The organism is Chryseobacterium phocaeense, assembly GCF_900169075.1.
In the GTDB taxonomy this organism is placed as follows: Bacteria; Bacteroidota; Bacteroidia; order Flavobacteriales; family Weeksellaceae; genus Chryseobacterium; species Chryseobacterium phocaeense.
This window is the reverse complement of record NZ_LT827015.1, coordinates 3,113,154-3,170,824: the sequence shown is the minus strand read 5'-3', so window position 1 is coordinate 3,170,824 and position 57,671 is coordinate 3,113,154. Positions and strand designations below refer to the sequence as shown.

The following is a 57,671-nucleotide window of genomic DNA, read 5'->3' as shown; positions in this document are numbered from 1 at the left end:
TTTAATCCGCTGAAAGAATTCTATGCTGAAATTAAGGGGGCAAAAGGTCTGAAGCAGTACAATGAAGAATTCAGGAACTGGCTGGAAGACACTGAGGAATACCTGAACAGCCTGAAGGAAGCCCATCTGCTGGAAACGAAACTTTTAGATGAAAAAAACGATAAGGAAATCAGTCTGAAAATTGCAAAAGTGCCTTCCCAGGTATTGACATTCCAACTGTTTGAACAGGGCAAGACCATCGGGGAAATTGCTCTGGAAAGAGGTCTGGTAAAAGAAACGGTGATCGGGCATCTGGCAAAATTTGCAGAGCAGGGATTACTGGATATTTCAAGAGTAATTACTTCGGATAAGATCAAAACATTTGAAACAGAATTTTACAAAAGTCCTCATGAAACCTTAACGGAATGGAAGAATGCGCTGCCTAATGATTTTGAATTTAATGAAATCAGAATTTTGATTAATCACTATAATTTTAAGAAAGAGAAATCAAATAAATAGTGAACTTAATCATGGTTTTTAGACTATTTATTTTAATATTTTAGTAGTTCAAAATCGTATAATGTGATATAATCGATTTTATGTGCCCAAATTTCATTTGAACTAGCATTTGGAAATGCTCCATTTATTGAAGTGTTTTCAAACTCATCCTTAAAATAGTATTTAATGTTCGCTTTATAGTCCAATGGAGTTTTTAAATTATTTCTTAGGTGAAGTAAAGTCTTCCAATCTTTATCTTCTTTTCCATCGTTATAATAGGCTCCCATAAAAAAGATTTCAACGGTATTATCTTTAGGATTTTCGGAGAAGAGCTTTTTAGATTTTTCTAATGAATAATATTCTTCATATGGTTCAATATTCAATACACGATATTGATATTTACCCTCTTTGAGTTCTTTAAGTTCAAGAGTTACCTTTGAACCAATTGAAAATGTGAAAACGCCATAGTCAGTTGGAAATTTGGTTGGAATGTTTATTTTTTGAGAAATTAGTTTACTTCCAAAAATTAAAATGGTGAAAATTAATAATAGTTTTTTCATAGATCAATTATGTTAAAATAGTCTAAAAAGCAACTTTTCAAATATATACAATTTCTCATACACAAAAGATGACGATGGAAATACAATTTTCAATAGTTTTTCCCTGAACTATCCAATCCATTCTTTCAATTACAAAAAGTAACTAATGCAATTTTATTGGTTTAAATTTGTATGGTTTTAAACCTAAAATTTAAAATATGAAATTACCTGCTGTGATTCCATATTTCCTTTAAAAATAAATATCTGATATGAAAAATTTTGAAATATCGGTGCTGGATCTTGCGCCCGTAAAGCAGGAAAAAAGCATTCACGATACGTTTCAGGACAGTTTATCTTTAGCAAACCATACTGAACATTTAAACTATAAAAGATTCTGGCTGGCTGAGCACCACAACATGGCGAGCATTGCCAGCTCAGCAACATCCGTTCTTATCGGTTTTATTGCCAACGGAACCAAAACCATACGCGTAGGATCGGGTGGCATCATGCTTCCAAATCACAGCTCGCTTGTTATCGCAGAGCAGTTCGGAACCCTGGAATCCCTTTTCCCGGGAAGGATTGATCTTGGTCTGGGGAGAGCACCGGGAACTGACGGCCTTACCGCTCAGGCTTTGGGCCGGAATCCTTCCATCATCAATAAGCAGTTTCCAAGACAAATCCTGGAATTACAGACCTATTTTTCAAAAGATAATGCAGATGCCTTGGTTCGCGCTATTCCGGGAGAAGGACTCGATATTCCACTTTACATTCTCGGATCCAGTACGGATAGTGCATGGCTGGCTGCAGAGCTGGGACTTCCTTATGCTTTTGCCGGACACTTTGCTCCTGAGCAGATGGAAATGGCTTTTAAGATTTACAGGGAACATTTTCAGCCTTCAGAACAGCTGCATCAGCCTTACATCATAGCCTGTATCAATGGGGTAGCAGCTGAAACTTCCGAAGAAGCGCATCAGATTTCCACCACTTTATTCCAGGCATTCCTCAATATCATAAGAAACGACAGAAAGCCTTTCGCTCCGCCAGTTGAGGATATGGATGATATCTGGTCGCCGATGGAAAAATCTATGGTGTTGCAGAAACTAAAATATACATTGATCGGAAATCAGACAGAAATTGAAGAAAAGATGAAAGATTTTCAGGAAAAATTCAATGTGGATGAATTAATGATCAACTCGCATATCTACGATCATCAGAAAAGACTGAGATCTTATGAAATTTTCAGAGAGGCCGCAACGTCTTTATCCAAAGCCTGATAAACCATTCATATTAATTGGCAGATGCCTATTTTTATAAGTATCTTTGCACAAATAAAAAGTAAACATGTCTGATATTAAATTGAATACTATTCCAGAGGCTATTGAAGACCTTAGAAATGGTAAAATAATCATAGTAGTAGATGATGAAGACAGAGAAAACGAAGGTGATTTTCTTTGTGCTGCGGAGCTGACAACACCGGAAATTATCAATTTTATGGCATTCCACGGAAGAGGGCTGATCTGTATGCCGCTTCCTGAAAAAAGATGCGACGAGTTGGGTCTTGAAGTAATGGTAAGCAGAAGCAGCGATCCTAAGGAAACCGCTTTTACCGTATCTGTAGACCTTCTTGGAAACGGAACTTCTACAGGGATTTCTGCAGGAGACAGAGCCAAAACAATTTTAGCTTTAATGGATGAAAAGTCCAAACCTACAGATTTCATGAGACCGGGGCACATTTTCCCGCTTCGTGCAAGAAAGGGAGGGGTTTTAAAAAGAGCTGGCCATACAGAAGCTGCGATTGACCTTACGTGTCTTGCCGGATTAAAAGAAGGAGGCGTAATCTGTGAGATTATGAATGACGATGGTACCATGGCACGTCTGCCGGATCTTCAGGTTTTTGCCCAAAAGCACGATATGAAAATTGTTTCCATCGAAGATCTGATTCATTATCAGTTGAAAAAAGGAAACCTTATTGAAAGACTAGAAGAAAGAAAAGTAAAAACAGCCTACGGCGAGTTTGATTTCTTTGCATTCAGAGAAACTTCCAATGACCAGATTCATTTTGCTTTGACAAAAGGTTCATGGACCGTTGATGAGCCTGTTTTGGTGAGAGTTCAGTCTTCAGATTCTTATTTTGATGTATTGACCAGACTGAATAATGGTGAAAAACCATTACTTGAAAAAGTAACCAATATGATCAACGAAGCCGGAAAAGGAGCCGTAATTTTCATCAATAATGTTTCAAACTCTGAAAATACACTGAGAAAATTACAACAGTTTATCAACTATCAGGACGGGCAGGAGCAGCATCCTACATTGGCGTACAACTATCGTGACTACGGTATCGGAACTCAGATCCTGAAAAACCTTGGAATCAATAAATTCAAAGTCATTACACAAAACCCTGGTATCAAGCCACAGGTGGGAGGATATGATGTAGAGGTGACGGAATTGGTTCAACTGTAAAAAGTGAATGGACAATTGTCAATAATGAATTGTTAATTGTCAATTTTATCAAAATATATTTAAAATAAAAAGGTTTAGAAATTTCTAAACCTTTTTTATTTTTGATGTTATAATGAGATAAGAATCAAGAGCCAAGATTTAGATGCCAGATATTAGATATCAGATTTCAGACAAGAGTGTAATTGTCTAAAACTATTAATTTTAATAACTAATAACTAATAACTAATAACTAATAACTAATAACTAATAACTAATAACTAATAACTAATAACTAATAACTAATAACTAATAACTAATAACTCATAACTCATAACTCAAATACTAGTCCGATTTCATCAAACTTCCTGAAGCCGTTCAAAAAGTCTTTGACATTCATTCTTTTCTTTCCTTCCAGCTGCAGTTCCAGAGGATAATAGAATCCGTCCTGCGTGTAGATTTTAAAGTCATTTTTTGAAATATCTGAACTCCCGACAGGTTTACTATGATGGGAAAGCTCAAATTTTCCACTGAATATTTTTAATCCTTTTTCTTCTTCTCCAATTTTTAAAGTAGTGAAAGCAGCCGGATAAGGCGACATTCCCAGAATAAACTGATGAACGGTTTTTGACGGCGCATTCCAGTTGATCTTAGTATCTTCTTTAAAAATTTTATAGGCATTTTTAGGATGTTCCACGTGAGGCTGAGGTTTCTCAATGATTGAGTTTTCGGCCAGCCCGTCCAATGTTTTTACCACCAGTTTTGAACCCATTTCCATTAGCCTGTCGTGAAGGCTTCCTGCATTTTCATTTTCCAGAACGGGAATTTCTTCCTGCAGGAGAATATTTCCTTCATCAATTTTTTCATTAATAAAGAATGTTGTGGCGCCTGTTTTTTCTTCACCGTTAATCACCGCATAGTTGATGGGTGCAGCCCCTCTGTAATCAGGAAGAAGGGAGGCATGAAGATTGAAAGTTCCCATGGCAGGCATTTCAAAAAGAACTTTCGGCATCATTCTGAAGGCAACCACTACAAAGACGTCGGCATTCAACTGTCTCAAGGATTCCAAAAACTCAGGATTTCGTAATTTCTCCGGTTGAAAAACAGGAATATGATGTTCTGAAGCATAGACTTTTACGGGAGACTGACTGATCTTTTGGCCACGGCCACTGGCTTTATCCGCAACCGTTACAACACCTACCACTTTATGATTAGACTGATGGATAGCCTCCAAAGAAGTTTTTGCAAATTCCGGAGTTCCTAAAAAAACAACTTTCAATGATTTCATACTGCAAAGATAAGGGTTTTGTTTGGGGGAGAGAGTTTTTTTGAGTGGGAGAGTTTTAGGGTTTGAGAGTTTGAAAATAAGGGGGATGAGTTATGAGTTATGAGTTATGAGTTGCTGGTTGGCAGTTGCAAGATTTTCTGTGAAAATATTTACTCTCTAAACTATTTGTCTGAAATCTGATATCTGGCATCTGACGTCTAAAATCTTTATCCGTTCATCATTTACTTGCGAAGCAAAATTCACCATTCACTTTTCACCCTTCATAATTACTCATTACCAATTACTCATCACTCATGATTCAGTGCATACGTTCTGAAATTCAGCATTTTTATTTTGCCCGAGTCCAGAAGGTAGATCAGGTTTTCCAGAATATTATTTTTTGAATGGTAATTGAGCTGTACGGAAAGTTCTTCGATGGTGGAAGGTTTTTTCGCCAGTAAATTGATGATCTGCTGGGAGATGTTTTTCCCGAAAATAGATTGTTTGTTCTTTTCACAGACGGAGCATTGGCCACAGTTTTTTGAATTCTTTTCCCCAAAATAAGCGAGGATAAGTTTCATTTTACAGTAATCATTATTTTCTATAAAAAACTTGATCTCTTCCCATTTCTGGATCTTGTTTTTCTGAATATGTTCAAAGAGTTTCCAGTAAGCCGAATTAATGGTTCGCTCATCCCGCGGTTTCAGAAACTTGATACTGGACAGGGCACCATCCACATATTCCAGATATTGTTTTTGCTGAAGTTCTTTCAGTCGCTCTTTAATTAGAGGAACACTGATTCCGATCTTGTTACTGACCTGCTGTTCGCTGAACATCACTTTATGCGTAGTAATCCCGGATATGGAACGCAGCAAAAGCTCAATAAAATAAGCATCTTTCTGTGGAAGCTGATCTATTTCTTCCGCATCGAAAAGAAGTTCGATTGAGGAGAGGCTTTTATTGTCGTTATGGTAAATGATTTCCTGATTGTGCAGGAAATTAAGGACATTGCTGATTTTGGCTTTGGAGAGCCTTGTGAAATTTTGTATCCCCTGAATATTTAACTGGAAAACTTTCTCCGGAAGTTCATATTCTGCCACCTGGAAAATGGAGTAGAGGTAGGTGATGATTTTTAAAAACTCAGCTTTGTTGGGAGTCTGATTTTTTAAAATTTCATCAAAATGAAGAAGTTCCTGTTTGTTCCACAAAAGAAATGCATAGCTGTCTTTTCCATCTCTTCCCGCTCTTCCGATTTCCTGATAATAATTCTCTAAAGACGGGGCAGGGGAATAGTGAATCACAAAACGGACATTGTCTTTATCAATTCCCATTCCGAAGGCATTGGTGGATATAAGGACTTGATTGTCACTGTTGTTCCAAAGCGACTGTCTGGCGTTTTTTTCTTTTGTGGTTAAACCCGCGTGAAAATAATCTACATTTTTAACCTGGTTTTTTTTGAGGAATTCTGCCAGCATTTCTGCATCCTTTCTGGTTCTTACGTAGACAATTCCCGAATCGTTATTATGTTTTAAGATGTCAAATACGCGCTGAAATTTATCGGAGACTTCATCCATAAAGATCCGTATATTTTCTCTTTTAAAACTTTTCTGAAAAATGGTAGGCTTTTTTAATTCCAGTTTGGTTTTAATTTCTTCCAGCACTTTCGGGGTTGCAGTAGCGGTCAGGGCCAGACATGGAATTTTTGGATGATTTTTCCTGAATTCTTTAATATTCTGGTAGCTCGGTCTGAAATCCTGGCCCCATTCGGAAATACAGTGGGCTTCATCTACTGCAATAAATGACAGTTGAATTTCTTCAATATTCTGCAGAAACTGTGTGTTGGTAAGTCTTTCCGGCGATACGTATAAAAGCTTGGTAAGTCCGTCTTTACAACGATCGTAGACGGCTTCTGCATCATATTCATCCAGCTCAGAAGAAAGGTATTCCGCTTCAATGCCACGTTGTTTTAACTGGCTTACCTGATCCTTCATCAGGGCCAGAAGGGGGGAGATCACCAGACAGGTTCCTTCCTTCATTAAAGCAGGAAGCTGGTAGCAGAGCGATTTTCCGGCACCCGTGGGAAGCAGGACCAGGCAGTCGTTTTCATTAATGACAGCATTAATAATCTCCTCCTGAGAATCTCTAAAACTGTCGTAACCCCAAAAATATTTGAGGGTATCATATTTTAATTTTTGGAAATCCTGCGCAGAAATCATGAGGTAAAAGTAGTAAAAGTATTACAACAAAAAAAGCCGTGCACTGCACGGCTTTCGAATATATTAGCTGTATATTATTTTGCTTCGAAGTATACTCTTCTGTTGGCTCTGTTTTTCCATTCAGGACATTTAGTAGCCGGCTCACACTCAGGATATTTAAGGTCTTTTTCACCTTTTCCTACCGCGTTGATTTTTCCAGACTGAACTCCGTTTTTGATCAGATAATTTTTAACGTTATTTGCTCTTCTTTCAGAAAGTTTCTGGTTGTATGCATCTGTACCTCTTGTATCCGTAGCACCAATTACGCTATAAGAACCTGTTGAAGAGTTGATATAGTTCACGGCATTGTTAAGGATAGGAGTGTTTGATGGTAAAATTCTATCAGAATTCAGATCAAACTCAATGCCTTCAAGTTTTGTTTCAGTTTCTACCACAGGTCCTGCAGTAGTGGTAGGGCATCCGTTGTTTTCAACAGGTCCCGGAACTGTTACACACTTATCGTAAAGGTCAATTACTCCGTCAAGGTCAGTATCAAGAGCTACACCGGCACCATCCACTCTTGCACCTGCAGGAGTATCAAGCTGTCTGTCCCAATCGTCACAAACTCCGTCGTTATCAGCATCTCCTTTTTTACATACCTCAATATCCTGGTTTTTGTTAGCCAGAACATCAAGTTTGTAATAGATTTCCTGAAGCGGGTCATGCCACATTAAGTGAGACTCGTGTTTTCCTAATTTTAGTGAAATACCTAAAGTAGCATTGAAGAAGTTATCAGATACCTGCTCTTCACGTCTGTTGATTACACTGTATTTGTCCCCGCCTCCGTCGAATTCATCATCACCGGTTACTACATACATTAATCTACCTTCAAGGTCAATTCTGTTGTTGATTTTATACTTTAAACCAGCACCAGCCTGCATAAACATAGATCCAAGTTTGAATGGCTTAACCTCAGTCATCAGCTTTTGTCCTTTAATGTCTTTCTGGTACGCTCTGTATGCTATGGTACCAATACCTGCATACCCGTGAAGTGCCCATCTGTAAGGAGAATGGTTGTCTACTCTTCTTAAAAGATTCGAGAAGTTGATATCTCCCAATAAAGAGATTGCATCATACTGTGTTCTTGCACCTACAGCTTTTGCATCCGGAGCAGCATCTTTTGTATTGAACCACCCCTGTCTTGTTTCACCTCTGTCGTACTGTAATTTCAAACCGAATGCGTGGGTAATCGCTTTATCAATACTTACATACGCAGAGTATCCGAAAAGGTTTTTACCGTTACCGTTCTTAATAGAGGTCAAATCAGAGGATTGCATCAATGGAACTCCGGCACCTGCTGAGATAGACCAGTCGTTAAATCTTTTTGATTGATTGGTAAACGGGGAAACATTGGCAGAACCGGAAGAAAATGTGTTCGGGTATTCTCCATTTGAAACTGCCGTTGAGTCTTGTGCATAGCTTACAGCTGGTATTGCCATCGCTAATGCTACAATTGCTAAACTTAATTTCATAGTGTTATTTTTTTAAGTTAATTTAAATGATTTTATTTCTGAAGTGATTTATTCCTAATGTTTTTATTTAAACAGCCTAAATGTACATAATTGCTTAAGTAGATTTGATCTGAAAAATAATATAAAGGTAGGTAAAATATTCGGTAGTAGAAAAAAATAACCGAAAAGAATTGAACTTTTCGGTTAATATTGATGTAAGAAATTTTATTATTTCTTCTTCTTCTTTTTAATCGGCTTCTTCGCAGGAGCATCTTCAAAATCTTTCTTTTTGATAGAATCCCAGTCTGAACTTTCTATAAAACGCACCGTAACTTTTCTGTCGGCCAGTCTTTCAGCATCAGAGGCTGTTGCAGGAACTACAGCTTCTGCGGAACCTACCCCTTTGGATTTTAAGACATTCTGGTTAACCCCTCTGCTTTCCAAAGCGGCTACTACAGCAGCGGCTCTTTCTTGTGACAGCTTTAGGTTATAGGCAGCATTTCCTTTAATATCAGTATGCCCCGTTAACAGGTAATTACCTCCTTTATCATTAATGATTTTTGCAGCAAGGTCTAATTTATCATTAGATTCAGGTCTGATGGTTGCTTTGTTGAAATTGAAGTATATATCCTTAAGATTTTGTTCTATTTCAACAGCCGTTTGATTGTTGTCAACTTTTTTTACTACCGGACATCCGTTGTTTTCAACAGGTCCAGGAACTGTTACACATTTATCGTAAAGGTCAATTACTCCGTCAAGATCAGTATCAAGAGCTACACCGGCACCGTCCACTCTTGCACCTGCAGGAGTATCAAGCTGTCTGTCCCAATCGTCACAGATGGCATCCTTATCAAGATCTCCTCTTTTGCATACCTCAATATCCTGGTTTTTGTTAGCCAGAACATCAAGTTTGTAATAGATTTCCTGAAGCGGGTCGTGCCACATTAAATGAGACTCGTGTTTTCCTAATTTTAGTGAAATACCTAAAGTAGCATTGAAGAAGTTATCAGATACCTGCTCTTCACGTCTGTTGACTGCGCTGTATTTGTCACCGCCTCCGTCGAATTCATCATCACCGGTTACTACATACATTAATCTACCTTCAAGGTCAATTCTGTTGTTGATTTTGTATTTCACCCCTGTACCAGCCTGCATAAACATGGATCCCAGCTTGAATGGCTCAACTTCTGTCATCAATTGTTGTCCTTTGCTGGTTTTCTGATACGCTCTGTATGCTATGGTACCAATACCTGCATACCCGTGAATAGCCCATCTGTAAGGAGAGTGGTTGTCTACTCTTCTCAAAAGATTTGAGAAGTTGATATCTCCTAATAAAGAGATGGCATCATACTGGGTTCTTGCACCTACAGCTTTTGCATCCGGGGCAGCATCTTTGGTATTGAACCATCCCTGTCTAGTTTCACCTCTGTCATACTGTAATTTCAAACCGAATGCATGAGTGATCGCCTTATCAATACTCACATAAGCAGAGTATCCGAAAAGGTTCTTACCGTTTCCGTTCTTAATAGAGGTCAGGTCGGAAGACTGCATTAAGGGTACACCAGCACCCGCTGATACAGACCAGTCATTAAATCTTTTTGATTTGTTCGTAAATGGGGAAACATTGGCAGAACCGGAAGAAAACGTATTCGGGTATTCTCCTGTGGAAACTGCTGTTGAATCCTGTGCATAGCCAGCAAAGGGAATTGCCATTGCTAATGCAGCAGCAGCTAAATTTAATTTCATCATGTATTTATGTATTAAAAAATTTTTTTTCTTTTATCAAAGAAAGCAGTCTTTCAACTGCTTTCTTATTTGTGTGTATTATTTAGTAGGACATCCGTTGTTTTCAACAGGCCCGGGAACAGTTACGCATTTGTCATATAAATCGATAACACCATCAAGGTCCATATCCAAAGCAACACCGGCACCATCTACTCTTGCGCCTGCAGGAGTATCAAGCTGTCTGTCCCAATCATCGCATACTCCGTCATTATCAGCGTCACCTTTTTCACATACTACAAGATCCTGAGATGCATTTTCCAGAACACTGGTTCTGTAGTAAGCTTCCTGAAGTGGATCATGCCATGCTAAGTGAGATTCATGTTTTCCTAGCTTGAAGGTAAGTCCTAAATTTACGGTCCATGCATTATCTGATCTGGAATCACTGATCATGTTGTATTTGGAACCTGCAGTAGTAGGATCGTAGTCGTTGGCTTCAGCCCATCCGCCTCCATCAAATTCATCATCACCGGAGATTACATACATGGTTCTGGCCTCGATGTCGATAAGCTTGGAAACTTTGTATTTCAATCCTATACCGAACTGATAAAATAGAGAGTTGATGTCGAAATCCTGTTTAATAAATAAAGGAACTCTTTTAGGGGCTTCGCTCCATCTGTACTCATTAGCATCATGAAGTGAGGTGTCATATCCCTGGAACCCAAGACCTGCATATCCGTGGAACGCCCATCTGTAAGGAGAATGGTTGTCTACTCTTCTCAAAAGGTTGGAAAAGTTAACATCTCCCATTAAAGCAACCTGGTTATACTTGGTTGTTGCTGTAGCAACGCCCCCGGCAACTCCTGCAGCTCCATCCAGTTTTCCTTTCTGTTTCGTTTCTCCTCTCTGATAGATAAGGCTCAGTCCAAAGACATGAGAAATCTGCTTATCAATACTTACATAAGCATTGTACCCCCAGTTTACTTTTTTGTCATAAAAAGACGTAAGATCAGAATGCGCCATGAATGCAGCACCTCCTCCAACGGAGATAGACCAGTCATTAAAACGTCTGGCTTTGTTGTCAAAACGCTGAACATTAGCGGAACCTGAAGAGAAAGTATTAGGATAATCAGCAGAAGAGCTTACTGAGATACTGTCCTGTGCGTAAGTCGCGATAGGCAGTGCGGCCAATAATAATAAACCTAATTTCATATATGTTTTATGTTTTATTTAGATAAAATCTTTCAATAATATTCTAGAAAATTCCCTTTCAAACAGATGTTTTTGATGAGGTATTTCTAATCTTTCTGATTTAAAAATCAAATTGTTATACTTAATGATGTCAATATCTATTATTCTGTCGCTATAACCCCCTGATGCTTTTGAATCATCAATTCTTCCCATCTCAATTTCTATATTTTTAATAAAATCAAGCAGTTGAACTGGAGAAAGATGCGTGAATATTACTGATGCAATATTACAAAAAATATTAGAACTGACAAATTCTACAGGGTCTGTTAACAAAAAATCGCTGGTTTGTGATATTTCGTTTCCGCCATCCCTTATTTTCTGCAGGGCAAGCTCTAAATTTTTTTTTTGATCTCCGAGGTTACTTCCTAGTAACAAAACGACCCTATGCTGCGACATATTGAAAAATTGATTGATTTATGAGAAGTTTCTTTAAAAATGTATTGGCAAATATAGTGGCAATTGTCCTATTATGTGCGGTATTTTTCGTCTTTTTCATTATGATGATGGTGTTCAGTTCCATGGGGAATGATAAATCCGTTTCTGTGAAAAAGAACTCTGTTCTGACGATTAATTTAAAAACTAATATATTGGACAGCCCTACTGAAGAAGAAGGGGGACTGTTCAACATCGGCGACAAAAATAAAAGTGTTCTTCTATATGATGTACTGGAAGCTATTAAAAAAGCCAAGACTGATGATAATATAAAAGGAATCAGTATTGAAGCAGATGACCTGCATGCCGGGATGACCCAGATTGATGATATCAGGAATGCGATTGAAGATTTTAAAAAGAGCGGAAAATTTGTTTATGCTTACGGAAATGCGGTTTCGCAGTCTGCTTATTATTTGGGATCAGTGGCGGATCAGTATTATCTTAATCCGTCAGGAATGATAGAATTAAAAGGTCTGGCTACCGAAGTGGCATTTTTTAAAGATTTTGCAGATAAATATGGCATCGGCATAGAAGTGATCAGACATGGAAAGTTCAAATCTGCCGTAGAGCCGTTTTTAAGAAATGATATTTCTCCGGAAAATAAAGAGCAGCTCAGCACTCTTTTAAATGATATCTGGAAAAATACATCTACCAAAATGGCAGTGTCTAGAAAAATTGATACGGCACAGTTCAGAACGGTTGTAGACAGTTTATATGGAATGATTCCTGAATTGGGATTAAAATATAAACTGGCCGACAAACTGATCCAGAAAACAGAATACGATCAGATGATCAAGTCTAAGCTGAGCCTTAAAGAAAAAGAAAAACTGAATAAAGTTTCATTAGCCGGTTATATCAGCTCATACGAAGGAGAGGACCAGGCGGGAGAGAAAGTGGCTATATTATATGCTTCAGGTGGAATTAATAATGGAGATGGGTATAACGAGATCTATTCCGAGAAGTACATCAAATACATCAAGGATCTTCAGAATGATGATAAAGTGAAGGCTGTTGTTTTCAGAATCAATTCTCCGGGAGGAAGTGCCAATGCTTCAGATGAAATTTTATTTGAGTTGCAGCAGCTGAAAAAGAAAAAGCCTCTGGTGGTTTCTTTTGGCGACTATGCCGCTTCAGGAGGATATTATATTGCGATGGCTGCAGATAAGATCTATTCAGAGCCTAATACACTTACTGGTTCCATCGGCGTTTTCGGAGTGATTCCTTATTATAAAGATATTGCCAATAAAAACGGAATCCGTTCAGATATTGTGGCTACCAATGCAAATTCCCAGTATTATTCTGCTTTAAACGGGGTTACACCTTACGGGGTCAATCTGATTACAAGAAGTGTGGAGGGAACATATAAAAGATTTGTACATTTTGTAACCCAGAACAGAAAGCAGACTTTCGAGCAGATCGATAGTGTAGGAGGGGGAAGAGTATGGAGTGGAGTTCGTGCCAAGCAGATTGGTCTTGTAGACGAATTGGGTACATTGAATGACGCTGTAAAATTTGCCGCTCAGAAAGCAGGTTTAAAATCTTACCATGTGTCCTCTTATCCGAAGAGAATGACACCATTTGAACAGATCTTTAAAGATCTTAATGAAGAAGATGTTTCAGCAAGGATCATTAAAAATAAAATAGGAAAAGCCAACTATGAGATCCTTCAGCAGATCACCAATGAAAAGCTGCAGTCTGAAGTGAAGATGGAAATGCCTTACCAGATTAAAATCAACTAAACTAAATTATATTGTACAGAAAATCCCGGATCTGAATTTCAGATCCGGGATTTTATTTTTTTATTAAAACTGTACGTTTAACTTTTCTTTGTGGCCATTCCGTAAATCCAGAGAACAATCAAAGCGCCTCCAATAGCCAGAATCCAGCTTCTTGGATTCCAGAATGAAGTAACGTCTCCCCAGTGAAGGATGTACACTCCAATAGCACCTCCAACGAATGCTCCAATGATTCCCAGAATAATAGTGATCAGCCAGCCGCCTCCCTGGTTACCGGGCATAATCATTTTTGCGATGGCTCCAGCCAGCAGTCCGAATATAATCCATGTTAAAATTCCCATAGTTGCAAATTTTTTAAGTGTTAATATTTATTGTTGTTTTGCTAAGTTAAGGGAAAACATGATATAAATCATCTTTTCTTGAAAAATGAGTCAACAAATTCCGTACCATTGAAAAGCTGAAGGTCCTGCATTTTTTCACCTACACCAATATATTTTACAGGAATCTGAAACTGATCTGATATACCGATCACTACTCCTCCTTTGGCTGTTCCGTCAAGCTTTGTCACGGCCAGGGCATTCACTTCCGTGGCTGCGGTAAACTGTTTTGCCTGCTCAAATGCATTTTGTCCTGTGGAACCGTCAAGAACCAGAAGGATCTCGTGAGGGGCATCAGGAATCACTTTCTGCATTACTCTTTTGATCTTGGAAAGCTCGTTCATCAGGTTAATCTTATTATGAAGTCTTCCCGCTGTGTCAATGATCACTACATCTGCATTTTGGGCTACAGCGCTCTGTACCGTATCGAAAGCTACAGAAGCAGGATCGGAACCCATTTCCTGCTTTACAATCGGAACGCCTACTCTTTCGCTCCAGATGGTCAGCTGGTCTACTGCCGCTGCTCTGAAGGTATCTCCTGCTCCAAGGACTACTTTTTTTCCTTCAGATTTAAACTGGTGAGCCAGTTTACCGATCGTGGTTGTTTTTCCCACACCGTTTACACCCACTACCATGATGACGTAAGGCTTTTTGGTTGTGTCAATATTTCCTGTACCTGCGTGAGGGTTTTCAAGAAGCAGGCCTGAAATTTCTTCCCGCAGAATATTGTCAAGTTCCCCTACGCCCACATATTTATCACGGGCTACACGTTCTTCAATCCTTTCTATGATTTTGATGGTTGTAGATGCGCCTACATCAGAAGCAATCAGAATTTCTTCAAGATTATCCAGTACTTCATCATCTACTTTACTTTTACCGACTACGGCCTTCGTCATTTTTTCAAAGAAACCCTGGCTGGATTTTTCCAGGCCTTTGTCTAATGTTTCTTTTTCTTCTTTTTTGAAAATATTTTTAAACCAACTCATAGTTTATTCTTATTTATTTTTTATAACTGCCGTGGCTTCTACTTCTATAAGCACATCATCTCTGAAGAGGCGGCTTACTTCCACAAGGCTGCTCACAGGAGGGTTTTCAAGGTTGATGTATAAGTCACGTATTTTTCTGAAATCCGGTGTTTTGGATATATCCGTAATAAAGATTCCCAGTTTTATAATGTCTTTTCCTGTAGCTCCATATTCTTTCAGGATACTTTCAATGTTTTTAAAAACCTGCTCCGTCTGTTTTTCAACGTCGTTTCCTACAAGATGGCCGGCTTTATCCAGCGGTACCTGTCCGGACAGAAAAATCATTTTAGACGATCCACAGTCAACACTTGTTGATTGTGAAAGCCCTTTGATGGTAAAAACCTCAGCTGAGTTTTTGTATTCTGCCTGACTCATCTTTTTCTGACTGAATGAAAATAGAAAAAATACGGTAAAAACCAGGATCAAAATCTTTTTCATCTGCAGGATATTTAATTGATTAGTAATCTGGTGAACAAAGATAACAAAAAAACTACCCAAAATATAAGCGGTTCGTTTTATATTGCATCTAAAGAACAGATGATTTTTAATACTTGTCCTGCTTTTTCAGCAACCGAAATTTATATACCCGGTTATCAGAGTTCTACTTCTTCACCTAACCTTGCGATATTGAAGCCTCGTTCTAAAACCTGTCTGCTCTGTTCACTGTCTGGTTGCAGTAGCTTATTGGTGTGGTTGAAATGAATAAAGAAGATTTTTTTTCTTTCTTTTTGAGGTAAATTTTTAAAAGCTTCCATGCTTTCTGTAATGAAAGGGTGGGGGATGTCTGCCAGATTTCGGTTTCCTACTTCTTCTGCATCATAAAAGGTACCGTCAAGAAAAGCATAATCCACGTTTTTGATAAAATCTGTAATATTGTGTTTCCACTTATTCCATTTGTCGATGTCCGGAATAAAGAGCGCTTTTTTGTGCGGACCTTTAATGAGATAGCCAACCGTTTCTGAGTATTCATCACGGTGTGGTACCTGTACCGGAGTTACTTCCAGGTTTGTACTGAGTTGTACGGGGGCTTCATTCTGCATTTCCCGGAGCGAAATATTATTAAGTTTTACTAATTGAGACCAGGGGCCGTTGTTTTCAAAAAATGCTTTGAGTTCTGGCATAGTGTATACCGGAACATTTTTAGAATTCATTCCTTCTTTTCCTAAATACATAAGCCCTGTATAATGGCCAATGTGAGCATGGGTAATAAAGATCCCATCAGGAGCGGTCTTTTTCGGGGTACCTGCATGTTCATGCAGCAACTGAACCTGTTGGGTGAAGTCCGGAGTAGCATCGAAAATATAGGTTTTCTGTAAATCATAATCCGTTACGCCTATGGAAGCTACTTTTCTATCCTGCTGAGGATGTTTCCAGAGATCTGCACAGCATGCCTTTTGACAGCCGATCTGTGGTGAGCCCGCATCCTGCACGTTTCCCAATACAATAAGTTTTACTCCCTTTGCAGACCTGTGTTTATTCTGAACAGTTTGTGATGGGCAGATCTGGCAGGCAATACCGAGCAACAGAATGAATAACTGCTTCATTTTTTGCGATTTTAGGAAACTAATATATGCAAAAAAACTACCCAAAATATGAGTAGTTTTTTATATTGTAAATAAAGCGGGGATTATTTCTTCAAATAACCGTCTACTTCGTCTGCATTCATTACTTTTTCTTCGAAAACGTAAGCACCTGACTTAGATGACTTAACCATTTTCACAACTTTAGTCATTTTTTTTGACTGACCACTTTGTAGGGTTGCTACTACTTTCTTTGCCATGGTAAATTATATTTTATAAATTACTTGATTTCTTTGTGAACTGTTACTTTCTTAAGAACAGGATTGAATTTTTTCAATTCCAATCTCTCAGTAGTGTTCTTTTTATTTTTAGTAGAAATGTATCTTGACATTCCTGGCATTCCGCTTTCCTTGTGCTCTGTACATTCAAGAATTACTTGAACTCTGTTTCCTTTTTTTGCCATGATTTATTAATTCTTTTTAATCAATCCGTTTCTAGTAGCTCTTTCAATAGCTTCTTCGATTCCAATCTTGTTAATCACTCTCAATCCATGAGCTGATACTTTCAGTGTTACGTGCTTATCTTGCTCCGGAAGGTAAAACTTCTTCTCTAATAAGTTAATTTCAAAACGACGCTTCGTTTTGTTATTAGCGTGAGAAACGTTGTTACCAACCATTGCACGCTTTCCTGTTATTTGGCAAATTCTTGACATATCTCGATGTTCTTATTTGTATAATATTTGAGAGTGCAAAATAACGAAGAATTTTTTAGATAGACAAATCTTTTGGAAAATATTTGAAAATAACTGGCTGATTAATAATCATGATTTTTAAAATAAAAGAAATCCCGGAATAGGCTCAGGCAAGTGGCTGATATATTTCATGTACCGTTTATTTGAAAAGCAAATCTGAATAGACTACCTTTGTTTTTAATTAATCTAAATAAAAATAATATGAAGAGGATCTGTATTCTTTTATCTATGCTTCCTGTAGGTCTGATGGCTCAGGATTACACAGAAGTTCAAACCGGGATGAAAAATTTTTATTACGCATCGGCACACGCAGCCGATATGGATAAGGACGGGAAGCCGGATGTGGTGATCAACGGAGCTATCGATTCTGACGGTGACGGTAACGTGGACACTTCTTTTAATGAAGTATATAAAAATAACGGAACTTCACTGGTGCCTTATGCCGATCTGGGAGTTAATGCTACCCATCTTGGAGACATAAAATTCATGGATTTTGATAATGATGGTCTTCTGGATATTATCTCTACAGGATTAAGCTATAATGATATTGTAAACTATAAACACTACAGATTCCGCAATACCGGAACAGGTTTTACAAAACAGGCTGAACTTGCCGGAAAAATCTACGGATCCCTTGAAAGTTTTGATTTTAATAATGATGGTAAGATTGATTATGCCATTAATGGAACGCAGTATGTAGATGGGGTTGGGTTTGTTAACAATATCGATTTTTACAGAAATACCGGAACTGCTTTTGAAATCTCTGACGGATGGCAGCCGGGAACACAAAACGGCAGTTTCAAAATGATAGATCTTAATAATGACAATCTTTTGGATCTTGTTATTTTAGGAAATGCCCAGGATGATATTCCGGTTTGTAAGGTATATCTGAACCAATCGGGGACATTGACACTTTCGCAGGATCTTACGGCCCTGACAAGTGGAAAAATGGATGTTGCAGATTTTAATGCGGATGGCTACCAGGATGTTGTGATCTCCGGGCAGGACAGTAATTATACCGGGTATCTGGCAGTTCTGATGAACGACGGAACCGGAAGCCTGACCGAACAAAGAATCAATATTCCGGAAATTGCAGATTCGTCGGTAAGCACCGGTGATGTCAATAATGACGGATACTATGATTTTATCGTATCCGGAAATGATGAAGATATGAATGCGGTTGTAAAAACCTTCTTATATAATCCTTCAACTCAGAATTTTACTGAAAATATACCTACAGGTCTGCATACTTTAGGAGGGCCGGGTTTTGTGAATCTACTTGACTTTGACAATGACCACCGTCTGGATGTTTTATTGGCCGGATTTGATTGGGCAGATCCGGGCATGCCTTCACTTACCAAAATTTTCAAAAATACTTCTACGGAAGTTAATCTGAAACCTGTACCTCCTGCAGTCCTTAATCTCACAAAAACCGGAAACCGTTTTAAATTTTCATGGAGCGGCGCTTCGGATGATAAAACCCCGGTGAACGCACTTCAGTACGAAATTAAAGTAGGGTCCGCACCCGGTTTGGCTGATATCGCAAAATATACCGTAACAACGCCTTCATGGTTTCTGGATCTGGATCCTTCTGTTCAGAATGTATACTGGAGTGTAAGATCCATAGATGCTTCAAAAGTATTTTCCGATGCTTCCGTTCAGAATACATTAGGAACAAGAGATGTAAAAGTTAACACAGGAATTTCGATTTATCCGAACCCGGCCTCTGAAAAAGTATTTATCAAGGGCGAAAAGGTTTTAGAAGCTGAAATTTATGCGATGGACGGTAAAAAGCTGAATGCCGTTTTAAATAATGACCAATCAATCAATGTGACTCATCTTCCGAAAGGAGTTTATCTGCTAAAACTGAAAACTAAAAACGAAATAACCACTCAGAAACTGATGATTAAATAAATTGAATCGTTCTATTAGTTAAAGAAAAGCCAGTGTCCAGCTGGCTTTTTCGTTTTTTATTGTGATGTTTTTTTTAAAGGCTAAGGAAGCTAAGGAGGCAAATGGGCGAAAAGGCGAATTTGCAAATGGGCTGAAAAGACTTTTATGTTAAAAAAAAATATGCCACAGATTTTCACGGATGTTTGTGGGATTATTAATATAAAATCTTTGATTTTTTCTAAAGCTTATGTGTACTTCTACGCATTCTACTATTAAACTTCAAAATAACTTAAGTGTTAAAACTTTTGTGACGTTTTTGTGGTTAAATTTTTCCCGCAGATCGCACTGATTTTCACAGATGATGGTGGTTATTTGTGAAAATCATTGGTGTTATTTGTGTTTAATGAGCATCTATGCCTTTTTAATCCTATGTCTGAATTTTTCAATCAGGAAGTAAAATAATAAAAATCCTAAAGCAAAAATAGAAAACCTCGATAAAAGATCACCGGCTCTTGTATAGAAGGTCATGGTTTCATACAGGTTTACTTTTGCAAACAGGGTTGTTTTATCTCCATAGAATGTATCGCTTTCTATTTCCCCTTTGGCGTTGATGTGGGCAGATATACCACTGTTGGCGGCTCGGGCAATTTCCCTTCTGGTCTCAATAGCCCTCAGTTTTGCGTAAGACAAAAGCTGTTTGTGGCCTTCCGTAACACCCCACCATGAATCATTGGTCACGATTCCTAAGAAATTGGCCCCTTTTTTCACGTAATCCGTTGTGAATTCGCCATAAATGCTTTCATAGCAGATGACAGGTGCCATTCTGCCTTTGTTGTAAGGGTTTGAAAATGATTTTCTTTCCTTATCTGTTCCCAGGGAAGCGACAGTTCCGCCGAGATTAATCATGGCATCACCCAGAAGAGGTTTTAAAACACTCATATAAGGGAAGATCTCAACACCAGGCACCAGCTTTCCTTTGTGATAAACCTGAACCTTCTGCTCCGGGGCAAGCTGAATGGCTGTGTTGTAGCTTTCAACCCAGAGGTCGGGATTGATCTGATAGGCTTCTTTAGGAATGCTTTCCTGGGTTTTATAAAAACGGTGCGAAGAAATTCCGGTAGCAAAAACAGATCCGGGATGTTGGGCTAAAAAGCTTTTGATATTGTTTAAAAGAAGACTCTTTTCGAAAGCGGTTTCAGAGATCGATCCTCTTCCGGGAAGTGCTGTTTCCGGGGCAATATAATAATCGATTTTTCCTTTTGAGTTGCTTTCGGCTAAAGCCAGCAGGTCATTTTCAATGGTCAGGCTGTCTTTTGAATACTTTTCAGCATAAGGATCAAGATCAGGCTGCAGCATCAGTACATTAACCTGTCCGGATGGCTTTTCATCAAAGTTATTGTATTTAACCAGTGAAATAATCATAGGAAGGACAATTAAAGCTGCAACCATAGAAATATTTCTGATCAGGTCTTTTCGTTTTCTTCCTGCTTCCCATGTCCTTATGGTATAGAAAATTAAAACATTGATGACTAAGATCCAGAAGCTTCCGCCGGTGGCTCCCAATGTATCATACCACTGTATTAGTTTAGGATAATCTGAAAATACGTTTCCTAAATTCAGCCACGGCCATGTAAGCTCCCAGTTCAGGTGGAATTTTTCAAAACTCATCCAGATGGCGATCAGGAATCCCAGTCCCCAATAGGTTCCCTGTGCATTTTTATACCAATGATAGCATTGGAAAACAAGCGAATATAAAAAGGAATTCACAAGGACCGGAAAGACCACGGCCATCATGGAGTGGCTTCCATCAGGGTTTTTAGAACCGTACAGCCAGCCTGTGGTGACGATATTCCAGATAATGAAACAAAGATAGGAAAGCCCGAAGACCATCCAGCTTTTTCTTTTGTATGATGAAAATTTTGATATGCCGTGCTCCATCATCAACAAAGGAACAAGAGCAATGAATATAAAAAACGGAACACCATAGGTAGGCCACGAAACAGACAGCAGCATTGCTGAAATGAGCGTAAGTAAAACGTATTTCATTAAATTAATTTAACACACAAATTTAATGTTTTTGAATTGAATAAATTTGTACGGGATGTTAAAGAAATTTTATAAAATTACTATTGTACCGTATACGTTGTTTTTGCTTTACCTCATGTTTTTAGGAATGGGCAGGTTTCAGTATGAAGATCATCAGATCACCATAAAGCCCGTTTTTTCCACACTGGAGTTTATTCATAACAGTATTGACCCGAGGTCTATTATCATTATTGTTTTGGGAAATATCATTATGTTTATGCCATTCGGGTTTCTGGGCTGGATTTTCCATCGGCTGGAAGATCTGAAAACACTGCTTTATTCCTTTGTTTCTACCATTATTATCATTGAAGCACTTCAATATTTTACCAGAATGGGCATATTTGAGGTGGATGATATTATTTTAAATACCTTCGGGGTTTATCTCGGATGGCTCCTCCGTCGCTTGATTGAAAGGAGGTTTAGCCGTTTAATTCTTTAGCACGCTTTTCGGCGTTGAGAATTCCGCTTTTCAGAATTTCTTTAAAACTTTTGTCTTCAAATGTTTTTAAGGCAGCTTCAGTAGTTCCGCCTTTGGAAGCTACGTCTTTAATAAGCTCTTCAAGGCTTTTGTCAGAATTATTGATCAGGTGATAGGCACCCAGCATGGTCTGTTTCACGAAAAGTTGGGAAAGGTTCTCTTCAATACCCATGTCTACCCCGGCTTTGATCATGGCATCGATGATGTAATAGAAATATGCCGGTCCGCTTCCTGAAAGTGCCGTAACACCGTCCAGCAGATTTTCGTCTTCTAGGTAAACGGATCTTCCGGTGCTGTTCAGTAATCTTTCAACATTGATCAGCTGGCTGAAAGAAATGCCGTTTGCTGCGGTATACCCCGTAATTCCCATTCCCAGAAGGGTAGGAGAGTTCGGCATGGCCCTTACCACGAGAGGATGGTTTAGTAGTTTCTGGATTTTTTCGATTTTAATTCCGGCCATAATGGAAAGTACCATCTGGTTTTCTTGTAATGTAAATTGAAAATTCTGGGCTACATGTTGAAAATCCTGAGGTTTTACGGCAACAATAATAAGATCGGCATCCAGGTTTTTGGTTTCTTCAAAAGTGGAAATCTTAGATTTTGGAAAATCTTCGGCGATTTTTGAAATTTTAGCCTGGCTTCGGGTGATCAGGTGGAGGTGTTCCGGCTTGATCAGCTCATATTTTAAAAATGATTTTGAGAAAGAAAGTCCCATATTGCCGGCTCCGAGAATAGCTATTTTCATATCTGTGTTCTTTGTTTATAGGTGTTTTTATTTCAGATATTTTCTGAAAACTTTAGAATAGTTGTCATTGAAATTAATAAGATCTATATTTTTAAAAGAAATCTTTTTGGGGTTTTTATTAATTCTGCCTGCCGGGTCGTAGTTGCTTATGAGGACCGATTTACTGGTGACTTCTAAAATTTCACCAATTGAAAATAAGAATTTTTTATTTTTTGAACTTTCAACGATGCAGTGGAAATTCTGTTTTTTGATAGATTTAAAAAGAGCTTCTGCGTTGTCTAAATTCGTTTTATCAATAATATCCTGATTAAATTGAATCAGCTTTTCACTTACATAAATGGCCTTGGAAACCTTGTCATACATATTGTTCCGGATACCTCGGATTCTGTGGTAGGGAACAATTTTAGTTCCTGCCAACGAGAAATCATTCGACTCTTCAATCATTAGAAATTCATCGGAAAACTTGACAATAAAACCATAAATCGCAGAATCATCATTAAGAGTAACTTTCACAAAATCAATATTCCGGATATGCTTTTGAATTAGTTTTTTAAATTCCTTTTCTGAGTACTTTTTAGCCATAATCCCAATATTTTCAGCTAAAATAAAACTATTTAACCAAATAAGAACGGAATACAGTTTAAATCTACTCAGTCGGAAATTCCGGCCGTCTCATTTTAAATTTTGTTCCCGAAAGAGATTCAAGGAAAGAAACGAGAGCTTTGGTTTCTTCTTTCGTTAAGTTCAGAGGTTTTAATAAGGGATCAGTTACAGGGTGCATGGGGTCCAGTTTCTTTTTCTCGGGGGTAGGATCCAGCTGGTGCATTCCGCTGTTGTAAATATTCACAACTCCTTCAAGATCATTGAACAGCCCGTTGTGCATCCAAGGTTGTGTAAGCATCAGATCTCTTAATTGCGGGGTTCTGAATTTACCCACATCTTCAGTTTTTTTTGTAATCTCATACAATCCCAGATCCTGGTATTTCTTTTTATAATAGGTAAGCCCGATATTGTGGAAAGATTCGTCAGTAAGGTATTGTCCGTTATGACAGTTCATGCAGCGGGCTTTTGTACGGAAAATGTGCATGCCGTAAATTTCTTCGTCTGATAAAGCATTGTATTTTCCTTCCAGAAACCTGTCGAAGCGGCTGGGCTGGCTTTTTATGGTTTTCTGAAAATCAGCAATGGCTTTTACAATTCTGTCGTAAGTTACCTGGTCTGTTCCGTATGCTTTTTTGAAAAGCTCTGTGTAGCCTTTTACAGCCTGTATTTTTGCAGGTAAGGTTTTTACATCCATTGCCATTTCATGGTGTGCCCCAAGAGGACCTGCTGCCTGCTCTTCAAGGGTTTTGGCCCTTCCGTCCCAGAAAAACGACTGGCGTTCTGCAATATTATAAAGAGAGATAGAATTTCTGTTTCCTAAAAGATGGTCACTTCCTAAAGCAACACGTCTCCGGTCTGACCAGCCCATTTCCGGATCGTGGCATGAGCTGCAGGAAACCTGGCTTGATTTGGATAATTTCGGATCGAAAAAAAGCATTTTACCTAAAATAACATTAGGTTTATCCTGCTCGGTAAAAAAAGCGGTATCATTTTTAATTGGGGCAAATTCTTTCCATTGCACTCCATAATCTATATCAGGTTTTGGCCAGTCTGCAATTGCTTTCTTGTAGCTTTTTACAATATCTTCAATACCGGGATCCTGAATATTCGAAAGATCCTGATTGACTTTGGCGGTAAAACTCCACAATACCAATAAAACTAATCCTAAAACCCAATATAAACCTCTTTTCATCACTTAAAATGTTATTCCTATACTTCCTCCTGCAAAATTATTGTTTTTTTCCTGAATTTTTTGTGATTGGTATTGTGCACTTACAAAGAATGCCGGCAATTTATCCAATTTAAAATCATATCGTACAGATGCTCCGAATATGGTGATATCACTTGCCTGGAAATTGAAATCCTGAAGAATCCATGCATTTACTCCGGCGTTTGGTGTAGTCGCCAGTGCATTGATGGATTTATTTACGCTTCTTGTAGAAAAATAAGGCTGAAAGGTTATTAGCTGACGCTCGTTGATCTGCTGTTTTACATCTGCATTAATCCCGAAATAAGAGTACACAAATTTTTGTCCGGCATCCGGGAATACTCTTCTTTCTTTGATTTCTTCACGACCAAAAAAAGGAACTGCCGTAACTGAAAAATTGTCTTTAGTGTACTGATAGAAGCCCTTTATAGTAGTTTCGTAATTTTCCCGGCGGAAGGATTCTCTTTTAAAAATTTGGGTTAAAGCTACGGTATTCAGAGAATAACCATATTCGGAACCGGTATTTCTCAAGGCTCTGTAATTCACTAGTAAACCTAACCTGTGTTTTTCATGAATGGTGAAGAATTTGGCTCCTTCTATTTCAAAGTTTTCATTCTTCAGATCAGAAATATCAAAGAAATTATTGGAACCGTCATTATAGCTTTTCAGATTGTTACCTGTTCCTGCGGACGCCTGAAGGTAAAAATCCTGTCCTCCGTTTCCGGAAATCTGTATTCCTCCCTTGTAAGTAAATTCTTCAAATGTGTTTTTGGGTGATGTTCCTCCATTGAAGAGATAGTTGGAAAAACCGAAGCCTGACATCTGATAAACATAAGGTCTTCCCAATAAACTCTGGAAGTTTACTGAATTGTTCTGGATGTATTTATTCAATTCACCGAAAATACCTATTTCGTATGCTCTGAAAATTTTATAGTTCAGTCCGGCATTGATCTTCAGATCAGAAGTTGTACTTTTCATTCTCGGATCTCTTGAACGGTAACCAAGCTGTGCGGCATAACTTACCTGTCCGGCAAGGGTCCAGCGGTTCATCTTTTGGAGATAGCCACCGGCAAACTGATAGCGTTCAAGGTTTAATTTTCCTCCTACGGAATCTGCTGTGATGTAAGGTGCAATACGGTCGTAATCTAAAGTTTCATTCCATTTCACGGAATTGATTTTTAAATTCTGATAGCTTGCATTTCCCCAGACAAAGCGGTTGGGTTTCAGCTTTTGAAAAGATTTTGCTTCTACAGTTAAGCCTTTGCTGCCGCTTCCTAATTGCTGCCTGTAATTTTTTTCATTGTTATCATGATATCCGGCACTGAATTCCGAGAAGGAAACAGAACTATAATCCGACATTGATGCCGGATTATAGTAAAAATTATTTTTAAAATTTCTTTCTGTGCTGTATTGATTATTCAGGGTTTTAAAAAGACTCAGACTGTCCTGAGCTTTTACCGTTAATGAAAACCCGATCAACAGGAATAAGAAAGATCCTTTTGTATATCGCATAATTAGGTAATCTGACTTTAGTGTACAATACCGTTTTTAAGACTTGGCTCAGAGTCTTTGGTAAAGTCATTGGATGAATTGTTGGTATCCATATAAAGATTTTTACCATTTTCCATTTGTCCTGCTACTTTACGTCTTACCGACTTTCCGAAGCGGGTTGGGTCCTTATCTATTGTTCCTACCGACGTCCATCCTCCGTCAATACTGGCTGAAGTAAGAACATGTACGAACTTTGTTGAAATACTGTTGTTCACACCGTCTATTATCCAGGAGTTTGGAATAGCATAAGCGCTTTTTGCAGTAACTCCTCCTGCGCTGTTCTGGTAAGTATAATCATACTTGAAATTTGTAAGGAATGTATTCTCATCTTCTCCTGCAGGAAAACGTGCGATAATATAACTTTCAAATCCGCGGTCATGAAGGAAGAACATATTGAAGTTCATCTGTGTATAAATAATCTTTGCATTCGGTACAGAAGGGTTGTCTACCTGCCCCAAAGTAGGGTTTACAGATGGGAATTCAAAATTGGCATTATGCAGGTCATATGCAGTACTTGTATTAGCTGTATGGTTGATGGCATTATCCGCAATAACGATAAAATCGCCCGGCTGCACAGGGTATTGGGTTCCTGTTCCCGGTAAAACCATTACTGCTTTTACAGCAAATGAAAGGTTTTTGCTATATGGAGTAGGGTTTTTATCATCCGTAGTGAGAAATTCCGACTGTCCCAGAATAAGTTTGTCAGCATACAATACTTTTTTGGTGTTGTTGGTTAATTTGAAGTAACGGCTTGAATTGTAGTTTTTACCATCAGTGGTTTTTACGCCTGTAAAGAATACTTCTTCAATGATAAAATCCTCATGGAATTTTTTCAATATTAACGGAATCTCAAGATTAGTGATTATTGTTGAAATATCAGTCTGTGCAGATGCACCTACGCCAATTTCATCATTGCTGGAAATTACAACACCGTTTACCGTAATTTTATAGGAACCGTAAGGAACCTCAAAAGTATGGATGTTTTTGTTTTGTATGGTTTGCTTAATGATTGCTCCGGTGTTCACTTCTTTCAGTTCCACATCAAGGGTTTTGTAAGAAGAAATATTATCTCCCGAAAAAGACAAGGTTAAAGCTCCTTTCTGGGCAGTGGTTACTCCGAAATCATCATCGCTGGAGCAAGAAGTTACCGTAAATGTAGCGGTCATCATTGCAGCTAAACTTAATAGTAAAACTCTTTTTTTCATGTTGTTTTCTTTTGATATATATTAAAAATTATAATTTAATTCCATTCCGAAATACGGAGTGTTCAGTCCTTTTCTATACACTTTTACATTATTGAAAGTATAAGGAGCACTGTAATTAAAAAGCCTGTTGACAAACAATGAAGTCTTTAAGGCTTTATAGATGCTTTTCGTTATTTTAATATTTCCAGTGAGTGTAAAAGTGGTTAACCTGTCTAAATTATCGGTTACGGATACATTTCTTACCAGCCACTGCTTATAGATGTCCGTTCTGTCCGCATCCGTAAAAGGGTGAATAATGCCATCTGCCCCATAATAGGAAATGGGCTCGGCAATTCTTCTGTCATTGACCCTGTGATCATACAGACTTCCCTGGAAGGAGGCTGAAACAATCAGATCCAGGCTTGGAAGATAAGTGTCAATCAGTAAATTGTAATTGATGTTGGAATTATTATAACCATCATCATTTTTATAAATTCCGTAATAAGGGAATGGTCCCACACCGATTGATACACTCGGTTTGAAAGCAAAAGGCACAGAGTTTCTGTACTGGGTTTTAAACCAGGCACCGGTAAACGTAAATCTTGTATTAATAGCTTTTACCCTTGGTGAAGTATATCCGAATTCAATACCCTGTTTTAAGGTTTCACTTCCGTTTTCTGTAACCAGATATTCTCCAAGGTTTGTTTTTAGTTCGTACGGTACGTTTGTAAGATCCGGCCCGTTAGGAGTCCATTGGGAGAGATCAACCTGTGTAGCATCGTACTGCTTGTAAGAATGAGCCGCCGTATGAACCATATTACGGAAACCATTATTCATATCTTCTTTAAAATACGTAACGAAAAGCTCATGGTTTCTGTAGCTCAGATCAAGACGGATTTCCTTTTTAATACTTTTGGCCGCCTCAATAGCCTTATTTTCTCTCGACTGAACATAGGTCATGAAATTGACATAGCGGTACTGCTCATCATTATGATAGTAATTCAGCTGGGTGTAATCCCAGTATTCCCTATTCGGGTAAAGCATCAGAAGTGTAGGCTGCTTGTAGAAAAGACCATATCCTAAAGTAATGTCCGTCTTCAGAGGATAATTATTGATCATCAGATGCGGAAGATTGTACTGGAAATTCAATCTGGGTTCGGTGAAAACTTTTTTACTGATCGCGAATGATTCATCAATTCCTAAATTTTTAGACATCCTTAAACCCGCATATAAAGTAAATTTATGCTGATCAAGACTGTAGTTCATCTGGTCCCCGATAAAAGCAGATAAAAGATTAGATCCCGGAATCTCATCATATGCTCTCGGTCTTTCTATATTGACAGAGGCAGACGGAGGAGTTCTCATATCATATTGGAGACCTTTTCCGTTATTCTTGGAGTATCTCCAGTCAAGGCCCGCTTCATAGTTGTGGGTAATTCCACCTGTTTTTCTGATTCCATTGGCTTTGAATAAAGCCGTGATATCCAGAGGTCTTCCTTCTGTTGAAAAATTGGCTACATACCGGAGGTTGGGATAAAATCCTACATTTTCGCCCTGCTCAGTAGCTAAGGAGAATGAGCGAGGCCCGGAGAGCTGGATCAGTTTTACCTGATCAATCTTTTCAAAGCCCTGACGGATAGCTGTATTTAAGGTAAGTTTGTTGAAGAACGAAGCCTTGTCCAGCTGATAAATGAAATTGTTGGTCAGGCTGATTCTTGTATTCGTGGATTCATATTTATCCGTTGACGGATATCCGTTATCCGGATCATACTTCATTTTATCAATATTCGTCGAAAAATCGATATTAGATCTCCATTCCAAAGGTCTGCCCCATAGATTTGATATTTTTTTGGAACGGATTGAGGCTGTGATACGCTGGAAGTTTTCAAATTCATTCGTAGGATCAGATTTGGAATCCAGATAATCTGCACTGGCGCTCAGCTGCCATTTATCCGTTATTTTAAATCCTTTGCTTACGTAATACTGTTTGCTGTATCCATCCGCCTTGAATCTTGCCTGTAAAGGAGACTGTCCTATTTTACGTTCTATTTTGATCAGTCCGGAAGTAAGGTCTCCATAAGATGCTGAGGGAATTCCTCTGATAATCTCTACTTTTTCAATATCATTTGTAGAAATTGTTCTCATATCTACCCCCGAATAAGCGGTTTCTCTACCTTTAGGGCCTTCTAAAAACTGTTTGGGATCTACTGAAAGCTGCAGATCTGCATTAGAATTGATGATATTGTCATCTACCATAAATTGAACACCCAGTGATGAGGTGCTGTACTTGTCCCCCGAAAGTCCCCCGGTATTTTCTCTTAAAGTAGCCTTATTTACTCCGTTTAAAGAAGGGAATTTAGCCAGTCCGCCGGGAAGCAGTTCCATAAGATCGGTAAAACTTGACGGCTGCAAATGCTGCATCGCCTGTCTGTCTATGATGGATTTAGTGGTTAATCCTTTGCTTTCCTTGGAGAATATAACAACCTCTTCCAGTTTATTGACCGGCTTAAGGTTAATAGTAATAGACTGAGGGGAAGTAATGTTTACTGTGAGTTCCTTATCCTCATATTCCGGATACGAAATTTTGATGGTATGTTTTCCTTTCGAGAGGGGAATATTTGTATTTCCTTCTTTATCCGTTGTGACTGTGGACTCATCAATACTAACAGAAACTCCGCTTAGCTCTTTGTTGCTTTCATTTAAAACCTTAATGCTTACTGAAGATTTTTCATCCTGCGCATACAGGGACTGTGTAGAAAAAAGGAGAAGAAAAGCGAAATATAAAAACCTGGTCATTCGTATTTTGTCTAAATAAAATTGACCGCAAAAGTATTGAATTTTATAATGTTATCAATTACTTATTTAGAATAAATTAAAATAATTGACAAAAGTCAGAATTATAATTGGAAAAAAATTACATAATATACAGGCGTATTTATATAATATTCACCTCCCTTTCCAGCTCTACACCGAACTTTTCTTTAACCGAATTGATAATTTCTGTGGAAAAATCAAAAATTTCTTTTCCAGTAGCTTTTCCGGTTGCATTCACAATAACCAATGCCTGAAGTTTATGAGAAGCTGCATTTCCAATCTGTTTTCCTTTCCATCCGCATTGCTCAATCAGCCATCCTGCAGGTACTTTTACCATGTCTCCATTTGGATAACCTGGAATATTTTCAAATTTTTGTTTCAGATTTTCAAACTGGATGAGAGGAATCGTTGGGTTTTTAAAAAAACTTCCTGCATTTCCGATTTCTTTCGGATCCGGCAGCTTGCTCTGTCTGATATGAATAACAGCTTTCGAAACATCCTGGATGGTAGGATCTGTAATTCCCAGATTTTCAAGTTCAGTCTTTATCGCGCCATATTCTGTTTTGATGTGGTGATTCTTCTTTGTTAATTTAAAGCTGACATCCAGAATCACATATTTGCCTTTTCCTTCCTGCTTGAATACAGAATCCCTGTACCCAAAATGACAATTCTCAAGATCGAAGATTCTGGGCTCAAGATTTTCCAGGTCCAGAACGGTACAGCTTACAAAAATATCCTTGATCTCCGTTCCGTAAGCCCCGATATTCTGCATCGGTGAGGTACCCACATTTCCGGGAATCAGTGAAAGGTTTTCGAGACCGCCATAATTTTTTTCAAGACTGTACAATACGAATTCATGCCAGTTTTCCCCAGCTTTTGCAGTGACCAGAACTTCATTTTCGTTAAGATCTTCTTCCGAAATTCCTTTCAGGCTTAGTTTTATAGCAAGTCCGTCGAAATCCCTGGTCAGCAGGATATTGCTTCCCCCTCCTAAAAATAAAACGGAAAGATGATGCTCTTTTGAATAACGGATGGCGTCCTTCAGTTCGTCAATAGTCTCTACTTCAGTAAAATATTTTGCGTTGACATCAACACCAAATGTATTAAAAGGCTGTAAGGAAAAATTTTCTTGCATGGTTTATCTGTATTCTTTTGGAATAATGAGGGTGAGTTGTTCTTTAAACTGTTTCAGTTGTTTGTAATGTATGGTATCCGCATAAGAATTCACATAAATATGAGCCTTTTTCGGAGTCCTGATCTGAAAAGTTTCGTCTATGCCGTCCACAGACTGCTTGCTTGGTGAGCTTTGAATCTCGTCAAGGTCTTTGACATTGATAGATGAAATAAGATACTCCCAGGTGTGAGCACTGATGACAGAATCCCACTCTTTATGGGTCTGGCGGGCTGTGATGCCCATTTCTGCATGAATGGAATCTTTGGTGACTTTAATAATCTTATAATCTCCCTGATCTCCCCCGATATCGGATACACTGATGAAAGTTATTTCATTCGGGTTTTTGTGAGGACTGCGGGAGTTATCCTTCTTCTTGTCACAGGAAAAAAATGCCGGCAGCAAAAATATTGAAAGCAGAAGCTTCAGGGAGGTATTTTTTAGTGCCGGCATCATGAGTAATATTTTTAGAGACTGAATTCTTCTCTGTATTTCTTTAAAGCATCTTTCAGGATTTCAGCACTTCTTTTAAGATCTTCCTCTTTCAGCACGTATGCAATTCTTACCTGCTTTTTACCTAATTCAGGATCGCTGTAGAAACCTCCGGCAGGAGCTACCATGATGGTTTCTTTATTGTGGGAATATTTTTCTAAAAGCCATTGTGCAAATTTCTCAGTATCATCTACCGGAAGCTCTGCTACACAATAGAATGCACCTCTTGGTTTAGGGCAGATAACGCCCGGGATAGCATTCAGAAGATCTACCAGGATATTTCTTCTGTGGGTATATTCTTCCCTTACTGATCTGATGTAGGCTCCGTCATTCTGGTGTGCAGCCGTTGCAGCAATCTGGCCTAAAAGAACCGGGCTTAGTCTTGCCTGCGCAAAAAGCATAGCTGCATCGTGAATCTTTTTAGAACGGGTTACCATACATCCGATTCTCACTCCGCACATTGAATAACGTTTGGATTCTGAATCAATGATGATGCAGTTTTCTTTAAGTTCAGGAAAATCCAGCATGGATATCTGTTGTTTTCCGTCATATACATATTCCCTGTATACTTCATCGGAGATCACAACGATGTCATATTTTAAAGCAATTTCAGCAAGCTTTTGAAGCTCTTCACGCGTGTAAAGGTATCCTGTAGGATTCCCCGGGTTGCAGATTACAATGGCTCTTGTTTTTTCTGTGATTTTTTTCTCAAATTCTTCAATCGGAGGAAGGGCAAATCCTGTATCAATAGTAGACGGAACTGCCACCACATGCACATTGAACGTACTGGTAAAGCCATTGTAATTGGCATAGTAAGGTTCAGGGATGATCACCTCGTCGCCGTCATCACATAAAGTGGAAATAGCAAAATTCAGAGCTTCGGATCCTCCATTGCTAACGATGAAGTTATCAGGAGTTAAGTCCGCAAATCCTAAACTATGATAATACTCCGTAAGAGCCTTTCTGTATTCTATATTACCTTCGGAAAGTGCATATTCCAATACTTTAAGGTCAATATTTTTTAAAGCATTTAAAGCGGTTTCCGGTGTTTCAATATCGGGTTGCCCGATATTAAGGTGATATACTTTTATTCCCTGCTGTTTGGCTTTTAAAGCATAAGGAACCAGTTTTCTTACCGGTGAAGCCGGCATATGCTGTGCTCTGTTTGAAATATTCGGCATTGTTCAAAAAATTTGTATGGCAAAAATAAGATTTAATTTCCCAATAATAAAATAACCTGTTGTTCATTTTGGTTGCTTTTAAATTATTCTGAAAATCAGATGACTAAAATTGATTATTGCTTTCTTTTTCTGTAACTTTCATTCTTATACATTGATGTCTGATATAAATATATATATCAAAATGCCTGAAATTGTTAAAATAATATATTAAAATGTGAATAAAGCATTTGGTTAATCGATAATTTAATCTTTTCTTGTAAGGTTTTATTGTTGATATTTTAATATAAATAATAAATGTTTGATTTATTTTCAAAAATATTGATTTTGTATTGATTTTTTCATTAAATTTCAACGCTAATAAATAATAATTATGAAAACAAATCTACTATTAAAGGCTATGCCTTTTGTGGCTTTTTGTGCTGCTTCTACAATGAGTGCTCAGAATTTCCAAACACTGCCGGTCCAATCCGGATATACGGCAGATGTAATTGCAAACGGAGTTGGTTCCTCAATGACATCTACCACAGAGGATGTAGATGGAGTATCTTTCGCTTTTGTGGCAAGGGATTTTCAGCTTACATCCAGCAGCACACCTCTTACTTATGGACTTCCGGCGAACGGAACCATTAATTCCGTGGTAGGCTCTACGCCGGGATTAAGTTTCCAGCTTGGTGATCTGTCCGGAAACAATTCCCTGAGGATTGCAAGCAACACAACAGGAAGCAATTCAGGAACATTAAGTTTTTTTAACCCGGTTCCTGCTTTTAAAATTTATATGCTTTCTACCGGTGGTAGCGGTACATGTACTGTAAATGTAACGGTAAATTTTACCGATAATACTACCCAGGTATTTTCCGGAGTGAGTATTTCCGACTGGTATGGTGGGTCAAGCTATGCGATTCAGGGAATTGGAAGAATCAACAGAACGAATAATGTCCTGGAGCCGAACTCTACCAATCCAAGACTGTATCAGTCAGCATTAAATCTTGATGTGGCTAATCATACAAAACCGATTCAGAGCGTTACGGTTGAAAAAGTAAGCGGATCGGGAATTGCCAATATTTTTGCTTTTTCAGCTGATGCTTACACAGATTGTGTCGCTCCTACACTTCAGCCGGTAGGAACACTTACTTCCAGTTCAGCTCAGGTTTCATGGGCGTTGCCGGGCAGCGTTCAGGCAGCAAGCTACGACATTTATTACAGTACAACCAATACAGCACCTACGGCAGGAACAACCCCTAATCATCCGGGAGTTACAGGAACTTCCTTCACGATTCCATCCTTATTATCAAGTACAACATATTATTACTGGGTAAGAAGCAATTGTAATACTGCAACATCTCAGAGTGGCTGGTCGGCAGCCGGTACATTTACCACCTTATGCGGAACTATGGTGCCTGCCTATACTAATAACTTCAGCAGCTTCCCGGGAACATGCTGGACGAGTGCGCTTTCCGGAGGCACACCGGCTACAGGACCTAGCGGAACATCTTCATATTGGGGATCAGGTGGATTCTTAGGTGTAGGAACAGGCGGATCTGCAACAATCAATTTATATACAACCAACAGAACGGGATGGCTTAAGACCCTGCCTTTTGATCTTTCAGGAGGTACCTATAAAGTGAAATTTGATTACGGTATAGCCGAATACGCCGGTACCGGCAGCTCACCAATGGGTTCTGATGATCTTGTTCAGTTTTTGGTGTCTAATGACGGAGGAAGTACATGGACTGTTCTGGAAACTTGGGACGAGTCAAATGCGCCATCCAATACATCTAATCAGTATGTTTATACTTTAACCGGTTATAACAGTAATAACACAGTATTCGCACTGTATGCAACAGACGGAACTGTAAATGACGATCCTGATTACAATTTCTACATTGATAACTTTACGGTTGAAAGTTCTCAGCTGAGCACTTCAGAAGTGAAAGATAGTGTGAAAAAAGCAGCAGTTCATCCAAATCCGTTTAAAGATATCCTGTACATTTCAGATACCAGAGAAGTGAAGTCTGTGACAGTTGGAGATACTTCTGGAAGAGTGGTAAAAACCTTTACCGGCGCTGTAAAAGAACTTGATCTGAGCACACTTAATACAGGCCTGTATTTTGTGACCATCTATTTCAAAGACGGATCACAGTCTACAGTAAAAGCGGTTAAAAAATAAATTTTTTTAATGTAAATAAGCCCGGCGGCAGTACGAATTGTGCTGTCGCTTTTTTATGAATAAATTTTTAAACACCATATTCATAATTTTTATTATTTTAGAGAAATTTAAACTTACTGAACATGCAAATTCCAGCAGAATCCGTTGCCGACTATATCTCAAAAATTCCTGAAGAAAGACAGGAAGTATTCAGAAAATTATTTGATACCATTAACAGTAATCTGCCAAAAGGTTTTCAGGAAGCAGTCAGCTATGGAATGGTAGGCTGGGATGTCCCTCTTGAAACCTATCCTGCAGGATATCACTGCACACCGGGATCGCCGCTGCCTTTTATGGGGCTTGCTTCCCAAAAGAATTTTATAGCACTTTATCATATGGGCATCTATGCAGATCCTAAGCTTCTGGATTGGTTTGTAGCTGAGTATCCAAAGTATTCCAAAAGAAAACTTGACATGGGGAAATCATGTGTCCGCTTTAAAAAACTGGATGATATTCCCTTTGAGCTTATTGCTGAGGTCAGCAAAAAAATGACCCCGGAAGATTGGATCGGTATTTATGAATCCCAGCTTAAAAAAAAGAAGTAGTGTTTTAAATATGGCAATTCTTTCCATGGACTTAAATGAAACCACAAAACACAAATACACTGGTCATCTGCAGAAGTAAGCACAACTATCTATGTATTCTGCGTGAAAATAAGATACTGATTGCTTTATTTAAGTAAGACTCAATTCGTAAATTTGTTCACTTAATGAGCTATCAAATGATTTTGTCCAAAAAAAATCCTTTTCCAAAAACTGCAGGAGCATTCATCCGGATTATGTTTTTTGCTGTGCTGTTTGTGCTGCAGTATTGTACTCCACGTGCTAAATCTGCATTGTTAAAGAATGGGGATCTGCTGTTTGTCACGGCAAAAGATACCGGCCTTTCCGAGGCGATTAATAATGTCACTCAAAAGCAAAAAGAAGCATCTTTTGACCATATCGGGATTGTTGAAACAAAAAATAATCATTGGTATGTGCTTCACGCGGCTCCAAAAGGAGGTTCTCAAAAGCAGAGACTTGACGATTTTCTCAAAGATCAGTCTGATGACGGGCAAAAAGTAATCATCTACCGCCTGAAACCGGAATATCAGAAATCAGTACCTGCAGCCCTGAAAAAAGCAGAATCCATGCTGGGAAAACCATACAATTTCAATTATATTCTGGATGAAAATTCTTATTACTGTTCAGATTATATTGAAAGAGCATTCAGGGAAAGCAGTATTTTCAAACTGGAACCCATGACATTCATCGATCATAAAACAGGGAGAACCAATGAATTCTGGACAGAGTTCTATAAAAAGAAAAACCTTGAAGTTCCTGAAGGACAGCCGGGTTGCAATCCCAATGGACTGGCTGCCTCAGAGAAACTGGAAAGGGTAGGTGGACTTTAATACCTGATCTTGTAAATAAGTATATCCCTAAATGTCATTGTGACTTTTAGGGTATTTTTTTATCTGATTAATAAAAGATATACTCATTAAAAGGGAAATAAAATTAAAAATATTAGTCTACTAATTTGGTAGACTAATATTTTTTTATATTTTTGTCAAAGATTTAACGCAAGAGCGCAACTAAGATCTGAAAAATGTTTAACCAAAATTGTTGAGTGATGATTACACCAAATCCTACGCTGCAGGTAATACCTAATAATATAATTAACCTGCCCAAAAAAGAACTGATACTGGAAATAGAATTGAATGGGAAAATGAAATTTGAACATTTGATGAACACCATTTACAATCAGTTTGGGATCTGTCACAGGGTGTTGTCTGCCAACGTGGAGTATGTAAACGGAAACAGTTTTGGTTCGGTACAGTTATACATTAATGTCAATTCAGAAGATTACCAGCTGCTGGAATTTTATCTGAATAAAAATAAACTTTTAAGTACTGCGGTGGAATACAACTGCCGGAAGTATTTTTAGGGGAGATTCATATAGTTTTAATTACAAGAAAGTATCCGGTTCTATCGGGTACTTTTTTTGTGGGCATATGTCTGGCTGCTCAATGAACACCGCTTGCATGAAATTTCATTAAAATAGTCCTGTTGTAGTTTTAATTTCTGCTTCCGATTCAAAAAAATACTATTTTTAAGGAACAAAATATAAAATTATGACCATACTTATCATTATTGCTGTAGTTGCAGTATGCCTTATTTATGCAGTATCTATCTATAACCGTCTTGTAAAACTGAGAAACCTGGTTCAGGAAGCATGGAGCAGTATAGATGTGATGCTTAAAAAGCGGCATGATCTGATTCCCAATCTTGTGGAAACGGTGAAAGGCTACGCTACCCATGAACGCGAAACCCTCGACAGTGTGATCAGGGCCAGAACCCAGGCGGTAGGTGCAGATTCGCTTCAGGCTAAAGAAGCAGCAGAGAAAAATCTGAATCAGGCGATGATGAATTTGTTTGCCGTGGCCGAGCAGTATCCGGATCTGAAAGCAAATGCCAATTTCCAGCAACTGCAGAGCGAGCTTACTTCTATAGAAAATGACGTGGAAAAATCCAGAAGATATTATAACGGAACAGTTCGTGAGAACAATACTTTGGTGGAATCTTTTCCAAGCAATATCATCGCGAATATGTATAAGTTTGAGAAATCACCATTCTTTGAACTGGAAAATATTGCAGAAAGACAAGTTCCAACCGTAAAATTCTAAGAAATGAAAAAGTGGCTGCAGCTTTTCCTTCTTCAGTTTTTTTGCATAGCCTTCGCCCAGACCAATGGGGAAATAACGGATCAGATGTCTACTGCAGGGCCGGAAAAAATTCTTTCCTTTCATTCCGATATTGATGTAGACAAAAAATCGGGAATCACCGTTACTGAAAATATCAGGGTATACAGCCTCGGAAATAATATCAAAAGAGGGATTTTCCGTGCGCTTCCCCTGTCCAGAAATCTGAACAATAAAAACCAGAAAGTAAGATATACCATTATTTCAGTAAAGAAAAACGGGGAACGCGAAGACTATCATGAAGAAACCGGAGACGGCTATTTAAAAATATATGCCGGAAATAAAGATGTAATCCTGAATCCTGGAACCTACGACTACGAAATAAAATATAAAACAGAGAACCAGATTGGTTTCTTTGATAAGTATGATGAATTTTACTGGAATGTCAACGGAACGTATTGGGATTTTGACGCAGATACAGTCTCTGCAAAAGTAAATCTTCCTGCCGGAGCTGAAATTATTCAGAATTCCTGCTATACCGGAGCCTATGGAAGTAATAATCAAAATTGTACAGTTAATGTACTGTCAGACCATTCTATAGAGTGGGGGGCTTCAGGACTTCGGGCTAATGAGGGGCTTACCATTGCGGTAGGTTTCAAAAAAGGATTGATGCTACCGCCACCGCCGCCTGGTTTCCTGGAAAAGTATGGGATTCTGATCTCAGAATTCATCTTTTTACTGGGATTGATCCTGTATCTCTATTCGACATGGATGAAATATGGAATAGATCCCCAGAGCCCTACGGTTTATCCACAGTTTAATGTTCCCGAAAATTTTTCACCGGCCTCTCTTGGTTATATCAGCAGTGAAACTTTTAAAAATAAATACTTAACGGCAGCTATCGTCAATCTCGCTGTAAAAGGATATGTCAGAATCATAGAAGGTGAAAGTGATGGTGTGCTCGGTTTTTTTAGTTCCAAAACGTTTACCCTGAAGAAACTGAAAGAAGCGGATGAAGCTCTTCCCAAAGAGGAAATTAACCTCATGAACAGTCTTTTTTCGGAAACCACGGATTCAGTAGAATTTGACGGAAAATACAATTCAAAAATTGAAAAAGCAGTCCGGAATTTCAAAGAAACACTGAGTTTCCAGCATGACGACTTCTTAAATGAAGGAAATAATACAAAAAAGCTGATGCTTCCATTATTCCTCATCAGTCTGATGTATGCTGTTGGGTTATGGGTAAGCTACCGGATACTTCCCGAATTTGAAAGGGTTTTTGCTGGCGCAGCTTTATATGTTATCCTTTTCCTGGTATTTATTTTCGTGTCGTTTTTGTTCAGAAATCTTGGTATAAAATTTCTGATCCCGGTATCTGTTGTTATCATTCTGGCGGTAGGAGGAATTGTTTCTTCATTGTCATCAGGCGCTGATTATTTTAATTTCAATGTATGCTATATGTTTATTGCTCTTGCATTTTGCGTCATGATGTTTTACCAGTATCTCATCAAGCAGCCATCCAAAGAAAAGCTTAGAAAAAAATCTTTAATAGACGGATTCAAAATGTATATGGGCGCAGCAGAAAATGAGCAGCTGAAATTTCATAATCCTCCTCAGATGACGCCGCAGGTTTTTGAAACATTGCTTCCTTTTGCCATGGTAATGGGAGTGGATCAGATCTGGGGGCAGAGATTTGATGACCTGCTGAAAAAAACTGCCGCAGAATACCAAAACAGCTGGTATTATGGTGGTACCCTGAATCATTATGCTTTTGCAAGCACCCTGAACTCAAGCCTTACTCAATCCATACAATCTGCATCTACCCAACCTTCCAGCTCAAGTAGTGGTTCCGGTGGTGGTGGATTCTCCGGCGGTGGTGGAGGCGGCGGTGGCGGTGGGGGCTGGTAAGCCTGCTGTTCTGAAAAACAATAAAAAAAGCGTTCAAATTAACTTTTGAACGCTTTTTTATTCTGTAAAAATATTTTTAAATTCTTTCAATATCAGCACCAATGGCTTTCAGCCTTCCGTCAATATTTTCATACCCTCTGTCGATCTGCTCAATATTGTGGATAATAGATTTTCCTTCTGCAGAAAGCGCTGCAATCAGAAGAGCGTTTCCGGCTCTGATGTCAGGGGAAACCATGGTAGTCCCTCTGAGCGGGGTTTCCTGGTTCAGCCCGATAACCGTAGCCCTGTGTGGATCACATAGAATAATCTGGGCGCCCATATCGATCAGCTTATCTACAAAGAACAATCTGGATTCGAACATTTTCTGATGAACCAGTAAGCTTCCTTTCGCCTGTGTGGCTACTACCAGAATAATTGATAATAAATCCGGTGTGAATCCCGGCCATGGAGCATCCGAAATTGTAAGGATAGATCCGTCGATAAACTTTTGGATGCGGTAATTTTCCTGGGCTGGAATAAAGATATCATCGTTGCTCTGCTCAAGCTGGATTCCTAATTTTCTGAATGTATTGGGAATTACGCCAAGCTGGCTCCAGTTTACATTTTTGATGGTGATTTCAGATTTCGTCATGGCGGCAAGACCTATCCATGAGCCGATTTCTACCATGTCCGGAAGCATCGTGTGTTCTGTACCGCGAAGGTATTCTACCCCTTCAATCGTAAGAAGGTTGGAACCAATTCCTGAAATGTTCGCACCCATCCTGTTCAGCATTTTGCATAATTGCTGAAGATAAGGTTCGCAGGCGGCGTTGTAAATTCTTGTTTTTCCTTTGGCAAGGGTAGCAGCCATAACGATATTGGCTGTTCCGGTTACAGAAGCCTCCTCAAGAAGAATAAATTTTCCTCTGAGCTCTTTGGCTTTTAATGAATAAAAATATTCCTCTTCATCATAGTTAAACTCAGCACCAAGCTCTACAAGTCCCTGGAAATGCGTGTCTAATCTTCTTCTTCCGATCTTGTCACCTCCCGGAGTCGGCATATAAGCCTCTCCGTAGCGGGCAAGCATAGGGCCCATAAGCATAATAGAGCCTCTTAGTTTGGCGCCGTCTTTTTTAAATTCGTGGGACTTTATATAATCAAAATTAACCTGATCCGCTTTGAATGTGAAATCTCCCTGACCGTTTTTCGTAACTTTGACCCCGAAATCTCCTAAAATTTCAATCAGTCTGTTCACATCGTGGATATCCGGAATATTTTTAATTCTTACCTCCTCATCTGTTAACAAAACCGCACATAAAATTTGTAGAGCTTCATTTTTTGCCCCTTGTGGAGTGATTTCCCCATGCAGTCTCTTTCCTCCTCTTATCTGAAATGTTCCACTCATTACTTTCTGTTTTTATGGTTGTTGTTATGCCTTCTTTTGTTGGTCTGGTTCTTATTATTGTTATTGCTGTTGTTGTTTCGGTTATTGCTGTTGCTGTTTCTGTTGTTGCTGTTGTTCGTATAATAGATTTTGCTCTTTTCCAGAGATTCTATTCCCGTAAGGTCCAGCCTGTTTTCAGAAAGCTCTTTCAGATGGCGGAAAATCACATCATCCGTTACATGTTCCTTATTATATACATTATAGGACTTCTTCATATTGTTCGCAATCACTTCAATCAGGGCTTCTTTTTCGTCCCCCGGTTCCAGTTCAATAGCTTTTTCAATCAGCTGAAGAATGCTCTTTCCGTAAAACTTAAAATCTCCCTGAAGTTTAGGGTATTCCATTTTCTTAGGTCTTTCTGCAAGCTGTTCCCTGGTAGGAAAAGGATATGGTGATTCCACATCAAGATCATAATTTGCTAAAATGAAAAGATGATCCCAAAGTTTATGCTTATAATTTTCTTCGTCCCGAAGCTGTGGGTTTCTCTGACCCATAAAATCGATGATAGCCATAGCCATCTCACTCCTTTCCTCTTTGGTAGGGAGTTCTTTGCAGCGTTCAACCAACTGCTGTATGATTCTGCCGTATTCCGGCATGTGAAGCTGGGTTTTTTGGGTATTGTATTCCATAGTATGCAAATATATGGATTAAAAGAAAAATTGCTTTCAAAATATTAAAAGTTTATGATTTTTTAATGAAATTTTTATGCAGTATTTAAAGAAAATCGCCAGGCAGGAATTAAAATATTTCACATTTTATAGAATTTGTTTTAATAAAATTGTAATTTAGTTAATAGATTAATAATTAAAATATGATAATGAAAAAAATACATGTACTCGTTTCGATGCTGGCTATGCTGGCTTTTAATGCCTGTCAGGACAGGGATGAAAATGAAAATCTTAAGAAAGAAGAAGTTCATAATAAAATTGTAAATGTTACCAGTCATGATGGCCGTCCGTTCAGTACAGGATCAGGATCAGCAGCCGGAAAATTCGTTTCCGGTCCCGGTGGAGGTGTTTTAATGCAGGGCTTTTACTGGGATGTCCCTGAAGGTGGAACCTGGTGGAATGTTGTTAAAGATAAGCTTACCGCCTGGTCGGATTCCGGAATCAGTGCCGTGTGGCTTCCTCCCGCATCAAAAGCCCAGAACGGAGCCTATTCTATGGGTTATGACCCTACGGATTACTATGATTTTGGAAACTTTAATCAGAATGGAAGTGTAGAAACCCGTTTTGGCTCCAGAACCGAGCTGGAAGCATTGATTACAAAAGCACATGCAGAAAATATGCAGGTATATGCGGATATTGTGATCAACCATAACAGTGGCGGGCAGTCCCAGGCCAATCCGTTTACAGGAACCAATACCTGGACGGATTTCTCAGGAATTTCTTCCGGAAAGTTCCAAAGAAGTTATAATGATTTCTACAAAAATTCCTACGGAAATAATGACGAAGGTGCCTTTGGAGGATTTCCGGATTTATGCCACGCCAATCCGTATGTTCAGGACTGGCTTTGGGGAAGAGACGATTCTGTAGGAAAATACTACAAAAATGTAATGAAGTTTGATGGCTGGAGATTTGATTATGTGAAAGGCTTCGGACCATGGGTAGTCAATACCTGGAATTCAAATGTTGGCGGATTTTCAGTCGGGGAACTTTGGGATTCCAATGTAAATACCCTGGAGTGGTGGGCGAACAATGCCAACAGTTCCGTATTCGATTTTGCCGCATACTATAAAATGGATGAAGCTTTTGACAATGGGAACTTAAATGTGCTGAATGATGACATGATGTGGAAAAGAAATCCTTACAAAGCGGTTACCTTTGTGGCCAATCATGACACCGATATTATTTACAACAAAATGCCGGCCTATGCCTACATTCTTACCCATGAAGGCTATCCCACTATTTTCTACCGGGATTATGAAGAATGGCTGAATAAAGAAAGATTAAATAATCTGATCTGGATTCATAACAACAAAGCCACAGGAACAACCTCTATCCTGTATACGGATAACGATGAGTATATTGCCAGACGTAATGGTTACAACGGAAATCCGGGACTGGTGGTCTATATCAATAATTCCTCCAGCTGGCAGGAAAGATGGGTGGAAACTAACTGGAGCAGTAAGCAGATCAAAGATTTTACAGGACACTCAAGCTGGTATCCAACGACCCAGGGAGATAAATATGTAAAAATCCAGTGTCCCCCAAACTCTTATTCAATATGGTCTCTGAACCAATAAATATCAAAATAAAAGCAAAGGTGATTCATCTTTGCTTTTTTCTTAAAACGAAAATTAAAATTGAAAAATGTCCGGAAGTCTCTAAAGAAATAATTTATAATAAACATAGAACAATCATCAATAGAAACGGGCTTCAGCCCGTTTAAATATAGATCATAATTTCCTCTGTTTTTAGCCAAAACCTGATTTTAAACACAAATTGCACGAATTAATTTCCACAAATATCCACAATCATCTGTGAAAATCTGTGCCATCTGTGGGAAATAAAAAAATAACCACAACTTTGAGACTAATAACAAAACTAGACCTCAATAAATTTTTTCTTCTGATGCTGATCAGGGAGAAAACATTTCTGATTGGAAATTTTCATCCTGTTTCTTGAAACGAGATCATAAGCCTTATCACTTAAAAAAGCAGGAAGTATTTTTCCTGCGGCAGAAAGCTTGTAAATTCCACCCAGGATATTGGCAATTTGCAGAACTGCACGTGATTTTATATAATAGTACTGACCGGGTTTCCAGAGGTACAAAGTATTGAATGCCTTAGTTTCCAGACCTCTTTCAGACAGGAATTTCTGTCCGAAATCAGATTGCAGGGAAGCGAACATAAACCGGTCGTGATGATCCCGTTCCAGGATCCACTGTACCCAGAAATTGCAAACGCCGCAGTCGCCGTCAAAAAATACAATATGTTTATCTTCCCAATTCTTCCGCATAACGTTGAATTTAAAATGCCATTTTCCTTTCGGTTTCTTCTTTTTCTTTTTTGAAATACTCTGCAAGTTCCTTACGCTGGGCATCTGTCAGTTTGGCATTCTGATGTCCTACATAATAAGATTCCAGAGGCATTTCTTTCTTTTCAATCATTTCTATGCATTCTTCCAGCTTATGAGCCTGTCTTTTTGGTTCGTACGTAGCAAAGGTAGAAAAATTAAGATGTTTTCTTCCTTCGTCGATATGATTTTTGACAAACCATGAAGCCGGAGAAATATTCGAATACCATGGATATCGGGTTTCATTGGAATGGCAGTCGTAGCAAGAGGTACGGATGGTTTTTGCGATGGGCTCCGGGGTGTTCTTGATCTTCAGGAAATCCATGCCGGGAGTAAGTGGCGGATTGGTTTTGTCAATCGGAAAAAACTGAATAATAATAAAGGCTACAAGCAGGACAACCACTATTTTTTTCATATCAATTCGCATTTTATTCATATAAAAATAATTAAAATTTATGAAATAGAATGAGCTGATTATCAAATTGTAGAATACTCATTTGAATCATTCTAAATATGGATTTTTACTCTTGCTTTATATATAGATGTCCCTGAATTTTTACTAACTTAATTGAATTATTGTTCCCGTTTTGACTCTATATTAAGAGATTTTGTAAAACAGGATGAATCATAGTTTTTAACTATGGCTTAAATTAAAATTAATAGATTGTATTTATAGGACATGCTTCGTAAGTTTGTCTTGTCTTAAAAATAAACGTAGTAATCAACATAAAAAATATTAAACGACAATGGAAAATGATTTGAATGACATCAGTAAATGCCCGTTCCACAACGGAACTATGAAAAAAGACGCCGTGGCTGGCGGAGGAACCAAAAATCTGGATTGGTGGCCGGAACAGCTGAGGGTAGATATCCTTCGTCAGCACTCTTCACTTTCAGATCCTATGGACAAAGATTTTGATTATGCTGAAGCATTTAAAAGCCTAGATCTGGAAGCTGTAAAAAAAGACCTTCATGCCCTGATGACAGACTCTCAGGATTGGTGGCCTGCCGATTTCGGACATTACGGTCCTCTGTTTATCCGTATGGCCTGGCACAGCGCCGGGACTTATCGGGTAGGTGACGGAAGAGGCGGAGCCGGTGCAGGGCAGCAGCGTTTTGCTCCCCTGAACAGCTGGCCGGACAATGTAAGCTTAGATAAAGCCAGGAGATTGTTATGGCCTGTCAAACAAAAATATGGAAACAAAATTTCTTGGGCGGATCTTCTGATCCTTACCGGGAATATAGCGCTGGAGTCTATGGGCTTTAAGACATTTGGATTTGCAGGCGGGCGTGAAGATGTATGGGAACCGGATATGGATGTGTATTGGGGTTCGGAAAAAACATGGCTGGGCGGTGATTTGCGTTACGCTCACGGTTCAGAAGGAGTAGCTGAAAGACATGGTGTACTTCCTTCCGATGATGATGCAGATGGGGATATTCACTCCAGGAATCTGGAAAAACCGCTTGCAGCAGTGCAGATGGGACTTATCTATGTAAATCCTGAAGGTCCGGACGGAAATCCAGATCCTATTGCAGCGGCTAAAGATATCCGGGATACTTTCGGACGTATGGCTATGAATGACGAAGAAACGGTAGCCCTGATTGCAGGAGGACATACTTTCGGGAAAACTCACGGTGCCGGACCTGCAGATCATGTAGGTAAAGAACCTGAAGCCGCAGGAATTGAGCTTCAGGGATTAGGATGGAGCAGCAGCTATAAGTCCGGAAGAGGTGCAGATGCCATTTCCAGCGGATTGGAAGTAACCTGGACCGAAACTCCTACTGAATGGAGTAATTATTTCTTTAAAAACCTCTTCGAAAATGAATGGGAGCTTACGAAAAGCCCGGCCGGAGCTCATCAGTGGGTAGCCAAGAATGGGGAAGAAATCATTCCGGATGCATTTGACCCTGCAAAAAAACACAGACCTACCATGCTGACCACGGACCTTTCGCTGCGACTGGATCCTGCTTACGAGAAAATCTCAAGACATTTTTATGAAAACCCTGATGCTTTTGCTGATGCGTTCTCAAGAGCGTGGTTTAAGCTTACCCACAGAGATATGGGACCGAAAGCAAGATATCTTGGACCGGATGTGCCACAGGAAGAGCTGATCTGGCAGGACCCTATTCCGGAAGTAAACCATGAGCTGGTGAACGAAGCTGATGTGGAAGCTTTAAAAGAAAAAATAATAAACTCCGGCTTAAGCACCTCTGAGTTGGTATCGACTGCATGGGCTTCTGCTTCTACATTCAGGGGAAGCGACAAAAGAGGCGGTGCCAACGGAGCCAGAATAAGGCTTGCCCCTCAAAAGGATTGGGAGGTAAATAATCCTTCTAATATTCAGAGAGTTTTGGATGGATTGGAGAAAATTCAAAGAGAATTTAATGATTCCCAAATTGGAGGAAAAAAAATATCAATAGCAGATATGATCGTACTGGCAGGAAGCGCGGCTGTGGAAAAAGCGGCAAAAAATGCCGGATATGATCTTAAGGTGCCATTTGCTCCAGGCAGAATGGATGCTTCGCAGGAACAGACCGATGTAGAATCTATGAGCTATATGGAGCCTGCTGCGGATGGATTCCGTAATTATCTGAAAAGAAAATTCAGTGTTTCCACAGAATCATTATTAATTGATAAGGCACAGCTTTTAACACTGACAGCACCCGAGCTTACGGTATTGATTGGTGGAATGCGTGTGCTGGATACGAATTTTGACGGATCTAAACATGGTGTATTTACCAGCCGCCCGGGAACTCTTACCAATGACTTCTTTATTAACCTTCTGGATATGAATACCCAATGGAAGTCAATATCAGAAGATAATGAACTGTATATGGGTGCAGACCGATCAACGGGACAACCGAAATGGACAGCAACCCGTGCAGATTTGGTCTTCGGTTCAAATTCTGAATTAAGAGCAATTGCAGAAGTGTATGCAAGCAATGATGCTCAGGCTAAATTTGTAAAAGACTTTATAAAAGTATGGACTAAAATCATGAACCTAGACAGATTTGATCTGAAATAGGAAAAATTTTAAAGTACGATTTAATCCCTGACCATTGACGGTCAGGGATTTTTTTTATGGTTAATAATGTTTTTTTTTAGGTAGTGGGTTTAATTGATTGATTTATAGGGTTTTGTTCTTCAATCTATTGTAAATTAATGCTGTTGCTGTAGCTAAAATACTATTTTAGGAATAAGAATAATTGAGTTCGGCTCTATTTTTGAGGCATTAATTACTTTTTCTTTACAAAATTCATTATATGTTGAAATAATTTATGTTGTTTGAGTGTGTTTTTATTGTATAGTTTAAGATAATGATGAAAAAAATAAATTTATGAAAAATAAAATTGTAAAAATTTCAACCCTCTTCCTTCTTTTAATGATTATTATTTCTTGTCATTCTTCCAAAGAGGAAACGAACAGTTACTTTCATGATATCAATGAGGAAGTATCTGGTATGATAGGGCATCCGGAGAAAATCAGGCTATTACAAAACAGGGAATTTCAAAAATATAAGAATACAGGCGAGCGTAAATACCAGATAAGCAGTAAATATGTAGAGCTTTATTATAATTTTGAAAATTCAGGGGATAAGAATGATGACACCGGCATTGAGCAAATTCCTACTGTATACGAGTTGCTTTTTCTTAATAATAACGAGTTTGATTATATTACAATAGCATGTAATTTTAATCTTGCGTATCAATTTGAACGTAAATCGCCCAAGCTATCAATGCAGTTTCTTAATGAAGCGATAAAACTTGATGAAAAATTAGGTAAAAAATACTATTTGCCCCATTTATACCATTTGAAAGGAAGGCTGGAATATAATAATAAAAAATATACCCAGGCTCTGCATTATTTTAATAAATGTCTTCATAACCTGGAAAAGAGCAGAGAAGATTTGATCTTTGTATCTTCCATGCACAATAATTTTGCTTTGTGTTATGATAAAATGGGAAGGCTTGATCTTGCAATTAAAGAAGGTAGGGAAGCCGTCAGGATTCTGGAAAGCGGGAAGAATTTAAGCAATGACGAAATTGCTTTTCTGACAGGAATTAAAGGTAATTTGGGTGATTTTTATTATAAGGCTAAAGACTACCGGACAGCGGAACATTTTTTCTTGCAGGAACTGGAATTTTATAAATCTAAAAAGATGTTGTATAATGAAGCTGTCAATAATGTGACGAACTTGTTTGCGCTTTACAATGATACCGGTCAGGCCGATAGAATGAAAGAGATGATGGAGTATGGAAAATCAATTGAAGCTAAAATCCAGACCATTCCGGATAAAATCCTGATCAATGAAATGATCCAGTCTTATTATTTAAAAATAAATGATACACAGACCGTAAGATCTCTTTGTAAGAAACTAGTTGTACTGCATCATGAGAATGAAGAAAAATCAGCTAAAAACCTTACTTATATCTCAGATGTGCTTAATAATTTTATTATTAAAAATATTGATCAGAAACATCAGCATAAAATAGATGATCAGAAGTTAAATAACAGATTAATGATGATGGCCGTATGTCTTATCATTATAATTTTTGTGATTACAATATATACCATAAAAAAAATAAACAGAAAAGAGAAAGAGCTTGTAGAGAAAGAAAAAATTATCCTGACAAAAAATAAAGAAATTTTAGAACAGGACTTAAAACAAAAAGAAGATAAAATTACCAACCTGCACTTAGGTCTTAATTTAAAGATAGAAACAGAGAAAACCTTTTTGGAGAATATTAGAAAAATGAAAAGATCAAAAAATATTGACGCAGAAAAAATGGTCACCGATCTTTTTCTCAAAATTACTAATCTGATCCAGATTGATAAAAAGAATTTTGACCTGATTAATGAAAGTTCATTAGAGAATAAACAGTTCATTCAAAAGCTTTCTGAAAAATTTCCTTCTTTAACCAATAATGAACTTAAATTCTGTGTATATTATAAATTAGAACTGTCTTCAAAAGAGATATCCATTCTTGAAAGTATTACAGAAGGTAGTGCAAGAGTATATAAAACAAAAATAAAAACAAAAATGAATGTAGGAAGAGAAGTGGATCTGAATAGCTTTTTAAAAAACATCTGAAATTTTCTGTAGGTTTCTTCAGGTTTTACGGATTATTTTTATTGTTTATTGAAATTTTTTAACGATAAAAATGGTGAATTTTACCTTTTTTTGAATTTATTGATTTTAATTTTTAAAATTCTGATAATTAAATTGTTACTTTTTTATAGTTAACATTTTTTTAATACTGAACCTGGCTTTACATAACAAAAAGTAACGGTTTAAATTCTGCTTTTTACCATTGTGTTCTATAATTTTGGCTCATCATAAAACACTCGGCGCAATTATAAAGATTAATAAACCTGAAAGTTTAAATTAATTTTTATCCGGCACTTTAAGAGTAATAGTTTATAAAGTGTTAAGTAGAGATTGGGTCTGAATTTTTCAGAAAGGTTGGGAAGCTTGAAAAATCTGAAAAATTTAAAAACACATTTGATGAAAAAAAGAAATAACCGTCTGACTTCAGACGGTTATTTTATTAAAAATCCCTGTGCCGGTTAATGCAATTTACCAATTTTGGAAAGCTAAATAATAAAATCCTATCTTTGCAAAAAATTGGGCTCCAAAAGTTGGAGATACCCATTAATAATTTTATTTATTAAACATTTTTATGTCAAATATTGTCGCAATCGTTGGGCGTCCCAACGTAGGTAAATCCACACTTTTTAATCGTTTACTGGAAAAAAGGGAAGCCATCGTAGATTCTACGGCTGGTGTTACCAGAGACCGTCATTACGGAAAATCCGACTGGAACGGGGTAGATTTTACGGTTATTGATACCGGCGGATATGATGTAGGAACGGATGATATTTTTGAAGAAGAAATTCGCAAGCAGGTACAGCTGGCAGTAGATGAAGCTACCTCAATCATTTTTATGATGAATGTAGAGGAAGGTCTTACCGATACCGATTACGAAATTTACCGTCTTCTAAGAAGATCAAACAAGCCCATCTACATTGTGATCAATAAAGTGGATTCGGCCAAAGAAGAACTTCCTGCAACTGAATTCTATCAGTTGGGGATTGATAAATATTATACACTTTCTTCCGCTACAGGATCAGGTACCGGGGATCTTTTAGATGATATCGTTAAAGATTTTCCCACAACGGAATACAAAGACCCGTTTGAAGGCCTGCCTAAAATCACTATTGCCGGACGTCCGAACGTAGGAAAATCTACTTTGACGAACGCTTTACTTGATGTGGAAAGGAATATTGTAACGGATATTGCAGGAACCACAAGAGACAGTATCCAGACCCTTTACAATAAATTCGGACACGAGTTTGTTCTGGTAGATACTGCCGGAATGAGAAGAAAATCCAAAGTAAATGAAGATCTGGAATTCTATTCCGTGATGAGGTCCATCCGTTCCATAGAATATTCAGATGTGGTTATTGTTATGGTGGATGCCACTTTGGGATGGGAGTCTCAGGATATGAATATTTTCGGGCTGGCGCAGAAAAACAGAAAAGGAATTGTAATTCTGGTGAATAAATGGGATCTTGTAGAAGACAAGCAGACCAACACCATGCGTGATTTCGAGAAGTCCATCAAAGATAAGATCGGACAGTTCCATGATATCCCGATTTTGTTTATTTCAGCTTTAACCAAACAAAGAATCCTGAAAGCTGTGGAAGTGGCTATGCAAGTATATGAAGATCGCAAAAAGAAGATCAAAACCTCAAAACTGAATGAAGTGATGCTTCCTATTTTTGAGCAGACTCCACCGCCGGCGAATAAGGGAAAATATATTAAAATCAAGTACTGTGTACAGCTTCCGACGCCGTCTCCGCAGTTTGTATTTTTCTGCAACCTACCGCAGTACGTAAAAGAACCTTACAAAAGATTTACTGAAAACCAATTGAGAAAAGAATTCGGTTTCACCGGAGTTCCGATCGAAGTGTATTTCAGACAGAAATAAAACGATTTGATGATGAGTTAATTTGATGATGTGCTAATGTCAATTACGATATGGAAAGAAAGAATGAAATTTTAGATTTAAGTATCAGGTTTTCGTTAGACATCATTAAATATACTGAATTGCTTGAGCATAGCAGAAAGTTTGTCATTGCAAACCAGCTCATGAAAGCGGGAACTTCAATTGGAGCTAATGTTTTTGAAGCACAAAGTGCCGAAAGCAGAGCCGATTTTATCCACAAATTGAAAATTGCCGACAAAGAAGCTAAAGAAGCGGAATACTGGTTATTGCTTTGTGAAAACTCTGAGAACTATAATTTTGATCCGGCTTTAAAAGTCCAGCTGCTAAGTATTCAGAAACTGCTATCTAAAATAATTTCATCTGCCAAGAGATATTAGTGGATTCAACAATCATCGCATCATCAAATTAGCAAATCATCACACCATCAACTAGCACATTTACTATGGTAACAGAACTTTCAAAACAGTTTTCTTTAATAAACTCCTGGATCAATGAATTGAGGAATGTGGATATCCAGCATGACAGAATGAGATTCCGTAGAAATATGGAGCGTATCGGAGAAATTGCCGCTTTTGAGATCAGTAAAGGACTGGAGTATAAAGAAGTGGAAATCCAGACGCCTTTAGATAAAATTAAGGTTCAGGAAATTGCGGTTCAGCCGGTGATCACTACCATTTTAAGAGCGGGAGTGCCATTGTTTGAAGGAATTCTGAATTATCTTGACAGGGCAGACTGCGGCTTTGTTGCGGCATACAGAAAACACGATGCCAATGATTATTTCTCCATCAAACAGGATTATCTTACCTGTCCCAATATTGAAGGAAGACCATTGATTGTGGCTGACCCAATGTTGGCAACAGGAGCCTCCCTGATAGAAGCCATCAAGGATCTTCTGACCAACGGAACTCCAACCCAGCTGCATATTGTTGCTGCCATAGCATCCAGACAAGGCGTTGAAACCATTGAAAAAGCATATCCTGATGCGAAAATATGGGTAGGAGCCATTGACGAAGGACTGACTTCAAAAGGATACATCACACCGGGACTTGGTGATGCCGGAGATTTAAGCTACGGCGAAAAACTTCAGAGATAACTAAGAAAGGTTCCAGAAATCTTTCATCAGGTTTAATAATAAATCAGGCCGTACTTTCTCTATAGGATGCTTTGTATCGGGAAGTATGGCCAATTTTGCATCAGGAATATGCCGGTAAGCACTTACACTTTCTTCTATACTCACCATATGATCCTGATCTCCGGTCATAATCTGTACCGGAATATCAATGTTTTGAAAACTGGCTTCATTCAAAGGTGGATTTTTTCCAAGCGAAATCATCAGGTCCGCAATGGCAAGCAATAGTTGTTTCCATTTTGAACCATGCTGGCTTTCCAGTTGCTCGGCATATCTGGGGATTTTTGAGATTATAATTTCCGGATCCAGCATTTTGCTTTCTTTTAAAGCTTGTTCCTCCGTCCAGTTGAATTTGGTACCTAAAGTGATGATGGAATTAATACTTTCCGGATCCTGTAAGGCGCAGCAAAGTGCTGCATAGCCTCCCATACTGTGCCCGAAAATATACACATCTTTTAAGTTTTCCTGATCTAAATAATTTCTTATTTCCTCCGTATATTTTTCAATGCTGATGCCATTTTCCGGCAATTCCACTTCTCCATGTTCGGAAAATAAAAACCTGTGGATTTTGAAATACCTTGAAAGTTCAGCCTCATAAGGTTTAAAAATATCACTGTGACCCAATGCGCCGTGCAGCAAAAGCAGATTTTTCATGATGAATAGTTTGGCGGAAAATTAGGAAAAAGAAATGGAAACGGAAAGAGGATGTTTTAGAGTGTGAGGATTGAGAGTTTTAGAGTCGGAGTGTTTGAGTGCAGAGGAGCTATCGTGAGTTGTAGAATAGGTAAAGAAACGTCTTAAAGTTAATTTGCAGTTTCACCTATTTGCCTATTTGCCTTTTAGCCTCATCAGCTTCCTTTGCCTTCTTAGCAACCCAGTCATCTAACCCCGGATTTTCACTCGCAAACCCTCTCACTCTCAAACTCTCCGCCTCTCAAACCCCTACACATCAACAGCCATTACCAAAACACTTACCCTATTGTCTCCCGCCTTTAAAATTTCCCAGGCAATAGAAGATACCGTGTTTCCGGTTGTAAAAACATCGTCTATGAGAAGAATATGTTTTCCTGTGATGGGTTTTGAAAGAGAAAAAGGATTTGTGGTTTCCAGGCGGTGTTTCTTGTCTTTTAATGCCTGTGCTTTGGAGTATCTGTTTCTTTGAACCAATTCATGATCAAACGGAATTTTGTAAAAATTTGATAAAACTTCTGTGAACAGATGCAGCTGGTTATACCCTCTTTGCCTTAGTTTCTTTGGGTGTAAAGGAACGGAGACCAGAAGATCCGGCTTTTCATTTTTGAAATCCAGTCGTTCCGAAGTCCACTGGGCCAGAGTTTTTCCTGCGTTTTCCCTGCTTTTGTATTTCAGTTCATGAATAATGGTTCTGCTTAAGCCGTCTTCATCGAATTTCATCAGAGCAAAAGCGTTTTCGACCGGGAAAAAAAGTTTGCATCTTTCTCTGATGGTATTTTCACCATGATAATCAAAATGGGTAAAATGAATATGTTCAAAACAGAGACCACAGACCAGAAGATTGGCGTCTATGATCCGGCTGCAATGGATGCAACGGTTTGGGAAAAATAAATCAAGTATCATTTGTGTGTGTTTTTTTAAATTAGAAGTTAGAAGCTAGAAGTTAGAAGTTGGAGGTTAGAGGTTTAATTTTACACTATCAACTATCAACTATCAACTATCATTTATCACTTATTACATTCTTCCTGATCTTCTCAATTGCGTTTTTCATACTCAGGTTAAAATATTCCTTTTCCAGCCGGACCGGTGGTGCCTGGCGTACTTCACAATCAGAAATACTGCAGGATTCACAGGTGACGCCTACATTGATGGTTTGCAGGGTTGGAGATTTAATAAATCCTATTTTTTTGATGGTTTGCGGAGTCAGTAAGATTCCAAGGCAGTAGCTTCTGTTGCTTCCGTCAGAGAAAGGGTTTTTCTGTGACGTTGAAATAACAAGATAGCTTACTCCCTGATCTTTGTAATGGGAGATCTGGGCATCAGTAATCGTTTCGCTTTCCTTTAGATGGTGAAGATTTTTTACGGCGATCCATCTCCGGCAGTAATGTTCATTCATCGCATTGGCATGGGGCGCCTGCTGGTGATTCAGGTGAAGTTCCTTCAGGATATGGATCTTATCCGAATCTTTTTTCTTGACCAGGCATAAATAAAACAAATCTTTAATTCCTGATTCCGACGAAAGAAGGTTGGTAAGCCGGTAATAAAAAGTTTCCGGTGAGTCCGTAAAGCTTTTAATGAGCTCTTCAAAACCTTTGGGCTCCCAGCTGTGCTGAAGGAAAAAATCTGTTGTTTTTTCAAGCGTTCGCTCCTTTGAGATCAGCAAGGCTCCGGCGAAATAAGAGGCATAGAAATTATTCAGAATTTCTTCAAAGCTTCCAAAATCCAGCCATGAATAGGTATTCGGACGGATTTTCAATTCCAGGACATTAAAGCCTATTTCTTTCGCCAGGATAAATGTTTTCTGATTTTTTTCAAGTTTTTCGTTCAAAAGAAGAAGTTTCTGCTCCGGGATAAAAAGGGAACGCAGGTTGTCCAGAGCTCCGAACTGTTCAAAATTCTCAGAACGTATATTGTAATTAAACTTTTCAGTAAGAAGATGTTCTAAAACAGAAGCCCGCAGATCTTTATTGATCTCCAGTCCGTTTTCTTTGATAAATTCTGTTGCTTTTTCCTCAATTTCAGGAAAATAATTGTCGTAAAGTTCCTGAAAAGACCGGAGAACTGCAAAATAGAAACGTTCCTTTCCTAAATTATAGTTCTGGGAAATCTCAATCAGGGCATTGATGAAAGCTGTTACTTTTTTCGGAGCATCGCTGATGATGCTGATCAGGTTGTTTTTGCTGATTCCAAAAAGATCGAGCGGAATTTCTTTAAAAAAATCCGATTGCAGGATTTCATTGAATGGAGCTAAACTCTTATCCAGTTTTGTAGAAACCAGTTCATCAAAAGTACAGCTCAGTGATTCCGAAAGCTGAATGATCTTGTCATGCTTGGGATATTTTTTCCCGTTTTCAATTTCGTTAAGGTAAGATTTAGACAGTCCGGTCTTCACAGCAAGATCCTGCAGAGACCAGTTTTTCTTTTGTCTCAGCTGTTTCAGCTTAAGTCCGAAAACTGTTTTGATAAAATCACTTTCTGAATTCATACCCAAATATAAATAATTGATTGCGATTATGAGCATAATAAATTTTGAAAATAAAATAGCGAACGTTCGCTGTGTGTGAAAATTTTTATTTATGTTTGTAACATCAAATCACAAAATCAACAGGTTATGGAAACTCAAACCCAATTAAAAATAAGAGCTGATAAGCAATATGACGAGGTTTTTACACCGGAACTGGCGGATTTTCTGGTGGCGCTTCACCAGAACTTCAATTCAAAAAGGCTGGAACTTTTAGAGGAAAGAAAAAATACCCAGGAGAATTTTGATAAAGGAAATCTTCCCGGATTTCTTTCGGAAACTGAAGAGATAAGAAAAGGAAACTGGGTATGCGCTTCTCTCCCGGATGACTTGCTGGATAGAAGGGTAGAGATCACCGGTCCTGTAGACCGGAAAATGATCATTAATGCATTGAATTCCGGCGCATCTACCTTTATGGCTGATTTTGAAGACAGCAACTCGCCGACCTGGGATAACTGTATTCAGGGACAGATTAATCTGGCTGATGCTGTAAGACGTATGATAGATTTCACGGCAGACAACGGGAAATCTTATCAGCTTGATGAAAAAACGGCTGTTCTCCTGGTACGCCCAAGAGGATTACATCTGTCTGAAAAGCATATGGAGATCAATGGGCAGGAAGCATCCGGTTCACTTACTGATTTTGGAATTTATTTTTTCAAGAATGCGGAACAGCTGCTGAAAAATGGTAGCGGACCTTACTTTTATCTTCCAAAACTGGAGCATTATAAAGAAGCCCGATGGTGGAATGATGTTTTTATTTTTTCCCAAAACTACCTTGGAATTTCTGTGGGAACTATTAAAGCTACGGTTTTGATAGAAACCATTACCGCCGCATTCCAGATTGATGAAATTTTATTTGAATTGAAAGAACACAGTGCAGGCCTGAATTGCGGCCGCTGGGATTATATTTTTTCATTTATTAAAAAATTCAGAAACCTTCCCGGTTTTATGGTTCCGGACAGAGATCAGGTCACCATGGCTTCGCCGTTTATGAGTGCATATTCCAAAAGAGTGATCGAAATCTGTCATAAAAGAAATGTTCACGCCATCGGAGGAATGGCAGCACAGATTCCTGTGAAAAATGATGAGGAAGCGAATGATACTGCTTTTGAAAAAGTAAGAAACGACAAAGAACGGGAAGTGAAAAACGGTCATGATGGAACGTGGGTAGCACACCCTGCTTTGGTTCCTGTTGCAAAAGAAGTGTTCAATCAGTATATGCCTGGACAGAATCAGATCGATAAAAAATTTGAATACCATATTAAAGAAGCAGATCTGCTGGAAGTTCCACTGGGACAGATTACCGAGAAAGGCGTAAGAAAAAATATTAATGTCGGAATTCTGTACCTGGAAAGCTGGCTGATGGGAACCGGTGCAGCTGCCATTTACAATCTCATGGAGGATGCCGCTACAGCAGAAATATCAAGAACACAGCTGTGGCAATGGCTGAAAAACGAAGCTGAACTGGATACTGAAAAAACATTAACCCGGGAAATGATTCTCCAATGGGAAGCTGAAGAAATGGACCATATTGAACGTTACGTAGGTGAACAGCGTTTTAAAAACGGAAAATTCAACCTCGCAAAAGAACTTTTCAACGAACTGGTATTCTCTGAAAAATTTGAAGAATTCCTGACATTGAAAGCATACCCGTTTATTGAGTAGGAGAATGGGAGTGTGGGAGGGTTTTAGCGTAACAGTCTTAAGTACAAATAAAAATTGGCAACACTAAAAAGAACTCATAACGTATAACTCATCACTCATCACTCATCACCGATCCTCTTTTAGTCTCCAACCCTTTCACTCTCCAACTCAGAAACCCTCTCACCCTAACCCCTTAACCCTAATCCCTAAAATATTATGAAAACAAGACAAGAACAAATCCAGGCTCTGGAAAACGACTGGCTGAACAATCCACGATGGACCGGCGTAAAAAGAACCTATACTGCGGAAGAAGTATTGAAGCTTCGCGGTTCGTACAAAATAGACTATACCATTGCGACGGAAATGTCCAAAAAATTCTGGGACAAGCTGAATAATCAGGATTTTGTTGCCGGGCTTGGCGCACTCACAGGTAACCAGGCGGTTCAGGAAGTCGATGCCGGTCTCGAAGCCATTTATCTTTCCGGATGGCAGGTGGCTGCTGATGCAAATCTGTCGGGAGAAATGTATCCTGACCAGTCGCTGTATCCGGCTAATTCAGTGCCTTCTGTGGTGAAAAAAATCAATAATGCCTTACTGAGAGCGGATCAGATCCAATCAGTAAGCGGTAATGGAAATAAAGAATATCTGGTTCCGATCATTGCAGATGCTGAAGCAGGATTCGGAGGAAACCTGAATGCTTTTGAGCTGATGAAACAGATGATTGAGGCGGGTGCTGCAGGGGTTCACTTTGAAGACCAGCTTTCTTCAGCAAAAAAATGCGGACATCTTG

At 38.6% G+C, this 57,671-nt stretch carries 51 protein-coding genes (2 of these 51 cut by a window edge); 20 read left to right on the top strand and 31 right to left on the bottom strand.

All coding sequences use genetic code 11. The annotated features are described in order from the left end of the window. Positions 1–498 carry the end of a helix-turn-helix domain-containing protein gene (locus tag B7E04_RS21195; protein ID WP_080780501.1) on the top strand. The gene continues 1,632 nt to the left of window position 1, outside the view, so the window shows 498 of its 2,130 coding nt (coding positions 1,633–2,130); its start codon lies off the left edge, out of view; its stop codon occupies positions 496–498. A gap of 32 nt (positions 499–530) precedes the next feature. On the opposite strand, the gene B7E04_RS21190 is transcribed toward B7E04_RS21195, so the two are convergent. After that, entirely contained in the window at positions 531–1,037 is a 507-nt protein-coding gene (locus B7E04_RS21190; RefSeq protein ID WP_080780500.1) for a hypothetical protein, read from the bottom strand. Between the two features lie 248 nt (positions 1,038–1,285). Between B7E04_RS21190 and B7E04_RS21185 the strand changes: the two genes are divergently transcribed. After that, positions 1,286–2,290 carry an LLM class flavin-dependent oxidoreductase gene (locus B7E04_RS21185; protein WP_080780499.1) on the top strand — a complete coding sequence of 335 codons (1,005 nt, stop codon included), beginning with the start codon at positions 1,286–1,288 and terminating at the stop codon, positions 2,288–2,290. Between the two features lie 67 nt (positions 2,291–2,357). Continuing rightward, positions 2,358–3,479, top strand: a complete 1,122-nt coding sequence (gene ribB, locus B7E04_RS21180) for a 3,4-dihydroxy-2-butanone-4-phosphate synthase (protein WP_080780498.1) — start codon at positions 2,358–2,360, stop codon at positions 3,477–3,479. A gap of 307 nt (positions 3,480–3,786) precedes the next feature. Here the strand turns inward: ribB and fmt are convergent, their stop codons facing one another. The 6 genes from fmt to folK all read right to left on the bottom strand — a co-directional run bounded on the left by fmt (position 3,787) and on the right by folK (position 11,797). Further along, positions 3,787–4,743, bottom strand: coding sequence for a methionyl-tRNA formyltransferase (fmt, locus tag B7E04_RS21175; RefSeq protein ID WP_080780497.1), 957 nt, complete (start codon positions 4,741–4,743; stop codon positions 3,787–3,789). A gap of 287 nt (positions 4,744–5,030) precedes the next feature. Next, positions 5,031–6,938, bottom strand: coding sequence for a RecQ family ATP-dependent DNA helicase (locus B7E04_RS21170; protein ID WP_080780496.1), 1,908 nt, complete (start codon positions 6,936–6,938; stop codon positions 5,031–5,033). Between the two features lie 74 nt (positions 6,939–7,012). After that, positions 7,013–8,449 carry an OmpA family protein gene (locus B7E04_RS21165; protein ID WP_080780495.1) on the bottom strand — a complete coding sequence of 479 codons (1,437 nt, stop codon included), beginning with the start codon at positions 8,447–8,449 and terminating at the stop codon, positions 7,013–7,015. Positions 8,450–8,656: 207 nt separating this feature from the next. Continuing rightward, on the bottom strand, positions 8,657–10,174 hold the full coding sequence (locus B7E04_RS21160; protein WP_080780765.1) for an OmpA family protein: 1,518 nt from the start codon (positions 10,172–10,174) through the stop codon (positions 8,657–8,659). A gap of 78 nt (positions 10,175–10,252) precedes the next feature. Continuing rightward, positions 10,253–11,362: a flagellar motor protein MotB gene (locus B7E04_RS21155; RefSeq protein WP_080780494.1), complete on the bottom strand. Its 1,110-nt coding sequence runs from the start codon at positions 11,360–11,362 to the stop codon at positions 10,253–10,255. An 18-nt stretch (positions 11,363–11,380) separates the two neighbouring features. Then, a complete protein-coding gene (folK, locus tag B7E04_RS21150) occupies positions 11,381–11,797 on the bottom strand; it encodes a 2-amino-4-hydroxy-6-hydroxymethyldihydropteridine diphosphokinase (RefSeq protein ID WP_080780493.1) in 417 nt (138 codons plus the stop codon). A gap of 20 nt (positions 11,798–11,817) precedes the next feature. On the opposite strand from folK, the gene sppA reads away from it, so the two are divergent. Further along, positions 11,818–13,572 carry a signal peptide peptidase SppA gene (gene sppA / locus B7E04_RS21145; RefSeq protein ID WP_080780492.1) on the top strand — a complete coding sequence of 585 codons (1,755 nt, stop codon included), beginning with the start codon at positions 11,818–11,820 and terminating at the stop codon, positions 13,570–13,572. A 77-nt stretch (positions 13,573–13,649) separates the two neighbouring features. On the opposite strand, the gene B7E04_RS21140 is transcribed toward sppA, so the two are convergent. The 7 genes from B7E04_RS21140 to rpmB all read right to left on the bottom strand — a co-directional run bounded on the left by B7E04_RS21140 (position 13,650) and on the right by rpmB (position 17,203). Continuing rightward, positions 13,650–13,910 carry a GlsB/YeaQ/YmgE family stress response membrane protein gene (locus B7E04_RS21140; protein WP_062649728.1) on the bottom strand — a complete coding sequence of 87 codons (261 nt, stop codon included), beginning with the start codon at positions 13,908–13,910 and terminating at the stop codon, positions 13,650–13,652. Positions 13,911–13,978: 68 nt separating this feature from the next. Next, positions 13,979–14,932 (bottom strand): signal recognition particle-docking protein FtsY, encoded by a 954-nt coding sequence (gene ftsY, locus B7E04_RS21135; RefSeq protein WP_080780491.1) that lies wholly within the window; start codon positions 14,930–14,932, stop codon positions 13,979–13,981. Positions 14,933–14,941: 9 nt separating this feature from the next. Continuing rightward, the gene (locus B7E04_RS21130; RefSeq protein ID WP_080780490.1) at positions 14,942–15,409 is read right to left on the bottom strand and encodes a RidA family protein; all 468 of its coding nucleotides are present in this window, start codon (positions 15,407–15,409) and stop codon (positions 14,942–14,944) included. Positions 15,410–15,564: 155 nt separating this feature from the next. Further along, entirely contained in the window at positions 15,565–16,515 is a 951-nt protein-coding gene (locus B7E04_RS21125) for an MBL fold metallo-hydrolase (protein WP_080780489.1), read from the bottom strand. Between the two features lie 83 nt (positions 16,516–16,598). Beyond that, positions 16,599–16,751 (bottom strand): DUF4295 domain-containing protein, encoded by a 153-nt coding sequence (locus B7E04_RS21120; protein ID WP_002976755.1) that lies wholly within the window; start codon positions 16,749–16,751, stop codon positions 16,599–16,601. 20 nt (positions 16,752–16,771) lie between these two features. Next, positions 16,772–16,954, bottom strand: a complete 183-nt coding sequence (gene rpmG, locus B7E04_RS21115) for a 50S ribosomal protein L33 (protein ID WP_062649719.1) — start codon at positions 16,952–16,954, stop codon at positions 16,772–16,774. 6 nt (positions 16,955–16,960) lie between these two features. Continuing rightward, positions 16,961–17,203, bottom strand: a complete 243-nt coding sequence (rpmB, locus tag B7E04_RS21110) for a 50S ribosomal protein L28 (protein ID WP_002976757.1) — start codon at positions 17,201–17,203, stop codon at positions 16,961–16,963. A 240-nt stretch (positions 17,204–17,443) separates the two neighbouring features. Between rpmB and B7E04_RS21105 the strand changes: the two genes are divergently transcribed. Continuing rightward, the gene (locus B7E04_RS21105) at positions 17,444–19,156 is read left to right on the top strand and encodes a T9SS type A sorting domain-containing protein (protein WP_228440015.1); all 1,713 of its coding nucleotides are present in this window, start codon (positions 17,444–17,446) and stop codon (positions 19,154–19,156) included. Between the two features lie 390 nt (positions 19,157–19,546). On the opposite strand, the gene lnt is transcribed toward B7E04_RS21105, so the two are convergent. Further along, on the bottom strand, positions 19,547–21,181 hold the full coding sequence (lnt, locus tag B7E04_RS21100; protein ID WP_080780488.1) for an apolipoprotein N-acyltransferase: 1,635 nt from the start codon (positions 21,179–21,181) through the stop codon (positions 19,547–19,549). Between the two features lie 55 nt (positions 21,182–21,236). On the opposite strand from lnt, the gene B7E04_RS21095 reads away from it, so the two are divergent. After that, positions 21,237–21,659 carry a VanZ family protein gene (locus B7E04_RS21095; RefSeq protein ID WP_080780487.1) on the top strand — a complete coding sequence of 141 codons (423 nt, stop codon included), beginning with the start codon at positions 21,237–21,239 and terminating at the stop codon, positions 21,657–21,659. Here the strand turns inward: B7E04_RS21095 and proC are convergent. The 9 genes from proC to B7E04_RS21050 all read right to left on the bottom strand — a co-directional run bounded on the left by proC (position 21,640) and on the right by B7E04_RS21050 (position 32,646). Beyond that, a complete protein-coding gene (gene proC / locus B7E04_RS21090) occupies positions 21,640–22,443 on the bottom strand; it encodes a pyrroline-5-carboxylate reductase (RefSeq protein ID WP_080780486.1) in 804 nt (267 codons plus the stop codon). The genes B7E04_RS21095 and proC overlap by 20 nt on opposite strands. A gap of 27 nt (positions 22,444–22,470) precedes the next feature. Continuing rightward, positions 22,471–23,025 (bottom strand): hypothetical protein, encoded by a 555-nt coding sequence (locus tag B7E04_RS21085; RefSeq protein WP_080780485.1) that lies wholly within the window; start codon positions 23,023–23,025, stop codon positions 22,471–22,473. Positions 23,026–23,089: 64 nt separating this feature from the next. Continuing rightward, positions 23,090–24,238: a cytochrome-c peroxidase gene (locus B7E04_RS21080; protein WP_080780484.1), complete on the bottom strand. Its 1,149-nt coding sequence runs from the start codon at positions 24,236–24,238 to the stop codon at positions 23,090–23,092. A gap of 3 nt (positions 24,239–24,241) precedes the next feature. After that, positions 24,242–25,765 (bottom strand): DUF6850 family outer membrane beta-barrel protein, encoded by a 1,524-nt coding sequence (locus B7E04_RS21075; protein ID WP_080780483.1) that lies wholly within the window; start codon positions 25,763–25,765, stop codon positions 24,242–24,244. A 17-nt stretch (positions 25,766–25,782) separates the two neighbouring features. Then, entirely contained in the window at positions 25,783–27,009 is a 1,227-nt protein-coding gene (locus B7E04_RS21070; RefSeq protein WP_080780482.1) for a DUF4876 domain-containing protein, read from the bottom strand. A 21-nt stretch (positions 27,010–27,030) separates the two neighbouring features. Then, positions 27,031–29,784 (bottom strand): TonB-dependent receptor, encoded by a 2,754-nt coding sequence (locus B7E04_RS21065; protein ID WP_080780481.1) that lies wholly within the window; start codon positions 29,782–29,784, stop codon positions 27,031–27,033. Between the two features lie 139 nt (positions 29,785–29,923). After that, positions 29,924–30,937, bottom strand: coding sequence for a UDP-N-acetylmuramate dehydrogenase (murB, locus tag B7E04_RS21060; RefSeq protein ID WP_080780480.1), 1,014 nt, complete (start codon positions 30,935–30,937; stop codon positions 29,924–29,926). Between the two features lie 3 nt (positions 30,938–30,940). Further along, complete coding sequence (locus B7E04_RS21055) at positions 30,941–31,429, bottom strand: hypothetical protein (protein WP_228440013.1); 489 nt, start codon at positions 31,427–31,429, stop codon at positions 30,941–30,943. 11 nt (positions 31,430–31,440) lie between these two features. After that, positions 31,441–32,646: a pyridoxal phosphate-dependent aminotransferase gene (locus B7E04_RS21050; protein WP_080780478.1), complete on the bottom strand. Its 1,206-nt coding sequence runs from the start codon at positions 32,644–32,646 to the stop codon at positions 31,441–31,443. A 370-nt stretch (positions 32,647–33,016) separates the two neighbouring features. Between B7E04_RS21050 and B7E04_RS21045 the strand changes: the two genes are divergently transcribed. The 6 genes from B7E04_RS21045 (at position 33,017) to B7E04_RS22290 (ending at position 39,440) form a co-directional block, all read left to right on the top strand. After that, entirely contained in the window at positions 33,017–34,813 is a 1,797-nt protein-coding gene (locus B7E04_RS21045) for a T9SS type A sorting domain-containing protein (protein ID WP_080780477.1), read from the top strand. Positions 34,814–34,935: 122 nt separating this feature from the next. Further along, on the top strand, positions 34,936–35,397 hold the full coding sequence (locus B7E04_RS21040; protein ID WP_080780476.1) for a DUF1801 domain-containing protein: 462 nt from the start codon (positions 34,936–34,938) through the stop codon (positions 35,395–35,397). A gap of 164 nt (positions 35,398–35,561) precedes the next feature. After that, entirely contained in the window at positions 35,562–36,245 is a 684-nt protein-coding gene (locus B7E04_RS21035; protein ID WP_228440011.1) for a YiiX/YebB-like N1pC/P60 family cysteine hydrolase, read from the top strand. A 218-nt stretch (positions 36,246–36,463) separates the two neighbouring features. Beyond that, the gene (locus tag B7E04_RS21030; protein WP_080780474.1) at positions 36,464–36,778 is read left to right on the top strand and encodes an NIL domain-containing protein; all 315 of its coding nucleotides are present in this window, start codon (positions 36,464–36,466) and stop codon (positions 36,776–36,778) included. A 187-nt stretch (positions 36,779–36,965) separates the two neighbouring features. Continuing rightward, on the top strand, positions 36,966–37,517 hold the full coding sequence (locus B7E04_RS21025) for a LemA family protein (RefSeq protein ID WP_165439485.1): 552 nt from the start codon (positions 36,966–36,968) through the stop codon (positions 37,515–37,517). 3 nt (positions 37,518–37,520) lie between these two features. Further along, complete coding sequence (locus B7E04_RS22290) at positions 37,521–39,440, top strand: DUF2207 domain-containing protein (RefSeq protein WP_080780472.1); 1,920 nt, start codon at positions 37,521–37,523, stop codon at positions 39,438–39,440. Positions 39,441–39,516: 76 nt separating this feature from the next. Here B7E04_RS22290 and murA read toward each other — a convergent pair whose 3' ends face one another. Together murA and B7E04_RS21010 are read right to left on the bottom strand one after the other, a co-directional pair. Beyond that, positions 39,517–40,824, bottom strand: a complete 1,308-nt coding sequence (murA, locus tag B7E04_RS21015) for a UDP-N-acetylglucosamine 1-carboxyvinyltransferase (RefSeq protein WP_062649680.1) — start codon at positions 40,822–40,824, stop codon at positions 39,517–39,519. Continuing rightward, positions 40,824–41,492 carry a DUF4290 domain-containing protein gene (locus B7E04_RS21010; RefSeq protein WP_062649678.1) on the bottom strand — a complete coding sequence of 223 codons (669 nt, stop codon included), beginning with the start codon at positions 41,490–41,492 and terminating at the stop codon, positions 40,824–40,826. Before B7E04_RS21010 ends, murA begins: the two co-directional genes overlap by 1 nt. Positions 41,493–41,680: 188 nt before the next feature. Between B7E04_RS21010 and B7E04_RS21005 the strand changes: the two genes are divergently transcribed. Further along, entirely contained in the window at positions 41,681–43,108 is a 1,428-nt protein-coding gene (locus B7E04_RS21005; protein WP_080780471.1) for an alpha-amylase, read from the top strand. 301 nt (positions 43,109–43,409) lie between these two features. On the opposite strand, the gene B7E04_RS21000 is transcribed toward B7E04_RS21005, so the two are convergent. Together B7E04_RS21000 and B7E04_RS20995 are read right to left on the bottom strand one after the other, a co-directional pair. Beyond that, on the bottom strand, positions 43,410–43,823 hold the full coding sequence (locus B7E04_RS21000) for a thiol-disulfide oxidoreductase DCC family protein (protein ID WP_080780470.1): 414 nt from the start codon (positions 43,821–43,823) through the stop codon (positions 43,410–43,412). Between the two features lie 10 nt (positions 43,824–43,833). Beyond that, positions 43,834–44,295, bottom strand: a complete 462-nt coding sequence (locus B7E04_RS20995; protein ID WP_080780469.1) for a heme-binding domain-containing protein — start codon at positions 44,293–44,295, stop codon at positions 43,834–43,836. A gap of 331 nt (positions 44,296–44,626) precedes the next feature. On the opposite strand from B7E04_RS20995, the gene katG reads away from it, so the two are divergent. The 5 genes from katG (at position 44,627) to upp (ending at position 51,984) form a co-directional block, all read left to right on the top strand. Then, positions 44,627–46,906, top strand: coding sequence for a catalase/peroxidase HPI (gene katG / locus B7E04_RS20990; RefSeq protein ID WP_080780468.1), 2,280 nt, complete (start codon positions 44,627–44,629; stop codon positions 46,904–46,906). Positions 46,907–47,218: 312 nt separating this feature from the next. Next, the gene (locus tag B7E04_RS20985; RefSeq protein WP_080780467.1) at positions 47,219–48,973 is read left to right on the top strand and encodes a tetratricopeptide repeat protein; all 1,755 of its coding nucleotides are present in this window, start codon (positions 47,219–47,221) and stop codon (positions 48,971–48,973) included. A 589-nt stretch (positions 48,974–49,562) separates the two neighbouring features. Next, on the top strand, positions 49,563–50,873 hold the full coding sequence (der, locus tag B7E04_RS20980) for a ribosome biogenesis GTPase Der (RefSeq protein ID WP_080780466.1): 1,311 nt from the start codon (positions 49,563–49,565) through the stop codon (positions 50,871–50,873). 50 nt (positions 50,874–50,923) lie between these two features. Then, positions 50,924–51,268: a four helix bundle protein gene (locus B7E04_RS20975; protein ID WP_080780465.1), complete on the top strand. Its 345-nt coding sequence runs from the start codon at positions 50,924–50,926 to the stop codon at positions 51,266–51,268. Between the two features lie 65 nt (positions 51,269–51,333). After that, positions 51,334–51,984 carry a uracil phosphoribosyltransferase gene (gene upp, locus B7E04_RS20970; RefSeq protein ID WP_080780464.1) on the top strand — a complete coding sequence of 217 codons (651 nt, stop codon included), beginning with the start codon at positions 51,334–51,336 and terminating at the stop codon, positions 51,982–51,984. Here upp and B7E04_RS20965 read toward each other — a convergent pair whose 3' ends face one another. From B7E04_RS20965 to B7E04_RS20955, 3 genes are all read right to left on the bottom strand, one after another. Continuing rightward, the gene (locus B7E04_RS20965) at positions 51,985–52,674 is read right to left on the bottom strand and encodes an alpha/beta fold hydrolase (RefSeq protein WP_080780463.1); all 690 of its coding nucleotides are present in this window, start codon (positions 52,672–52,674) and stop codon (positions 51,985–51,987) included. A gap of 288 nt (positions 52,675–52,962) precedes the next feature. Then, entirely contained in the window at positions 52,963–53,616 is a 654-nt protein-coding gene (locus B7E04_RS20960; RefSeq protein ID WP_080780462.1) for a ComF family protein, read from the bottom strand. Positions 53,617–53,713: 97 nt separating this feature from the next. Next, a complete protein-coding gene (locus B7E04_RS20955; protein WP_080780461.1) occupies positions 53,714–55,198 on the bottom strand; it encodes a helix-turn-helix domain-containing protein in 1,485 nt (494 codons plus the stop codon). Positions 55,199–55,324: 126 nt separating this feature from the next. Between B7E04_RS20955 and aceB the strand changes: the two genes are divergently transcribed. Further along, positions 55,325–56,902 (top strand): malate synthase A, encoded by a 1,578-nt coding sequence (gene aceB, locus B7E04_RS20950; RefSeq protein WP_080780460.1) that lies wholly within the window; start codon positions 55,325–55,327, stop codon positions 56,900–56,902. A 195-nt stretch (positions 56,903–57,097) separates the two neighbouring features. Further along, positions 57,098–57,671 carry the start of an isocitrate lyase gene (aceA, locus tag B7E04_RS20945; protein ID WP_080780459.1) on the top strand. 707 nt of this gene lie beyond the right edge of the window, so only the first 574 of its 1,281 coding nucleotides appear in the window; it begins with the start codon at positions 57,098–57,100; its stop codon lies off the right edge, out of view.

Excerpts from the sequence above, each read along its gene's own strand:
- B7E04_RS21190 (WP_080780500.1), bottom strand. The coding sequence starts at position 1,037 with ATGAAAAAACTATTATTAATTTTCACCATTTTAATTTTTGGAAGTAAA.
- B7E04_RS21185 (WP_080780499.1), top strand. The coding sequence starts at position 1,286 with ATGAAAAATTTTGAAATATCGGTGCTGGATCTTGCGCCCGTAAAGCAG.
- ribB (WP_080780498.1), top strand. The coding sequence starts at position 2,358 with ATGTCTGATATTAAATTGAATACTATTCCAGAGGCTATTGAAGACCTT.
- fmt (WP_080780497.1), bottom strand. The coding sequence starts at position 4,743 with ATGAAATCATTGAAAGTTGTTTTTTTAGGAACTCCGGAATTTGCAAAA.
- B7E04_RS21170 (WP_080780496.1), bottom strand. The coding sequence starts at position 6,938 with ATGATTTCTGCGCAGGATTTCCAAAAATTAAAATATGATACCCTCAAA.
- B7E04_RS21165 (WP_080780495.1), bottom strand. The coding sequence starts at position 8,449 with ATGAAATTAAGTTTAGCAATTGTAGCATTAGCGATGGCAATACCAGCT.
- B7E04_RS21160 (WP_080780765.1), bottom strand. The coding sequence starts at position 10,174 with ATGAAATTAAATTTAGCTGCTGCTGCATTAGCAATGGCAATTCCCTTT.
- B7E04_RS21155 (WP_080780494.1), bottom strand. The coding sequence starts at position 11,362 with ATGAAATTAGGTTTATTATTATTGGCCGCACTGCCTATCGCGACTTAC.
- folK (WP_080780493.1), bottom strand. The coding sequence starts at position 11,797 with ATGTCGCAGCATAGGGTCGTTTTGTTACTAGGAAGTAACCTCGGAGAT.
- sppA (WP_080780492.1), top strand. The coding sequence starts at position 11,818 with ATGAGAAGTTTCTTTAAAAATGTATTGGCAAATATAGTGGCAATTGTC.
- B7E04_RS21140 (WP_062649728.1), bottom strand. The coding sequence starts at position 13,910 with ATGGGAATTTTAACATGGATTATATTCGGACTGCTGGCTGGAGCCATC.
- ftsY (WP_080780491.1), bottom strand. The coding sequence starts at position 14,932 with ATGAGTTGGTTTAAAAATATTTTCAAAAAAGAAGAAAAAGAAACATTA.
- B7E04_RS21130 (WP_080780490.1), bottom strand. The coding sequence starts at position 15,409 with ATGAAAAAGATTTTGATCCTGGTTTTTACCGTATTTTTTCTATTTTCA.
- B7E04_RS21125 (WP_080780489.1), bottom strand. The coding sequence starts at position 16,515 with ATGAAGCAGTTATTCATTCTGTTGCTCGGTATTGCCTGCCAGATCTGC.
- B7E04_RS21120 (WP_002976755.1), bottom strand. The coding sequence starts at position 16,751 with ATGGCAAAGAAAGTAGTAGCAACCCTACAAAGTGGTCAGTCAAAAAAA.
- rpmG (WP_062649719.1), bottom strand. The coding sequence starts at position 16,954 with ATGGCAAAAAAAGGAAACAGAGTTCAAGTAATTCTTGAATGTACAGAG.
- rpmB (WP_002976757.1), bottom strand. The coding sequence starts at position 17,203 with ATGTCAAGAATTTGCCAAATAACAGGAAAGCGTGCAATGGTTGGTAAC.
- B7E04_RS21105 (WP_228440015.1), top strand. The coding sequence starts at position 17,444 with ATGAAGAGGATCTGTATTCTTTTATCTATGCTTCCTGTAGGTCTGATG.
- lnt (WP_080780488.1), bottom strand. The coding sequence starts at position 21,181 with ATGAAATACGTTTTACTTACGCTCATTTCAGCAATGCTGCTGTCTGTT.
- B7E04_RS21095 (WP_080780487.1), top strand. The coding sequence starts at position 21,237 with ATGTTAAAGAAATTTTATAAAATTACTATTGTACCGTATACGTTGTTT.
- proC (WP_080780486.1), bottom strand. The coding sequence starts at position 22,443 with ATGAAAATAGCTATTCTCGGAGCCGGCAATATGGGACTTTCTTTCTCA.
- B7E04_RS21085 (WP_080780485.1), bottom strand. The coding sequence starts at position 23,025 with ATGGCTAAAAAGTACTCAGAAAAGGAATTTAAAAAACTAATTCAAAAG.
- B7E04_RS21080 (WP_080780484.1), bottom strand. The coding sequence starts at position 24,238 with ATGAAAAGAGGTTTATATTGGGTTTTAGGATTAGTTTTATTGGTATTG.
- B7E04_RS21075 (WP_080780483.1), bottom strand. The coding sequence starts at position 25,765 with ATGCGATATACAAAAGGATCTTTCTTATTCCTGTTGATCGGGTTTTCA.
- B7E04_RS21070 (WP_080780482.1), bottom strand. The coding sequence starts at position 27,009 with ATGAAAAAAAGAGTTTTACTATTAAGTTTAGCTGCAATGATGACCGCT.
- B7E04_RS21065 (WP_080780481.1), bottom strand. The coding sequence starts at position 29,784 with ATGACCAGGTTTTTATATTTCGCTTTTCTTCTCCTTTTTTCTACACAG.
- murB (WP_080780480.1), bottom strand. The coding sequence starts at position 30,937 with ATGCAAGAAAATTTTTCCTTACAGCCTTTTAATACATTTGGTGTTGAT.
- B7E04_RS21055 (WP_228440013.1), bottom strand. The coding sequence starts at position 31,429 with ATGATGCCGGCACTAAAAAATACCTCCCTGAAGCTTCTGCTTTCAATA.
- B7E04_RS21050 (WP_080780478.1), bottom strand. The coding sequence starts at position 32,646 with ATGCCGAATATTTCAAACAGAGCACAGCATATGCCGGCTTCACCGGTA.
- B7E04_RS21045 (WP_080780477.1), top strand. The coding sequence starts at position 33,017 with ATGAAAACAAATCTACTATTAAAGGCTATGCCTTTTGTGGCTTTTTGT.
- B7E04_RS21040 (WP_080780476.1), top strand. The coding sequence starts at position 34,936 with ATGCAAATTCCAGCAGAATCCGTTGCCGACTATATCTCAAAAATTCCT.
- B7E04_RS21035 (WP_228440011.1), top strand. The coding sequence starts at position 35,562 with ATGAGCTATCAAATGATTTTGTCCAAAAAAAATCCTTTTCCAAAAACT.
- B7E04_RS21030 (WP_080780474.1), top strand. The coding sequence starts at position 36,464 with ATGATTACACCAAATCCTACGCTGCAGGTAATACCTAATAATATAATT.
- B7E04_RS21025 (WP_165439485.1), top strand. The coding sequence starts at position 36,966 with ATGACCATACTTATCATTATTGCTGTAGTTGCAGTATGCCTTATTTAT.
- B7E04_RS22290 (WP_080780472.1), top strand. The coding sequence starts at position 37,521 with ATGAAAAAGTGGCTGCAGCTTTTCCTTCTTCAGTTTTTTTGCATAGCC.
- murA (WP_062649680.1), bottom strand. The coding sequence starts at position 40,824 with ATGAGTGGAACATTTCAGATAAGAGGAGGAAAGAGACTGCATGGGGAA.
- B7E04_RS21010 (WP_062649678.1), bottom strand. The coding sequence starts at position 41,492 with ATGGAATACAATACCCAAAAAACCCAGCTTCACATGCCGGAATACGGC.
- B7E04_RS21005 (WP_080780471.1), top strand. The coding sequence starts at position 41,681 with ATGAAAAAAATACATGTACTCGTTTCGATGCTGGCTATGCTGGCTTTT.
- B7E04_RS21000 (WP_080780470.1), bottom strand. The coding sequence starts at position 43,823 with ATGCGGAAGAATTGGGAAGATAAACATATTGTATTTTTTGACGGCGAC.
- B7E04_RS20995 (WP_080780469.1), bottom strand. The coding sequence starts at position 44,295 with ATGAAAAAAATAGTGGTTGTCCTGCTTGTAGCCTTTATTATTATTCAG.
- katG (WP_080780468.1), top strand. The coding sequence starts at position 44,627 with ATGGAAAATGATTTGAATGACATCAGTAAATGCCCGTTCCACAACGGA.
- B7E04_RS20985 (WP_080780467.1), top strand. The coding sequence starts at position 47,219 with ATGAAAAATAAAATTGTAAAAATTTCAACCCTCTTCCTTCTTTTAATG.
- der (WP_080780466.1), top strand. The coding sequence starts at position 49,563 with ATGTCAAATATTGTCGCAATCGTTGGGCGTCCCAACGTAGGTAAATCC.
- B7E04_RS20975 (WP_080780465.1), top strand. The coding sequence starts at position 50,924 with ATGGAAAGAAAGAATGAAATTTTAGATTTAAGTATCAGGTTTTCGTTA.
- upp (WP_080780464.1), top strand. The coding sequence starts at position 51,334 with ATGGTAACAGAACTTTCAAAACAGTTTTCTTTAATAAACTCCTGGATC.
- B7E04_RS20965 (WP_080780463.1), bottom strand. The coding sequence starts at position 52,674 with ATGAAAAATCTGCTTTTGCTGCACGGCGCATTGGGTCACAGTGATATT.
- B7E04_RS20960 (WP_080780462.1), bottom strand. The coding sequence starts at position 53,616 with ATGATACTTGATTTATTTTTCCCAAACCGTTGCATCCATTGCAGCCGG.
- B7E04_RS20955 (WP_080780461.1), bottom strand. The coding sequence starts at position 55,198 with ATGAATTCAGAAAGTGATTTTATCAAAACAGTTTTCGGACTTAAGCTG.
- aceB (WP_080780460.1), top strand. The coding sequence starts at position 55,325 with ATGGAAACTCAAACCCAATTAAAAATAAGAGCTGATAAGCAATATGAC.